Below are 49,141 nucleotides of genomic sequence, written 5' to 3' on the forward strand. Positions count from 1 at the left end.
GTTGTCGACGATCTTGCGGTGCGGGAAGAGCCCCGCCTGCTGGATGACGTAGCCGATCCCCCGGCGCAGCGTCGGCGGGTCGATGGTCTTGACGTCGACCCCGTCGAGAAGGATCCGGCCCTCCGTCGCGTCGATCATTCTGTTGATCATGCGGAGGGAGGTGGTCTTACCGCACCCCGAGGGGCCGACGAGCACCGTTATCTCCCCCGTCGGCACCTCAAGCCGGAGGTTGTCCACGGCGACGGTTCCATCCGGATATCGCTTGGTGACACCGTCAAATGTGATCATGCGCAACCTCTTGCTTCTCGGCAGGACCGCCGCTCCCTGCCACAACTGCCCCACGACCTAGCGGCAAAAGCCCCATAGCGGTCATTCCTGGCCTGCCCCCCTTGGCCCCGACCAAGCCGCCCAGGGTAGCGCGATATCTATCAAATGGGCACTCAATAGTGCGCAGAACCTCAACAGCTCGACACGATTACCCATATCGTGGGCAGCGACCCCTCCAACCGCACACACACCACGGGCCTCACGCCCTCACTCTTCACCACGTTCGCTCGAATCCAGAGGAACCGGTCTCGTGACCCCACCGCTCCTCGGTCAACGCTCGCGCGGCGAACTGATCGCCGAGCTCTACGACCGCCACGCCGCCGGGCTGTTCGCGTACTGCCACGACCAGCTCGGCGCTTCCGGCGCCGCCTCCGCGGTGCTGTCGGCCGTCCTCTCCGACGTCCCGGACGTGGAGCCGCCACGTGCCGCGCTCTACGCGTTCGCCCGCCGCGAGATCCAGCAGCAGGACGTCGTCTACATCCCGCCCACCCCGGGCGCCGATCCGATCTCCGCCTTCGTCGAGCGAGTCGTGCGCGACCTGCGCCCGCACCAGCGCGAGGTGCTGTACCTGACCGGCGTGTGCGAGATGGACGCCACCGAACTGTCCTGGGTGCTCGACGTGGCGGCCGACACCGCCGACGAGCTGACCGTGAGCGCCTGCCGCCGCTTCGCCCAGTCCCTGAAGCTGGCCCTGGCCTCGGCCCGGGTACCGGACCACCTGGCCGACGTGTTCGGCGCGCTCAGCGTCGCCCCGATCCGCGACGTGCTCGTCCGCGCCCCCTGGGCCGTTCCCTCCCCGGCACTGCGCACCGCTCTGCTTGGAGCGCACCACAGTACGGCTCCCGCCTCCCTCTCCCCCTCCAGCCGGCCCACGCGGATCACGCGGCCCGCGCGGATCACCCAGCCCGTGTCGCTCACCGCGCTCAAGCCGTTGTGGCCGACCTCCCCGGCCTGGCCGCTACCGCTCGCCGAGACCGACGCGCTGACCAGCACGAGCGTGTTCTCCCCGCCGGACCCCCCGCCGAGTCACCCCTCTCCGGAGTTCTTCTCGGCTCCGCCCTCCCCGCGAGACGCCTTCCCCGCCTTCCCCGCCTCGCCGGACCGGTTCCCGGACCCTTTCTCCCCGCCCGACCCCGAGGTGGTCTCCGCACACGAGGCCGTCACCGAACCGATGCCCAAACTCAAGGACTCGGTGCTGAACGCGCTCGACGGTGTGGCTCCCCGGCTTCCCCGTCGCAAGCTCCAGCGGCCGAAGCCTCGCGGGGCGCTGCCACTGTCGGCCCCGGTCCCGGCGGACCTGCTCGACGAGGCTCCGCATGCCCGCGCAGGTCTGCCCGGCGAGGCCCCGCGCACCTCCACGCCCCCCCTCGGGGAGGCTTCCGGCACTCCCGCGGAGTCGCCCGGTACTCCCTCCCGCTCCACCGCGAGCCCGCCGGACGAGACCCCCCGCGCCCCGGCGGACGCGCTTGACGCCGCTTCCGCGGCGCAGGAACCGTTCCAGCCGTTCGTCCCGGCGGCCCGGACCCGGGCTGACAAGCTGGTCGCGGCCGCTCCCAGAGACGACGAGGCCCCCGGAGAGTCCCGGGAGGCGTCCCACGAGGCCGAGCCCCACGGAGAGTCCCACCGAGAGTCCCACGGGGAGGCGGCCCTGGCCGGCTGGCCGCTGCCGGCCGAGGAACTGGAGATCCCGGCTCCCGGCCACCAGGAGGCGCAGGCTTCGCGCCCGTTCCTGTCCGACTGGCCGCTGAGAGCCGACGAACTGGACGTCCCCGTCCCCGGCGACCGTGCCCGGCACGCGAAACGGCCAGGCGCCGGGCATTGGGCGCCCCCGGACGTGCCGGGTACCGACCGGGCCACGCTCACAGAACGGCCGGGGCTGCACCGGGCGTCACATCCGACGCGAGCGGCCGGCGCGCGCGAGGTGGAGCCGGACGACACGTGGGCGGGGGGCGCGCCGGAAGAGCCGGCAGGCACGCCGGAGACGACGGTGACCTCCCTCCGCCCCGCGCGGATGAGCCGGCGAGCGCATCACAAGCGCAGGCCGAAGAGGCAGAGGCCGGATGGCCGGAGCACGCAGGACAGACAGCAGCACGACTGGGCGTGGGAGCTGTTCGGGTTCATCGTCTGCGTGATCTGCGTGGCCATCGCGATGCTCGTCTTCTTCGCGGTCCCGACGATCGTCACCCCCTGAACCCGCCGGGCCGTCCGGCCCGTCTCCCGTGGCGGCGGCAGCCCGGCGCGCCGCCGCCATGGCATGGGGGAGGCAGCGGGTTCGGAGCGTAAGGCGCATGGACGTTCGGTAGGTTGCGCGGGCGGCCCCGTATGAGCGGCTCGGGGGGCGCGGCCCAAGGTGTGTGGCTCGGGGGGCGGCTCGGGGTGTGTCCGGCTCCCGGGCGGGGAATGCGAGAATTTTTCAGCTAAATCCCATACGCATAGATATGACACCAAATAGGGAAAGTGTCGCGTTTCTCAGGGGCCATTCCTACTTCTTGTAAAAAATCATCATCATCCGTGTGGACGGATCGGTTCGCCATGTCGATAGAGAGGTGAGGCAACCGCACCCGAGACCACGAAGGGCGGGCCATGATGACGGTGCACTGGCTATGGCTCCTGGGCATCACGTTGATCACGATCGTCAACGGATGGCTGCTCATCGCCCGCGAGACGGCGACCAGAGCGACGAAGGGCGTTTTGCTGAACGGCGCGCGCGACGGAACGTGCGTCATCGACTATCGGTCGGACGGCACTTTCTTCTTCCTGGGCACCCCCGCCGGCGCGGCCGAGCTTTTCATCCAGATCCGTCAACTCGGTCCGGAGCTCCCCAGTGCACAGAAGTGAACCGGAGTTCGAGGAGTTCTACCACGAGAGGGCTCCAGAACTCTCCCGCCGCTGGTACCCCTTCTACTCGGATCCCGAAGACCTTGAAGAAGACGTCCAGGACACGATGCTGGCCGTCTTCAGGCAGTGGCACAAGATGAAGTCGTGGAGCAGAGAGGAGCAGGTCAAGTATACGGAAGGGGTCATGAAGAACAAGTATGCCGACACCTACCGCGAGAGAGGAAAGATCAAGCGGCTGCGGAACAGGCTACAGTTCCGCAGAAACCACTCGAACCTCGTCCACGTAGAGGAGAGCGCACTCAAGAACGAGGCGGTGAAGGCACTCATGAGCCTTCCCCCGAAACAGCGTCTGACGCTGGGACTCCATGTGCTGGAGGGGATGTCCTACGCGGAGATAGCAATATACCTGGGAATGAAGAGCAGCACCGTGCGAACTCACATAAATCGCGCGAGAAAAACACTGAACGAGCAGTTCAACGGCGAAGGACTGAACGGTCTTGATTGGGAGGAGGGCCAGGCATGATACGCGACGGCAATGTCACCGAGGCCACAGAACAAGCCGATTCCCTCGTCCGTCAGGCACAGTCCGAGATCGGCCTGGGCCTGCGCTTCGACACCGTCAGGGGTCTCACGGCGCTTAAAGCGGCGATAGCCGAAGAAGAGGCGCGGGAGGCCGGGCGCCCCACGCCGCGAGAAGACGAGGGCGGCACCGGCAGAGCGGACGGGGACATGCCCATCCCGCTTCCCCTTCCGGACGGGAGCACCCCCGGCCTTTCGGAGTGGGGCATTCCCATCCCGTCCCCCTTCCCTGACGGGGACGAGAATCTCCCCACCGGTGGGACCACCAGGACCGATGACGCCGGCGGCGGGGATGGAGACCGGCGGCCGGGTCTCCTCCGGCGGGGCGGAGATCTCCTCGTCCTCGTCACCGGAGCGGACCGCGAGCTGATCGGTAACGCGCACGAGCGCCAGCGCTACCTCACCATGGGCCTGCTGATGCTTCTCACCGCGGGTCTGGCGGTCTACACCGCCGCCGCCATCGGCGCGATGGGAATGGGAACGTCGGTTCCGAAGATGCTTCCGGTAGGACTCCTCTTCGCGGCCTTCGTGCTGATGATCGACAGGTCCATCGTCAGCCAGGTCAACGGGCTGGACGGGGCCGATCTCCCCGCCCCGGCCCACGCGCCCCCCGAGAGCCGACCGGCCCGGCGGTTCGGCGGAAACCTGCGCCGGTCCCTGATGCTCTGGACCCGTGTCACCGTGGCGACGTCGGTGTCGCTGCTCATCTCCGAGGTCATCCTGCTGCAGATCTTTCATCCCAGGATCAGTGAACAGCTCTCGCTCGACGAGGCCACCGCCGCGAACGCCAGGCAACAGGCGGTCGCCCTTCCCTACCGGCGTCAGATCGACGACATCCAGCGGCAGCTCGACCAGCAGATGAATGTCGTGTCCGGCCTCAGGGACGAGTACGAACGGGCCCGGCGTGAAACCAGCTGCGAGTTGACCGGAAAGTGCTCCTCAGCGCGTCTCTCCGGGGCGGGAGCGGTCTACCGGGCCTCCCTGACCAGGCAGAAAAGCATCGAACGTGAGCTGGACGGGGAGTCTGCCCGGCTCTCCTCGCTACGCCGGGAGTCCCAGCGGGAAATCGCCGGCCTCCGCCGGGAGCAGCTGAGGAGAAACCGCGAACTCGACGCGATGGCGGACCGCGGGGTCGACCTGCTGGATCGGGAGCGGGCCTTCCTGAAGATCACGCGGGAGAACTCCGAGGTCCTGTTCTGGCGAATTCTGCTGACCGTGCTCCTGCTCGGCATCGACCTGGCCCCCGTACTGCTCAAAGCAGGAATCGGATTGACGGTGCACGACGCCCGCCTCCGTGGAATCGTGCGGGAACTAAAACAGAGAGGCATTTTCGACGCACAACTGGCCGAACAGGCCAACCGGCACAATTATTACCGTAGATATCACGAACTGAAGGTCATGCACGAGGTCCACAGGGCGGCCCTTGAGGAGTGGGGGCGCGCGCAGAAGAAAAACGCGCCACACCACTATCGGAATCCGGCCGGCGCGGGCACGGCGGAGATGCGACTGTGGCCGCCCGCCGGGGGCCTCACTTTCAAGGATCGGACACCGTCAAAGGATCAGGCGCAGGACTCCGGCACGTTTCCCGCGCCGGAGTCCTCCGAACGGACGCCGATAATGGTGCTCGGCGGGCGCTGGGCGGTGTACGCGCGACTGGAGGCCGATCCCGGTGCCTGTGGCGTGCTTTACAGAGCCTATGATGTCACGGACCCCGAACGTTCAATGGTGGCGAAGGTGTTTCACAATGCCTCAAGCACTCACCGGCACTATCGTACATTCCTGAGAGAGGTCCGCGGAATGCGACTGGAAGGCCCGAATATCGGGGAGGTCATCGACTGCGGAGAGGATCGGCGTTCCGGCGCCGTCTACCTTATTTCTCCCCACTACCGGCCCGGCAGCCTCAATCTGTATGTCCGGCAGCGGGGCGGCCGGGTGTCTCTCCGGTGGAGCGTGTGGGTCCTGGACCAGGTCCTGGCCGGGCTGGAGTCCGCGAGCACGAAGAACATCATCCACCTCGACGTCAAGCCCGAGAACGTCGTGCTGGACGGCCCGGACAACATCAGGGTCATCGACTGGGGGATTTCCCGGCTGCACGAGGCGGGAAAGGCCACGTCGACCGTCGTCCCCGGCGGGACGGAGTGGTTCGCCAGTCCCGAGCAGGTGGGTGACAGCCCCTTCGACGTCACCGGCGCCTCCACCCTGTACAGCGTCGGCGCCCTGGCCTACTGGCTGTTGACGGGTATGCCACCCATGCGGCGCGAGGCGGGAGACGCCGGCTCGGACATCACGCGGGTGCGGCGCCTGATGGAAGCCGGGGTGAGACCGGAGCGGGCGGACCGGATCGTTCCGGTGGTGCCCGCGCGGCTCGGAGAACTCGTCGATCGCTGGCTGAGCCGTTCACCCCGGGATCGGATTCCCGAGGGCCTGCCGCCGGTGGAGGCGCTCACCTGGGCGAGGCGCGCACTCACCGAAGCGGCACGCGGGCTGCCCGACGCCGAGGTCGGGCATCAGGGGCATCCCGCGGTCACCTCGGGAAGAAGCTGAAGGTCACCGAGCGGACGACGGATGACAGACGGCCGGAAAGTCCTGACAGGCGGGTGTGCGCCGCGAGGCATCACGGCGCACACCCGAAACAGCGCCGCACACCCCGGAACGACAGTGGTGACAACGCTGATAACAGGGAGACCACACATCGAGCCGGGAGGTGAACGATGTTCTATCTGATCGCGACATCAGTGGCGATCACAGCGACGCTGATCGGCGGGGTCACGGCCTATATCGCCCTATGGAATAGAGCCGTCTTCAAGGGCAAGAAGCCGGACCTCCATCTCAGTGAGGTGACCCCGCCACCGGAGTTCCCGCTTCCGGACCCTGCCCCGCCCCTTCCCGAGACCGGCCGGAAAAAAGAGGCCGAACATGATCGGGAACACCGGGCACGGACTCCGAACCTCTCGTCCACCCCCACCGTTCCACGGGTCCGTGAGAAGAACGACGGCCCCGTCGGAGGAAAAGGCCAGGCACCGTTGCCCTCCCTCCCCGGTCTGCCGGGCTTCCCCGACTGGAGTGGCCCGCTTCCCTTCAGAACTCTCCACTTCGACGCCGCCGGCCGTACGAACGGCGGCGAGTACGGGGAGAACACCGGCGGCTTTCTCCTGCAGGACGAGCTGGTCGCGGTCGCCGACGGGATCTCCGACACCGGGAGGGGGTGCCGGGCGTCCGCACTGGCGCTGGGAGCCGTGGCCTCCGGGCACGCGCGAGATCCCCTTGATCCGGTGCGGTCGCTGGAGGAGAGCCTGGACATCGCCGACGACTGGCTGCGGGACGCGTCAGACGGCGCGGAGGCCTCCGAAGAGCTGGGCGCGCATCTGAGTGTCGCCGCGATCTCCCAGGTCGACGACGTGTGGATGCTGACCTTCGCCCAGGCGGGTGACGGGGTCATCTACGTCTTCTCGCAGCCGGACATGGGACGAATGCTGGCCAACGTCCACGCGTCGAAGGACGACCCGGCCCGCCGGGCGGCCGGCGCGCACCACGGATCCCAGGGGGATGCGGAGACCTTCACCGCGACCCCCGGCGCCCTGGTCGTCATCGCCACGGCCGGGTTCGCGGACGCGCTGTCGTTCTCCGAGGTCCAGGCGGTCATACGGCGGAACTTCGAGGCCCCACCCCATCTGTGCGCCGGCGCGCTCCTGGACGCCGCCTACCGGCGTTGCGTCGCCACCAACATCACGGTCGCCGTGGCCAGGGTAACCGAGGTCACCGGCTACGGCTGGGATTGGAGGCGGCTCGAATACCGCCGGATCGACGGGTGAGCCGGGACCACGCCGGCCACGAGGTGACGTGCCTCACCCCGCCCGCCGAAGACCGGCTCCTCCAGCTGGGTGAGTACGAACGGGGTGAGGTGGTCGTAGAGGATCGCGGTCTGGACGCCGGGGGTGCCGAGGCCGCTCCGCCGCCCCGCGGCCCGACCCGCATCCGGCCCGTGTCCGCGCGGTTACGGACCGAGGGGGGATCGGTCAGTGGCCGGGGAGGGCGAAGCGGACGGTGCCGGAGGCGTGGTCGCCGAGACTGACCGCGCCCCGGACCTGGACCGTGAACTCGCCGTCGTCACAGGCGGCGACGGCGCCGGAGAAGGTCAGCGTGTCGCCCGCGTAGGCGGGGACGCCGAGCTTGACGTTGATGCCCCGGATCAGCGCCTCGGGGCCGGCCCAGTCGGTGACGTAGCGCTCGACGAGCCCCATGGTGGTGAGGATGTTGAGGAAGATGCCCTTCGCCCCCTGTGCACGGGCGCTCTCGACGTCGTGGTGGACGGGGGTGAAGTCCATCGTCGCCGGCGCGGCCGAGACGGTCACGGTGGGGGTCAGGGCGATCGTCAGGTCCGGAAGGGTCACGCCGACCCCGATCCGCTTTTCGGCAAGTGTCCACATCACGACTCCTCCGGGCCCCGCATCGGCAGGATCAGTCCGTCGTCCGTCTGGCGATATGTCACATGTAACGGCATACCGATACCCACTTCTCCAGGTGGGCAGTCCACGACGCCGCCCACTATCCGCACACCTTCCGGCAGTTCCACCACGGCGACCACAAAGGGTGCCTCGCGCCCCGGAACCGGGGGATGTCCGGAGCTCGCCCTGCGAGACACCCTCCCAGAAGAAGGCGGTGTCCCCGTTGATCGCGGGCCGCAGCGGATACGGCTTGCCGACCTCGGGCTGGGTTTTCCGCTCCCCCGGGCGAAATCTCAGTACCCGAAAGAGCGTCTGGGCCGCGAACAGCCTCACCCCGGTGTCGGTCGCGGCGAGCCCGGAGGCGCGGCTCAGGCCAGCCGTCTGGAAAAATAGAACAGATTCTATTATCTGCCCAATGGTGGGCCGAAACGAAAGGCGGGGATAAAGGGCCATAACGCGTGTGACATGTAATGATGGACTGTCTTTGTGACTGGCCAGTAACCCGTCGGCGTATCCGAAAATCAGATAACGTGTTCTCATGCCCACCCCGCATGCGACCACCGGGGCATCGGCCGCCTCGCACCTCCCCAGCGCCTCCGGCATCGCCGGCGGTCCCGCCGTCCCCGGCGACGCGACCCCGGGCGACCCTGTTCCGGGCGGCACGCCCCCGGACGGCGTGGTCGAGGACCGCGTGGCCCAGGACGGCGCCGGAGAGATCACCACCGGGGGCGCGCCCGGCGCGCAGAGCGAACCGGCGTCCACCGGCGTCCGCACCAGAAGCCAGCACCAGCGGCGCAGGCGCATCGTCCAGGCCGCCGCCGCGCTCGCCTCCCGGGGCGGCGTCGAGGCCATGCAGATGCGCACCGTCGCCGAGCGCGCGGGGGTCGCCCTCGGCACCCTCTACCGCTACTTCCCCTCCAAGATGGACCTGGTCGTGGCGGTGGTCGGCGAGGAGATCGACCTGCTGGAGGGGAGCATCGAGCGCCGCCCGCCCAGCGCGACCACCGCGGCCGGACGCGCCGTGGACGTCCTGATGCGCGCCACCCGCGGCCTGATGCGCGAGCCCGAGCTGGCCGACGCGCTGATCCGCTCGCTGATCCTGGCCGAGGTGGACACGCCGTTCGGAGACCGCATGACGGACCTGCTGCTACGCGTGGCCGGGGGGAAGCCCAGCGCCGAGACGGCCACCGAGGAGCAGTACGCCCTGGTCGGCTCACTGGCGAGTATCTGGGTGCACGAATTGCTGGAGATACTCAGGGGCCGCCGCACGTACGAGCAGATCCAGCACCGCATCGAGATCGCCGCCGTCCGGCTGCTCGCCGATTTCCAACCCCCTCCTTCCACGTCAAACTAGAACCCGTTACTGTCTCAATCGAAGGCAACCAGAGCGACGTTCTGGAAAGCGTGCCAGGGGACCGGCTCGCGGGCTCCGGGCCACCGGGCGAGGAGATCTGTATGGGCGCAGTGATCGTCGAAGCCGTGCGAACCCCCATCGGCAGGCGCCACGGCCGGCTGGCGGGGCTGAAGCCCCAGGCGCTCCTCGCCACGGCGCTGACCGGCCTGGTGGACAGGGCGGGGATCGACCCGGCGATCGTGGGCCAGGTGTTCGCCGGATGCGTCACCCAGTCGGGTGAGCAGGGTGAGCACGTCGGGCGGCACGCCTGGCTGTACGCGGGCCTGCCGTACCGGACGGGGGTGACCACGCTCGACGCGCAGTGCGGCTCCTCCCAGCAGGCCGTGCACCTGGTCGCCGCCCTCATCCAGTCCGGCGTCATCGACGTCGGCATCGCCTGCGGCGTCGAGGCGATGAGCCGGGTACCGCTCGGCAGCAACGTGCTCCCGGCCAGGCCCCGGCCCGACGACTGGTCCATCGACCTGCCGGACCAGTTCGTCGCCGCCGAGCGGATCGCGCAGCGGCGCGGACTGACCCGCGAACGGCTCGACCGGTTCGGCGCCCGGTCCCAGCGGCTGGCCGCCAAGGCGTGGGCCGAAGGCCGGTTCGACCGGGAGATCGTCACGGTGACCGCGCCGGTCCTCGGCGAGAACGGCGAGCCGACCGGCGAGAGCCTCACCGTGAACAGGGACCAGGGGGTGTGCGAGACGACCGTGGAGGGGCTGGCCACGCTCAGCCCGGTGACGGGCGAGCGCGGCCTGCACACCGCGGGCACCGTCTCGCAGATCTCCGACGGCGCCGCGGCAGTGCTGCTGATGAGCCGGGAGGCCGCCACCCGGTACGGCCTGCGCCCCCGGGCCCGCGTCCTGGCCCAGGCGCTCGTCGGCGCCGAGCCGTACTACCACCTCGACGGGCCGGTGGACGCGACCGCCAGGGTCCTGTCCGCCACCGGCATGACCGTCGAGGACATCGACAGGTTCGAGGTGAACGAGGCGTTCGCCTCGGTCGTCCTCTCCTGGGCATCGGTGCACCAACCCGACATGGACCGCGTCAACACCGGCGGCGGCGCCATCGCGCTCGGCCACCCGGTCGGCGCGACCGGCGCCCGGCTGATCACCACCGCTCTGCACGAGTTGGAGAGGTCGGACTCGTCGACCGCGCTGGTGTCGATGTGCGCGGGCGGCGCCCTGGCGACCGCCACCGTTCTTGAGCGCCTGTGAGACCCGTCCCGGGTGGCGAGGCCCCCCGGCGGACCGCTCGGCTACACGCTGGTCTACGCGATCGAGTCACCCGCCGGGCCGGTGCCGGCGGACGCGGGCCGAGGCGGCCGGCGCGCACCACGAGGAGAAGCCCGTACGGCCCTGCCGGCCGAGGCCGGCGAACCCCTCACCATCTGGGAGGCGGCCTTCCGGGTGACCTGGAACCGGACCTGGGCTGAGCCGCCGGCGACACTGCGGGGCATGGCCGCCGGAGAGGCGGCGGCCCACCTGCGTACCCTGGATGTCCGGGGTGCGATCCGCCGCATCCCGGGGGTGGATCCGGTTCGCTTCGCCGTACACTCCGAGACATCCGATGTCTGAGCCCCTTCGAGGATGGTGAAGTGTGGCGGTCACCGATACCGCTATCGACAGGATCAAGGAAATGATCCTCTCGGGTGAGCTCTGCCCGGGCAGCAGGCTGCCCAAGGAGGCGGACCTGGCCGAGCGGCTCGGCCTGTCGCGCAACTCCCTGCGCGAGGCCGTCCGCGCACTGGCCCTGATCAACGTGCTGGACGTGCGCCAGGGCGACGGCACCTACGTGACCAGCCTGGAGCCCCGGCTGCTGCTGGACGCGATGGCGTTCGTGGTGGACTTCCACCAGGACGACACCGTGCTGCAGTTCTTCCAGGTCCGGCGGATCCTGGAGCCGGCGGCGACCGCGATGGCCGCGACGCGGATGACCGAGTCCGAGATCGCCGAGCTGCGCAAGATCCTCGACTCGCTGCCCGAGGACCCCAGCATCGAGCAGCTCGTCGCCGGCGACCTGGAGTTTCACCACCGCATCGCGGCGGGCTCGGGCAACGCGGTGCTCTGCTCCTTCGTGGAGAGCCTGGCGGGCCCGACCACCCGGGCCCGTATCTGGCGGGGCCTCAGCCAGAAGAACGCCATGGAGAAGACCCGCGAGCAGCACACCGCGATCTGCGACGCCATCGCCGCCCGCCAGCCCGAGGTGGCCCGCGCCTGGGCGACGGTTCACATCGCCGGGGTCGAGGAATGGCTCCGCGAGGCACTTGCTTAACCGGCTCACGTTTGCCTGACCAGATAACGTGACGGCACCTGACCGGATAACACATCGGAAAAGATCACAAAGTCGTACGCTTGGGGCGGACCAATTCCCCGACGACGAGGATGATCCCATGCAGGCGCTCGACGGAACCGACCTACGGGTGGTAGCCGCCCTCCAGGTAAACGGACGGGCTACCTGGGACCGGATCGGCAGAGTGCTGAACGAGTCGACCCGCAACGTGGCCAGACGGGCCACCCGGCTGATGGAAACGGGCGTGCTCTCCATCATCAGCCTGGTCGACGACCGGCGGATGGGCTCGGCCGTGCTGCGGCTGCGCTGCCGTCCCGGGTCGGCGGTCGGCGTGGGCACGGCGCTCGCCGAGCTGCCGCAGACCCGGTTCGTCTCGCTGTTCTCCGGCTCGGTGGACTGCGCGGCGGAGCTCTCGGCCTCCGATGAGGTGTTGACGGATCTGCTGTTCCAGGACGTCCCGACGATCGACGGGGTGGTGGAGAGCGTCACCTACCCCGCGTTGCGATACTTCAAGTCCCCTCACGAGTGGCACCTCGACGTGCTCACCCCGCAGGAGGCCGAGGGGCTGCGCGAGCCGTGGACCCCGCTGCCCGAACGCCTTGGCCGGGCCGGGGAGACGCCCTCCGCCGAGGAGGAACGGATCATCGCGGCGGTGTCCGCGGGCGGCCGCGCCACCCACGCCGAGATCGCGGCCGTCGCGGGGATCAGCGAGTCCACCGCCCGCCGCCGGCTGGACTCGCTGATCCGCCGGGGCGTCCTGCACATCCGCGCCGAGATCGAGCCCTGCTACCTCGGGCTGCCGGTGGAGGCCGCCCTCTGGTTACGGGTGGCCGAGCGCGAGGTGGAGACGGTGGGGCACGCGCTGGCCGGGCTGGCACCGGCCAGATACGTCGTGGCGGTGGCGGGCGACCACCAGATCGTGGCCCAGGTCGCCGTGGCCGGCCGGTTCGAGCTGTATGAGTTCCTCCGCGAGATCGGCGGACTGCCGGGCATACGGGCCATCGAGACGAGCATGATGCTCCTGCCGCTGAAGCGCGGTTTCATGATCAAGAAAAACGGCCGCTCGGACCGCTGGGCCGGCCCGATCGGGTAGCCGGGACACGGGGGCCGCCGGTCGGCCGCGGCAGGGAACCGGCACGGACCCGGCGAGGGACCGGTCCCCGTCCCGGGCGGACGGAAAAGGCGAGTCCCCTTGACTCGTCCGCCGAAGCATAATAGAACACGTTTCAGAAAGCCTCCGGCCCGCAACTCGATCAAGCATCCGGCGACGAGGCGCGCCTCGCGGTTCGAGAAGGTCAGGCGATCATGTCCCGGCTCCATCCGCGGCCCCGGAGGATGCGCGTACGGTTCGCCTAGGAGGACCACCGGCACATGAACATCAACCTTGTGGACCAGGACGTCTACGCGCGTGACGGCGCGCCGCACGAGCAGTTCCGCCGGCTGCGGGCCGGCACGCCGGTCTACCTGCACGAAGGTGACGCCGACCGCGGCTGGCCCCCCTTCTGGGCGGTCACCAAACACGCCGACGTGGTGCACGTCTCGCGCCGGTCGGACCTGTTCTCGTCGAGCAGGAGGCTGGCGCTCTTCAACGAGATGCCCGAGGATCAGCGCGAGCTCCAGCGGATGATGATGCTCAACCAGGACCCGCCGGAGCACACCCGGCGGCGCTCCCTGGTCAACCGGGGCTTCACCCCGCGCATGATGGGCGCCCTGGAACAGCACATCCGCGAGATCTGCCACGGACTGGTGGACGAGGCCAGGGGCCGCCCCTCGGTGGACTTCGTCCGCGACATCGCGGCTCCGCTGCCGCTGTACGTGATCTGCGAACTGCTCGGCGCCCCCGTCGAGGACCGTGACAAGATCTTCACCTGGTCCAACCAGATGATCGGGGCCGAGGACCCGGACTACGCCTCCGACCCCTCCGCGGGCCAGGCCGCGGCGGCGGAGGTGTACACCTACGCCAACGCGCTGGCGGCCGAACGGCGTGAACAGCCCCGCCAGGACATCGTCACCAAGCTGCTCATGCCCGACGCCGCCGGCGAGACCCTCGACGAAAGCGAGTTCGACCTGTTCGTGCTGCTGCTGGTCGTCGCGGGAAACGAGACCACCCGCAACGCGGCCTCCGGCGGCATGCTCGCCTTCTTCGAGCACCCGGCGCAGTGGGAGCGCCTGGTGGCCGACCCCGCGCTCTCCGCCACCGCGGCCGACGAGATCGTCCGCTGGGTCTCCCCCGTCAACCTCTTCCGCCGTACGGCCACCACCGACACGGTGATCGGCGGCCAGGAGGTCAAGGAGAACGACAAGATCGTGGTGTTCTACAGCTCGGCCAACCGGGATGAGGAGGTGTTCCCCGACCCGGACGTCTTCGACATCGGCCGCAGCCCCAACCCGCACATCGGCTTCGGCGGCGGCGGAGCCCACTTCTGCCTGGGCAACCACCTGGCCAAACTGGAGCTCCGGGTGCTCTTCGAGGTCCTGGCCGAGCGGATGCCGAACCTGGCCCAGGCCGGCCCGGCCCGCCGCCTCCGCTCCAACTTCATCAACGGCATCAAGGAACTGCCGGTCACCACCACCTGACGGACCGCCACCGCCGGGACGTCACCCGGCGCGAGCCGGTCCGGCGTTTTCCCCCTTTTCGGGGTTTCCGGGGGTTCACACGCTTCCCACGACGAAATCCCGGGAACCCTTACCACAGAAGGCTTTGGGGACCGTACGGGCATCGGGCCGTCCCCGGGGCGTGTCCGGTGCCGGCCGTACGGACGTCGTCACTCCCCATGTCGGCCGTCGCCTGAAGTGCCGTTTCGCGAGGGGTGGACTATGGTCGGGGTGATGAGGGAACCGCGGTGGGGCACACGCAGGCCCACTGCGGCGGCGGCCGTGGTGGGTCTCGCTCTCGTGGTCGTCCTGACCGCCGTCGCCCCCTCCTTCTGGACCTCCGGCGGGTGGGGTCCCACCGGCTCCGGCACCAGCCTCTGGGTTCCCCAGAGCGACGGCGCGCAGCAGTCGACCGCGCCGCGTCTGCTGGCCGGCGGCGCCGAGCACCTGCCGATGCCGGGGCAGCTCCGTTCCCTGCCGGCCGTGAGCGCCACGGTGACGATCCTCGTCCTGGTGTCGTCCCTCTGGCTCTCCACGGGCCCCGCGGCCACCCCCAGGCGTGACGTCCAGCGGGTCGTCACCCCGCGCAGCCCACCCTCCTTCTAGGCTCCTTTCCCTTTCCCGGCCTCCGTCGAGCAACGGGCTCGATCGAGGCCTTCCAGGCATGCGGTGCCGGGCACCGGCGTGCACGTGGGATCCGGCTTCCACGATGGCGGCCCTCAGTCGGCTCATGCCATCAGCGAGTCATTCAAGGAGTCGATGTCGTCATGGGTGACATCAGATCGACAAGCGGGCTGCTGGCGGAGTACCGGCGCCACACCACGCAGCTGGAGGAGTTGCGCCTGCTCCTGCACGAGCGGCTCGCCGCCGCGCGGGCGGAGCGGGACTCCCTCGTCCAGGACGGGCCCGTGCCGGGGCCTCCCGCCGAGGGCGAGCCGGTCCCGCTGGCCTGGGGCCGCGTCGAGCGTGCCAGGACCGCCGTCGCGGAGATCGAGGCGGCCGTCGAACGGCTGGATTTCGGGGTCTACGGCACCTGCCGGCGGTGCGGGGTGTTCATCGCGCTGGACCGGCTGCGACGTATCCCGCAGGCCCGGCACTGTGCCGTCTGTCACGACGCGGGGAGGCGATGACGTGATCGATCACAGCAGGCACGCCGCCCTCGACCTGGGCACCGTGCGGACCAGGCTGCTGTTCTCCGGCAGTGCCACGCTGATCGACGAGCCCTCCGCCGTGCCGGACGGCTCCGCCGAGCCGGGCGGCGGCGCGGCGGGCGCCGTACCCGACAGGCGATGGCAGTGGCCGGTACGGCACGGCATGGTCACCGACACGCCCGCGTGCGCCAGGTTGGCCGGTCGCGTCCTGCGCACCGGGAGCGGGTGGGGCGCCGCCCCGCTGGAGAGGATCCTGCTCGGCGTGCCGGTGGCGGCGACCGAGTCCGAGCGGCACGCCGCCGTCGCGGTGGTGCACGACGTGGCGGGCTGCCCGGTGGCGGTGGTGGAGGAGCCTCTGGCCGCCGCGGTCGGCAGCGGGATGAACGTGGCGGATCCGCGCCCGCGGATCCTGCTGGACATGGGCGCCGGGATCATCGAGGCGGCCGTGATCAGCCGCGGCCGGGTCGTCGACACCGGCTCCGTGCAGATCATCACGGAGTTCCACGCCGGGACGGCCGCCGGCGTGCCCGCCCACCTGCTCACCCGGGTCGCGGCCATGGTCACCGATCTCGTCGACCGCGTCCCCGCCCCCATCCGGCGAGGGGCCCGCGACGGGGGTCTGCTCATCACCGGCGGGGGCGCCACCCGGCCCGGCCTGGCCCGGTTTCTCTGCTCCACCCTGCGCGTCAGCGTCAGCGTGGCGCCCGACCCGGCCCGCGCCACCGTCCGCGGCCTGTCCCGGCTGCTGGCCTCCCACCGGCCCTGACGGTTCCCGTCCCACGTCTCTGCCGACATTCCGAAAGGACTCAAATACCATGATTTCCGACATTCACCTCAGCAGCGTTCAGCTCGACACCATCCGCGAGGAGCTGGAGGAGCAGCTGTTCCGGTGGACCAAGCAGCTGGCCGAGCTGGAGGCCGCGGTGGGCGACGACGCCGTGGAGGTCTCAGCGAAGCCCGGTCTGCTCGCCGACATCGTCTCCGCCGAACGGAACACCGCCGTCCTGCGCGACGCCCTGAAGAACATCACCGAGCTGACCTACGGCCGCTGCGACGGCTGCGGCTCGGGCATCCCCTTCGATCGGCTGAAGGCCCGCCCTCTGGCGCGCTTCTGCATGGAGTGTCAGCGCCGCCACGAGAGCGGCTGATCTCCCGCTTGGCCCGGCCGCCGATCACCGCCCCCCGGGGCGCCGTCCCGGTGGCCGACGACGCGCGCGCCCACCCGGCCGTCACGCCGGGGACGGACGCCGCACCCTCGGGGGGTTCCCGGTTCCGGGAACCCCCCGAGGGCACGGCGCCGCCTGGCGCAGTCGCCGCTCAGTCGATGTAGCTGATGAGGAAGGGAAGCTTCCGGTCCCCGTCCTCCATGGTGCCGATCGACCCGTTGGGGTGGAGCACGACGTTGTCCTCGCCGTAGTGGTCACCCTTCCAGGAGTAGATCCACGCCGGGCCGTCGAGGTAGGTGGCGGCGCTGGTGCGCCACACGTCGGAGGGGATGTCGGCCAGCTGACGCCCCTCCCCCTGGGCGGTGGCGAAGGCGCGGGCCTCGTTGCGCGTCTTCTTGTAGTCCTTCCCGTACCAGTACAGGTGGTAGGTGCCCTCGGCGAGCGTGGCGGCGTCCGCGGAACCCGCGGCGACGATGGGGATCCGCACCAGCTGTTCGGTCATGCTGCTCTGCCTCTCATCGGGGGGATGGCCGCGAAAAGCACCACCCCCACACTGTTACCCAACGCTACATTTCCGCTACTTGTGGTAACGAAACAGCGAGAGGGCGGACAGGACCCTCCACAGGAGGGGGAGGAAGGTCAGGGCCAGGAGGAGTCCTGGTCGGGGTCGCCGCCGTCGGACAGCAGCTTGACGTCCGAGGAGACCATCATGGCGACGAGGTCCTCAAAGGAGACCGAGGGCTCCCAGCCGAGCTCGGCGCGGGCCTTCTTCGGATCGGCGCAGAGCAGGTCCACCTCCGCCGGGCGGTGCAGGGACCGGTCGGTGACCACATAGCGCTCCCAGTCGAGGTCGGCGGCGGTGAAGGCGGCCTCCACGAGCTCGCGGACGGTGTGGGTGCGGCCGGTGCCGATCACGTAGTCCTCGGGCCGCTCGGCCTGGAGCATCAGGTGCATCGCCCGGACGTAGTCGCCCGCGTAACCCCAGTCGCGGCGGGCCTCCAGGTTGCCCAGGCGGAGCTCGCCGGCCAGGCCCAGCTTGACGCGGGCCACCCCGAGGGAGACCTTACGGGTCACGAACTCGGCTCCCCGGCGCGGGGACTCGTGGTTGAACAGGATCCCGGAGACCGCGAACATCCCGTAGGACTCTCGGTAGTTCTGGGTGAGGAAATGGCCGTAGGCCTTGGCCACACCGTACGGCGAGCGGGGGTGGAACGGGGTGACCTCCGTCTGGGGGGTCTCCCGGACCTGGCCGAACATCTCCGAGGACGACGCCTGGTAGAACCGGATCTGGCCGGAGCCCGCGGCCGTTCTGGAGGAGGAGATGCCGGAGCAGACCCTGATCGCCTCCAGCATGCGCAGCACGCCCATGCCGGTGACCTCGCCGGTGAGCTCGGCCTGCTCCCAGGACATCGGCACGAACGAGATGGCGCCCAGGTTGTAGACCTCGTCGGGCTGGACCCTCTCCACGGCGGAGATCAGCGACCCCTGGTCCAGCAGGTCGCCACGGACCAGCTGGACGTCCTGGAGGAGCCTGCGCACCCGGGAGACACGCGGGTTGGCCTGGCCCCTGACGAGGCCCCAGACCTCATACCCCCGGTCGAGCAGGCATTCGGCCAGATAGGAACCGTCCTGCCCGGTGATACCGGTGATCAGTGCGCGCCTGGCCAACGCGTCCTCCTCGCTGCTGGGTGGAACTTTCATGTGACATGTGCCCTGTGATCGCGAATGTATCGCCACGCCCCGGATGGGCACCATGTCGGCTACCGCAAGGTTAGAACACGTTTCACCGAACCACGCTCGGTTAGCTCAACGTTGCAGATCGGGCACGGTGAGGGCGACTTTAGGAACAATTCCAGATCGGCTGGAAGTGACCTACCGAATGGTATGGTCCGAATACTAAGGTCATCTTTCACGGTACCTGTCCCCTTCCGGGCAGGGTGAGGAAGGGGTTGCCGTGCCGGGTGCGGACTCACTGCGGGTCGCGCTGCTGTCCTACCGCAGCAAACCGACCTGCGGGGGCCAGGGCGTCTACCTCCGTCATCTCAGCCGCGAACTGGTCGCCCTCGGGCACCACGTCGAGGTCTTCTCCGGCCAGCCGTACCCCGATCTGGACGAGGGCGTCATCCTCAACAAGGTCCCCAGCCTGGACCTGTACCGCGACGAGGACCCCTTCCGCACCCCTCGGCTGCACGAGTACCGCGACTGGATCGACGGCCTGGAGGTCGCGACCATGTGGACCGGCGGGTTCCCCGAACCGCTGACCTTCACCCTGCGGGCGCGGCGCGAGCTGCGCGGGCGCGCCGGCGACTTCGACGTGGTGCAGGACAACCAGACGCTCGGCTACGGCCTGCTCGACATCCAGAGGCTGTTCCCCGTGGTCGGCACCATCCACCACCCGATCAGCGTGGACCGGCGGATCGAGTTGAGTGCCGCGCCGCCGCGCAAGCGGTTCTCGCTCAGAAGGTGGTACGGCTTCGTCCGGATGCAGGCCAAGGTCGCGCCCCGGCTGAACCCGATCCTGACCGTCAGCGAGTCCTCCCTCGCCGACATCCACCGCGACTTCAACGTGCCCCAGGCCAACATGCGGCTCATCCCGCTGGGCGTGGACACCCGCTACTTCCACCCGCGCCCGGAGATGCCCAGACGGCCCGGCTCGATCGTCGCGGTGGCCAGCGCCGACTCCCCGATGAAGGGCGTCGCCACACTGCTGCGGGCGGTCGCGAAACTCGCCACCGAGCGCGACGTGCACCTGACCGTGGTCAGCAGGCCCACCCCCGGGGGCCCCACCGAGAAACTGGTCGCCGAACTCTCCCTGCACGACCGGGTCACGTTCGTGCACGGCATCTCCGACACCGAACTGGGCGACCTGATCGCCACATCGGAGATCTCGGTCGTGCCCTCCCTCTACGAGGGCTTCTCCCTCCCCGCCGTCGAGCACATGGCCTGCGGCACCCCGCTGGTGGCGTCGCGGACCGGGGCGCTGCCCGAGGTCGTCGGCGACGCGGCGATCCAGGTCTCCCCCGGCGACCCCGAGGAGCTGGCCGCCGTACTGCGCCGCCTCCACGACTCCCCCGAGGAGCGGGCGGCCGTCGGCCGCAGGGGCTACGACCGGGTCATGGAGCGCTACACCTGGACCGTCGTCGCCCAGCGGACCGTGGACGCCTACCGCGAGGCCATCAGGGCACACGGCGCCCCGTGACAGATCACCCGACAAGGAGCGGCACGTGCTGACCGTCGACTTCGGCCTGCTGCCCGTCGGGCCCGGCATGCGAGTTCTCGACCTGGGCTGCGGCGGCGGACGGCACGCGTTCGAGGTGCTGCGCCGGGGCGCCGACGTGGTGGCCTTCGACATGGACGCCACGGAGCTGAAGGACGTGGCGGACATGTTCGCCGCGATGGACGACGCCGGCGAGGTCCCCCGGGGCGCCATGGCCGAGACCGTGACCGGCGACGCGCTGAGCATGCCGTTCGAGGACGCGAGCTTCGACCGGGTGATCGCGGCCGAGGTGCTGGAGCACATCCCCGACGACATGGCCGCGATGCGGGAGATCTTCCGGGTGCTCAAGCCCGGCGGCCTGGCGGCGGTCACGGTGCCGAGCTTCCTGCCGGAGCGGATCTGCTGGGCGCTGGACGAGGCGTACCACACGGCCCCCGGGGGGCACGTCCGCATCTACACGCTGGCCGAGCTGAGCGCGAAGCTGAAGTCCGCCGGCATGAGGGTCGGCCCGCACCATCACGCCCACGGCCTGCACGCGCCGTACTGGTGGATCAAGTGCGCGGTCGGCGTCGGTAACGACGACCACCCGCTGGCCAAGGCCTACCACGAGCTCCTGGTCTGGGACATCATGAGGCGCCCGGCCGTCACCCGGATCGCCGAGGCGGTGCTGAACCCGCTCATCGGCAAGAGCGTGGTGCTCTACGCCCGGAAACCCGAGGACCGGTGAACGAGGATCGCGGGAACGGGACGTCCCGCGCGGCGGACGAGGAGCGGTGAGCGACCGGTGAGGTGGGAACAGGTCGTCCAGACCGCCCGGAGCATCGCGGCCGTACAGGAGCCGGACGGGGGCGTCCCGTGGCCCGAGGGGCACGTGGACACGTGGAACCACGTCGAGTGCCTGATGGCGATGGGTGTGGCCGGGCTCACCGGACCGGTCCGCAGGGGCTACGACTGGCTGGCCCGCACGCAGCGGGCCGACGGCGCCTGGCCGATGAGGCTGGTCGGCGGCCAGGCCGCCGAACGCAACGGGGAGTCCAACCACGCCGCCTACGTCGCGGTCGGGGTCTGGCACGAACTGCTGGTCACCGGCGACGTCGGCTTCGCCCGCGAGATGTGGCCGGTGGTCCGGTCCGCGCTGGACTTCGTGGTCGGGCTGCAGACCACCCGCGGCGAGATCGTCTGGGAGCGCACCGCGGACGGCAGGCCCGCCGAGTACGCCCTGCTGACCGGCTGCGCCTCCATCCACCAGGGGCTGCGGAGCGGCGTGCTGCTCGGTGAGCGCCTGGGCGACCCGCAGCCCGACTGGGAGGTCGCGGCCGACCGGCTCGGCCACGTGGTCGCCGCCCACCCGGAGGCGTTCGCCGACAAGAGCCGCTTCTCCATGGACTGGTACTACCCCGTCCTGGGCGGCGCGGTGCGCGGCCCGGCCGCCCTGGCCCGGCTGGCCGGGGAGTGGGACACCTTCACCGAACCCGGCCTGGGCATCCGCTGCGTCTCCGACCAGCCGTGGGTGACCGGCGCCGAGTCGTGCGAGCTGGCGCTCGCGCTGGACGCCGCAGGAGACCGGGAGCGGGCGCTGAGACTCTTCGCCGACATGCAGCACCTCAGGCACGAGGACGGCTCCTACTGGACCGGCTGGCAGTGCGTGAACGAGAAGTGGTTCCCGCACGAGCGTTCCGCCTACACCGCCGCCGCCGTCGTGCTCGCCGCCGACGCGCTGTACGGCCACACCCCGGCCTCGGGCCTCTTCCGGGACGCGGGCGCGTACGTGGCCGACCGTCCGACCGCCGGCTGCGGCTGTAGCCACACCCGTTCACGGGCCTGATCCCCCGGGGCCTCTGCGGTTTCTTTGCCAGGGATCCGGAACGCGGTACTTGAAGGGCCGGATACGGCTCACTACGTTCAGCCTGTGAGCGATGCGGAGGGCACCGGAACAGTAGCTCGGAGTGACGGAGGCGAGAGGGTGTCCGTCGCGGCGGACCCCGCCGAGACACCCGCCGAGACACCCGTTGGGACAGCCGCCGAGACACGGAGGATCCCCGCCGCCGAACAGATCGCCGACATGCCGGGCGCCCCTCCCCCCGAGGGTTTTCCCGGCACGGCGCACCCCCCTCCCCCCGAGAGCGCCCCCGGCACGGCGGACGCCTCCCACCCCGAACCCGAGTCCGCCCCCGAACAGGCGCCCGGCGGCACACCGGGGCCGGTCGTCCCTCGGCCCCACGACCCGGCGGAGCTGAGGCTGACCAGGCCGCGCGGCCTGACCGGCCTGCTCTGGCAGGACCTCGCCCAGGTCGGCCTCGGGCCGCGCCGGTTCCGGCTGGGCCCGGCCCGCGCACGGCTGGAGACCGCGGGACAGGCGTGCATGGCCGGCTACAACGCGGTGATCGCGGGTGAGGCCGAGCGGATCGACGATCTTCACGAGGAGCTGCGCGGGTTCGCCTACGAGGGGGCGGGCATGGCCTGCGCGACCCTGGACGTGCTCACCGTCACCGGTGGGCGGCGGCTGAGAAACCTGCTCAGCGGGCAGGGCATGCGCTATCCGCACCTGATCCACCTGGGCACCGGCTGGGCGTACGCCCGGCTGCGCATGCGGCCGATGTGGGGCATCCGCTCGGTCCACCCGCTGCTGCGCTGGCTGGCCTTCGACGGCTTCGGCTTCCACCGGGGCTTCTTCGCCGCCGACCGCACGGTGGGGCGGCAGCGCACGGTCGGCCTGCTGGACCGGACCCGGCGGGCGATCTTCGACCAGGGGGTGGGCCGGATGCTCTGGTTCCACGAGTGCGCGAACGTCGAGGACGTCATCCTGCGCATCGCCGAGTTCCCGGCGGGGCGCCGCGCCGACCTGTGGAGCGGCGTCGGCCTGGCCGCCGTGTACACCGGCGGCGCGGGCGTCCCGGAGCTGGAGCGGCTGAGCGCGGCGGCGGCCGAGGACGGCTTCCGCGCCCACCTCGTACAGGGGGGCGCCTTCGCCTGCGCCTCCCGGCTGATCTCCGGGATCGTGCCCGAGCACACGGTGACGGCGGCGCCCGCGCTCTGCGGGGTGGAAGTGGACGAGGCCGGCCACTGGACCGACACGGCGCTCATCGCCCTGGGCCACAACGCCCACAGCGGCGACCACTACCAGACCTGGCGGGCGGGGATCAGAAAGACCTGGGCACGGCGGAACCGCGATTCATGACCACAGCTCAAAGGAGCGGTGAAAGCGATGTCAGGGGTTCGCAAGCACGCGGCGGGAGCTCTCGCCCTGGTGGCGGCCACCGCCGGATGGTGGCTGACCGCACCGTCCGGTCCCCCCGCGACCGCCGACCAGATCACCGGCTTCTCCTTCGTCGCCGACCCGCTCGGCCCCGCGGGCAGGCCGGGTGACAGGCGGCTGCGGCCGGTGGCGCCCGGCTACGAGAACATCCGGGCCTGGATCTCGTCGACGGGCGCGGGGGTCGCGCTGTTCGACGCCGACAACGAGGTCGTCTCCGACGACGTCTGCCTGGTGGACCCGCGCCGGGACACGGTGACCGTCGGCCCCGCGCCGGGAACGCCCCGGAGTTACCGGCCCTTCACCCTGGCCGCGCCGGGGCGCGGGCCGTACCAGGCCCCGATGGGCTGCCTGCCCGCGGACCTCGACCAGGACGGCTGGCAGGACCTGGTCGTCTACTACTGGGGTCGCTCCCCCTCACTGTTCCTGCGCGTCCCGGGGGTGCCGCTCTCCGGCGCCGCCTTCCGCCACCGCGACCTGACCCCGGCACCGGAGGTCTGGAACACCGGCGCGGCCACGGCCGGTGACTTCGACGGCGACGGCCGCCTCGACCTGGTCTTCGGCAACTACTTCCCGGACGGCGTCAGAGTGCTGGACGACACCGGCGACCACGGCGACGCCGTCATGCCCGGCTCGATGTCCAACGCCGGCGACGGCGGCCCCGACCGGCTGTACCTCGCGACGGGACCGGCCGCCTTCGCCGAGGCCGAGGGGGTGTTCGACGAGGTGGGTGGCACCGGCTGGACGCTGGCACTGGGCGCCCAGGACCTGGACGGCGACGGAAGACCGGAGCTGTATGTGGCCAACGACTTCGGCCCCGACCGGCTGCTGGTCAACGAGTCGACGCCCGGCAGGGCCGCCTTCCGGGAGGCGCGGGGCACCCGGCACCCGACCACCCCCAGGTCCAACGTGGTCGGCGCGGACTCGTTCAAGAGCAGAGGGGTCGCCTTCACCGACCTCAACGCCGACGGCACGCCGGACATCCTGGTCAGCAACACCACCGAGGAGTACGGGCTGCACGAGGGCAACTTCGCCTTCCTCTCCCTGCCCGGTGGACTGCACGAGGGCCACGCGCCCTACGACGACCACGGCGAGGAGCTGGGGCTGAGCCGTACCGGCTGGTCGTGGGATGTCAAGGCGGCCGACTTCGACAACGACGGCAGCGACGAGATCATGCACGCGACCGGGTTCGTCCGGGGTGAGGTCGACCGGTGGGCGCAACTACACGAGGCCGCGGCCTCCAACGACCTGGCCCTCTCCAACCCGGCGCTCTGGCCGAACATCAGAGCCGGGGACGACCTGTCGGGCCACGACGTCGACAGCTTTTTCACCAGGGGGACGGACGGCCGCTATCTGGACGTGGCCCGGCGGGCCGGGGTCGGTGACGACACGGTCAGCCGGGCCTTCGCCGTCGGTGACGTGGACGACGACGGACGGCTGGACTTCGCGGTCGCCAACCAGTGGGCCGGGTCGGCGCTCTACCGCAACCACGGGGTCACCGCCCCCTTCGTGGGCCTGCGACTGCGACTGCCCGCCGGCACCTGTCACGCGGCCGGTCTGATGTGGCTCGCACCGGCCCGTACCGCGCCGGCGCCCGCCGGCCTGAGCCGTCCCGCACCGACCAGACCCGCCATCGGGGCCGTCGCCAGAGTGCGCGTGGCCGGCGGGGTCACGCTCGCCCGGCAGCTCTACCCGGCCAACGGGCACAACGGCGTCTCCGCGCCGGAACTGCTGTTCGGCCTGGGCGGCGGCGCGGGGAGCGGGCCGTTCCCCGTGGAGGTGTCCTGGCGGGACGCCTGCGGCGTCCCGCGCACCGCGTCACTGTCGGTGGAACCCGGCTGGCATCAGATCCTGCTGGCCGACGGAGACGCTTCGGAGGTGGAGCGGCCGTGACCCCCGCGCAGAGGCGGAGCAGGGCGCTACGCCGGTTCGCCGGATCCCTCACCGCGACGACCGTCCTCGGGCACTGCCTGCTCGGCTTCGAGCAGGCCTACCTGGCCCCGCTCGTGGGCGTGGCCACCGGCGTGACCACCGAGCTGGTGCTGGAGACCGTGGAGGCGTGGGCGCGCGGGCGCCGAATCCGCTACCTGGGCAGGCGGGCGGGCCGGACGGTCGACTTCTTCCTGCCGTGCTCCATCGACGGCCTGCTCTGCGCGATGCTGCTGTACGGCGACGCCCACCTGGGGCCGGTCGCGCTGGCCGTCCTGATCGGTGTCGGCGGCAAGTACGTCTTCCGGGTCGGAATGCCCGGCAGGTCACGCGCCGGTGGCGGAGGCGTGCCCGGCGGGGCGTGTCCCGGCGAGGGCGTGCCCGGCAGGCACTACCTGAACCCGGTGGCCCTCGGCACCTGCACGGTGCTCCTGCTGTTCCCGTGGGTCGGCACGGCGCCGTCTTACCAGTTCACCGGACGGGTGTCGGGGCCGTTCGACGCGATCGTGCCGCTGGTCCTGCTGGTGCTGGGCACGACGGTGCACGCCAAGCTGACCGGGAGGCTGCCGCTGATCCTCGGCTGGACGGGCGGGTTCGTCCTTCAGGGGCTCGTCCGGGGCGCGCTGAGCGACATCTCGGTGATCAGCGCCCTGCTGCCCATGACCGGCGTGGCCTTCGTCCTGCACACCGTCTACGTGATCGCCGATCCCGGCACGACTCCCGTCGGGACCCGGAACCAGATCGGGTTCGGCCTGGCCACGGCGGCCGTCTACGGGCTGCTGGTCCAGTTCCACCTCGTCTACGGGCTGCTCTTCTCCCTGGTGATCGTCTGTGCCTGCCGGGGCGCCTACCTGGCCGCGCTGTCCCGCGTCCGCCCACCCGCCGTCCCCACGTCCATCCCCGTTCCCGCCCCCTCCCCCGCTCCCGCTCCCGCTCCCGCTCCCGGTCACGCCGACGTCCCGGCGGGTGTCCGGCGGTGAACCGTCCGAAGGCCCGAGTTCGAACACCTGAGGGGTGCGCCGAATGTCCGTCGCGATCGTGGGACTGGCCTGCGCCTATCCCGACGCCCCCGGCCCCGGGGCGCTGTGGGAGACGGTGTTGTGGCGGCGGCGGGCGTTCCGCCGCGTACCGGTCGAACGGCTGGATCCGGCGGGCCACCGTCTCCCCGGGGTTCCCGGCGTTCCCGGCGTTCCCCGCGTTCCCGGCCGGTCCGCCACCGGCCGGGTCCACGGCGGCCGCGCGGGCCTGATCGAAGGCTGGGAGCCCGGCCGGGCCGTCTTCGGACTCCCGGGCCTGGACTGTCACGTCGCCGACCCGGCCCACCGGCTGGCACTGGACATCGCCTCCCGCGCCCTGGCCGACGCCGGATTCCCCCGCGGGGAGGGACTCGACCGGGACCGGGTCACGGTGATCATCGGAAGTACGGGGGCCGGCACGATCGCCGGGGGCGTCTGCGCCCACTTCGGTCTGCGCGGCGGCGGGTACGCGGTGGACGGCGCGTGCGCCTCGTCCCTGCTGGCGGTGATCACCGCCGGTCACTCGCTGCTGGACGGGAGCGCGGACTTCGCCCTGGCCGGAGGGGTCGACCTCAGCCTCGCCCCCTTCGCTCCGGCCGGCCCCGCCGGATCGGGCGCCCCCTCCGGGGAGCGGATGTGGATCTACGACACCCGCTCGGACGGCCACTGGCCGGGCGAGGGCTGCGGGGTCGTCGCACTGGCACGCACCGCCGACGCCCGCGCCGCCGGGACGCGGATCTATGCCGAGATCTCCGGATGGGGGGTGTCCTCCGGCGGTGCCGCCTGCCCCGAGTCCGACGGCCTGCTGCTGGCCCTGCGCCGCGCCTACGCCCGCGCCGGGATCCCCCCGGCCGGGGTCGCCCTGTTCGAGGGGGGCGGGACCGGCACCGCCGCCGGTGACACCGCCGAACTCGCCGCCCTCACCGCCCTCCTGTCAGGTTCGGTACGGCAGGCCGCGCTGGGCTCCGTCAGCGCCAACATCGGGCACACCGGAGCGGCGGCCGGGATCGCGGGCGTGATCAAGGCCGCGCTGAGCGTCGCGCACGGCGTCGTGCCGCCGACCACCGGCTGCGGATCCCCGCACCCCCTGCTGACCGCCCCCGGCACCCCACTCCGGGTACCGGCCTCCGCCGAACCGTGGCCTGACGGTCCCCGCCACGCGGGGGTGAGCGCCATGGGCTTCGGCGGCGTCAACGCCCACCTCGTCCTCACCGCCCCGCCCTCCTCCCCCGCGACCCCGCACAGCGCGCCCCCCGCGGGGGCGGTGACCGAGCGGCCGTCACGGGACGAGCCATTGGTGTTCGGCTTCTCCGCCGAAAGCGCGCGAGCCCTGCGGCCGGTGCTGGAACGGGTCGCCGACCAGGCGGTGCGCTGGTCGGAAGCGGAACTGTGCGACCTCGCGCACGCGCTGGGAACCGCCCCCGCCGGGCGAGTGCGGGTGGCGATCGTGGCGGAGTCGGCGGAACGGCTCGCCGAACGCGCGCGGCTCGCGCTGGACCGGCTGGAAACCCCGGACTCCGGCCGCCCGATGGAAGCCCCTGACTTCGACCGGCCGGTGGAGAGACGGGAACCCCATCGACCGGAGACGCCGCCGGGGATCCACTTCGGGCCGGATGCGATGCCCGGCCTCGCCGCCCTGTACCACGACCATCCGGCCAGGCCCATGGACATCTGGCGCGACCGCGTCTTCATCCCCGGCGCCCTTCTCCCGGCCCCCTGCCCGCCCACACCGAACCCGTGCCCACCGAACCCGTCCGTCCCGTACCCGTTCCCCGCGAACCCGTCCCTCGTGGGCTCGCTCGTTCCGAACGGCTCGCCGTACTCCGGGATCGGCCGTCGTCCCCTCGTCGGCACCGGCACCTCGGCGGGAGACCGGACAGGCGCCGTCGAACCGGTGGCCGGGGTGGCGCGCTGGGTGCGATGCTTCACGGAGGATCCGGAGGCCGCCACCCAACCGGCGGATGGCGTGGAGACGCCCACCAGGCGGATCGTGATCGACGACCCGCTACGGCCGGGAGCGGTCGGGGAACTGCTCTCCGCGGTCCGCGAGGCGGTCGCGGACCGTGAGGGGCTGGCCGTGGTCTGCGGCTCCGACGCCCTGACCGGGTTCCTGGCGACGCTGCGCCTGGAGCACCCCGACCTCGACTTCGGCCCCGGCCGGCCGGACGCGAGAACCGCGCTCCTCCTTGAGGAGGAGGGACCGCTGCCGGTCGGCACGGCGGACGTGGTGCTGGTCAGCGGGGGCGGCGCGGGGATCGGGCTCGCCTGCGCCGTGGCGCTGGCCAAGGAGAGCGGTTGCGCGCTGGCCCTGCTCGGGCGGGACACCCCGGACCGCGACGCGTGGCCGTCGGCCGACCTGGCGGAGCCGGCCGTCAAGGGGATCCGGCACGTCTGCGTGACCGCCGAGGTGGGCGACGCCGCGCAGGTGGCGCGGGCCGTACGAGAGGTGGAGGTCACGCTGGGGCCGATCACCATGCTGATCCACGTGACGGGCGTCAACCGGCCGGGCCGGTTCGCCGACCTCACCGACGAGGACTTCGAACGCCACATCACGCCGGAACTGACCGGCCTCGGCAACCTGCTCACCGCGGCCGCCCCCGGCCGGGTGGTGACGTTCGGGTCGGTGGCCGGCCGGTACGGCCTGGCGGGCGAGAGCCGCCACGCGCTGGCCGGCGGGCTGACGCGGGAGCGGGCGCGGAGGATCGGCGGGCTGAACGTCGACTGGCCGGTCTGGGACGGAACCCCACCGGGCGCGACGGCCGTCGAGCCCCGGGAGGAGGTGGAGCTTTTCCTGCGGCTGCTGAGGACCGAGGGCCTGCCGCCGAGCGTTACCGTGCACGGCAGACCGCCCGGTCCCGCCGTCCCGTGTCCGGGTGGCGGGCGGTTCCTCGACGGGGTGCGGGTGCACGTCCCCGGGGTGGAACTGGTCGCCGACAGCGACCTGTCGCTCAAGACGGACGCCTATCTGGACGACCACCGGATCGACGGGCGGGCGGTGCTGCCCGCCGTGGTGGCCCTGGAGGCGATGGCCCAGGCCGCCGGGGCGCTGGCGGGCCGCCCGCTCGACGAGGCCGTGGAGATGACGTTCGACCGGCCGGTGGTCGTGCCCGACGAGGGCGGCACCACGATCCGGGTGTGCGCGCTCCGGCACACCCGGACGGTCGAGGTGGTGGTGCGCGGCGAGGAGACCGGGTTCCAGGCCGACCACTTCAGGGCGGTGTTCCCGGTGGACGCGGCCGACGAGACGCTGGCCGTACCGGAACTGACCCGCGACGGCGCCGAACCCCTGGACGCCGGTGACCTGTACGGCGCGCTCTGCTTCCAGACCGGGCGTTTCCAGCGTGTCCGGGAGCTCACGCTCGTCGAGGCGCGGGGGTGCCGGGGCGAGCTGCACGGCGACGATCCGGACGGCTGGTTCGACGGCAGGCCGGTGCTGGGCAGTCCGGGCCTGAGCGACGCCACGATCCACGCCCTCCAGGCGTGCGTGCCGCACCGGCGGCTGCTGCCGGTCGGCGGCGAGCGGCTGGTGGTGCGGCCGTCTCAGGGGGATGTGCGGCTGCACGCCACCGAGCGCCACCACGGCGGGGGCGAGTACGTCTGGGACGTCACCGCCACCGACGTGCGCGGGCGGCTGGTGGCCGCGTGGACCGGGCTGCGGCTGAAGGACGTCGGCCCGCTCCCCCGGCGTGACCCGTGGCCGCCGAGCCTGCTGGCCGTCTACCTCCAGCGGGCCTCGGTCGCCGCCGGCCTCGACCCGGCGCTGCGGGTGACCATGGACGGCGGGACGTTCCGCAGCCCCCTGGGTGAGCTGGTGCTCGGGGTGGACGAGCCCGCGTGCTGCGCCTGGGAGCGGGTGGACGAGGCGGGGGAGGCGCCGACGCCCCTGTCGGAGGCACCCCTCCCGGAGGCACCCCTCCCGGAGGCGCCGCCCACCGAACCGCTCACCGGGCCGTGCGCCGCGCTGCTCGCCGTGCTGCTGCCGTACTGCGGGGAACCCGAGCGGACCGTGGCCGCCCGGATCAGGACGGCCGCCGGATGCCTGTCCGGCGCGGGTCGCCCGGCCGCCGTGCCGCTCACCCTCGTGGGAGGGCACGAGGGCGGCTGGCTGCTGCTGCGGGCAGGCGGCGACCTGATCGCCTCGGCGGTGCTGCGGGTCAGGGACGTACCGGGACCGGTGGCGGTGTCGATCATGACCCCGGCCCCCCGGTGAGCGACCCACGGACCCTTCTCCGTGAGCGGCCCACGGACCCTCGGCGAGCGCCCCCGACCCCTCGGCGAGAACCCACGGCCCCTCCGTGAACGACCGGCGGGCCGGTCAGCCCGTGCCGGGGCCGACCCGTTCCAGCACCCGCACCGACCCCTCACTCCTGACCTCCCTGAACGCGCCGGAGGCGAGCGCCCGCCGATAGACGTGGTAGGGCGCCTGTCCTTCTCCCGAGGCCGGGTCGGGGTGGACGTCGTGGAAGACGAGCACACCGCCCTCGATGACGTGTGGGGCCCACCCCTCGTAGTCCTTGGTCACCGGGCCCTCCGCGTGGCCTCCGTCGATGAAGAGCATCGCCAGCGGGGTGTTCCAGAAAGCGGCGACCCGCTCCGACCTGCCGACGATCGCGACGACCTCCTCTTCGAGACCGGCGGCGGCGATCGTGCAGCGGAAGGTGGGCAGCGAGTCCATCTTGCCGAAACGGGGATCCATCAGTGTGGGGTCGTGGTGGGCCCACCCCGGCTGGATCTCCTCCGAGCCCCGGTGGTGGTCCACGGTGAAGACGACGGAACCGGCCTGCCTGGCCCCCGCGCCGAGGTAGACGGCGGACTTCCCGCAGTAGGTGCCGATCTCGCAGATCGGCCCGAGCGTGCCGTACTCGGCGGCCGTCTCGAAGAGGGCCAGCCCCTCGGCGTGGGGCATGAAACCCTTGGCGCGCCGGGCCGCGTACAGCAGATCGGCGGGCATGGTCGCGGTGCTCATCTGAGCAGACTACCCAGACCGAACAGCATTCCGGACGGCCCTTGCCCCCCCTTGTGGAACGTGTTCTACTTTGCACCGTGAAGCAGCGCGCCCGCATCGCGATGTCCGAGGACGAGATCATCACCTTCGTCGAGGGGTCATGGAAGCTCCAGCTCGGCACGGTCAACCCGGACGGGACACCGCATCTGGTGCCCATGTTCTACGGGCTGACAGCGGGAATGATGTCCTTTTGGACCTACGGCAAGGCGCGGAAGGCGCTCAACATCCGGCGGGACCCCCGGGTGAGCTGCCTCGTCGAGACCGGAGAGGAGTACTCCGAACTGCGCGGGGTCCTGGTGTACGGCGTCGCCCGGCGGATCGACGACCCCGCGGACGTCCTGGCCGTCGGCATGACCGTGGCCCGGCGGATGGCCGGAGCCCCCGGCACCGAGAGCCCCCCGGCAGAGTATGTCGCCCATACCGGCCGCAAGCGGGTCGCCTTCGTGGTGGAGCCCACCCGAGTGATCTCCTGGGATCACCGTAAGCTCACGACTCCCGCCTAGGAGGATCAATGAAAATCAAGGTCGATTACCTGGTCTGCGAGGCCAACGCGGTCTGCACCGGGCTCGCCCCCGAGGTCTTCGAGCTCGACGACGACGACCGGTTGCACGTGCTGCTCCCCGAGCCGCCGCCGGAGATGCTGGACCGTGTCCGGCACGCCGTGCGGTCCTGCCCCAAAGCCGCTCTCTCCCTTGAGGAGAGCTAGGAGGATCCCCCATGCGCGGTGCGCTTCTGCACGCCGTCGGCGACGACAAGCTCGACATCCGCGACGATCTCACCCTCACCCCGGTGGGTCCCGCGGACGTCCGCGTCAGGATAAGGGCGACCGGCGTCTGCCACTCCGACCTGTCGGTGATCGACGGCGTGCTGCCCATGCCGCTCCCGATCATCCCCGGCCACGAGGGCGCGGGCGAGGTCGTCGAGGTCGGCGGCCACGTGACCTCGGTCCAGCCCGGTGACCACGTCATCGTCAACTGGACCCCGGCCTGCGGCACCTGCCGGAACTGCCTGGTGAACCAGCCGTTCCTGTGCATGACCTACATGATGGACAGCTTCGTCAACGCCCGGTTCCGCTACGGCGGCGACACCCCGGCGTTCGGCATGGCCGGGTGTGGCACCTGGTGCGAGGAGATCGTCGTGCCCTGGCAGGGGGCGATCAAGGTTGATCCCGAGGTGCCCTTCGAGGCGGCGGCGCTGATCGGCTGCGGCATCACCACCGGCGTCGGCGCGGCGCTCAACACCGCCCGTGTCAGGCCCGGTTCGACCGTGGCGGTGGTCGGCAGCGGCGGCATCGGCCTGTCGGTGATCCAGGGCGCCCGGATCTCCGGCGCGACCACGATCCTGGCGATCGATCCGCTGGAGTCCAAGCACGAGCTGGCCAGGAAGGTCGGCGCCACCCACGCGGTCACCCCCGACGAGCTCATGGACGCCGTCGGCACGCTGACCGGCGGCCAGGGGTTCGACTACGGCTTCGAGGCCGTCGGCAAGTCCGCCGCCATCATGACGGCCTGGCGGGCGACCCGCCGAGGCGGCGACGTGATCGTGGTGGGCGCGGGCGCCATGGACGACATCGTGCCGCTGAGCGCCTTCAACCTGCTGTTCGAGGGCAAGAGGATCCTCAGCTCGCTGTACGGCGAGGCGGACGTCCGCCGGGACTTCCCGTTCCTCGCCGAGCTCTACAAGGCGGGCAGGCTCGATCTGGAAAGCATGATCAGCGCCCGCGTCAAGCTCTCCGACCTGAATGAGGCGGTGGCCGCGCTGCGGGGCGGCGAGGTACTGCGCCAGATCGTCGTTCTCGGCTGACGGTCAATCCGGTACGGCCCGCGCCCCCGCCACGAACGACAGACGCGGGCCGTACCGGCGCGCCCACCCCCCCACCGGGTAGGCGCGAGTCCACAGGGCGCCGGTTCCGGTCCCGGTGCTGTCCCGGTCACCGGGGCCGCCGGCCCGCGGTTTCCGCGGGCCGAAGGCGTCGGACACGACGCGACGCCAGCACTCGGCCCGCTCCCCACGGAGGCCGGCCGTACTGACGAGTGTGGGCGTGGCGCTCTCTTCGGCTCCGAGAGAGATGACCCCAGCTTTGCCCCCTCTCCGGGCCGGGGGGCAATCCCATTCGCATCCAACATCACGTTATGCCCGCCACTCGGCGCGCCATGACAAAAAACGGCGCGCGCCGTCAAAGGCGAAATCGTGTCCTGCCGGTATGCGCGATCCGGATCGGGGCACGCTCTCAGGCGTGCGCGGCTCGCACGATCGCCTGAGCGCCCTCCGAGGCCGTGCCCGGCGCCGGTGATGACCGCCACCCCGCCGTCAAATCGCAACTCCGACATCCACCCCCTCCCAGGAGAACATAGTTCTGTTTTGAACAATAGCCGGCTCATCGCCTATCGGCGATAAATGTTCATTTCCTTCCAGTCATGAAGGGGTGGCGACAGAATGTCGAATTCAACGCGGATAGTGATCGAGTGTATGAATTTCTGCTAAAGTTTTTGCCCTTACCGGGCGCGGGTCAACGACGACACTCCTCCTGTCGCGACCCCGCCCAAGATCCGGGCTGGAGGCCCCGCATGCCCTCACCGCCGCCCCTCCGTGTGGTCCAATGGGCCACGGGCGCCGTTGGCCGGTACTCGCTGCGCAATCTGATCACCCGGCCCGAGTTCGAGCTCGTCGGAGTGCTCGTCTACGACCCGGACAAGGTGGGCCTGGACGCGGGCCCCCTCATCGGGTTGGCCGAGACCGGGGTCACGTGCACCGACGACGTCGAGCGGATCCTCGCCCTGCGGGCCGACTGCGTGCTGCACATGCCGCTGCCGGCGTCCTACTTCGGCGGGGACCACGCGACGGACGTGGAGACGATCTGCGCCCTGCTCGCCTCGGGCAAGAACGTCATCACCACGACCGGGTTCGTCTATCCCCAGTCCTACGGGCCCGGCATCGTGGAACGCCTGGAGGCCGCCTGCCGGACCGGAGGCACGTCTCTGCACGGCACCGGCATCAACCCCGGTTTCATGAGCGACATGCTCCCGCTCGCGCTGACCGGGCTGTCCAGCCGGATCGACCACATCTACGTCCGCGAGTCGTCCGACTTCCGGGGGCACCCGTCCCGGCAGATCGTGGTGGACCTGTTCGGTTTCACCCGCTCGGCCAAGGACTACACCACCACCGTGCGCCCGTTCCGCGCCTTCCAGCGCTCGCTGTTCACCGAGAGCGTCCAGTTCGTGGCGGGCACCCTCGACGTGACCCTCGACGAGGTCGAGGAGAGCGACGAGTTCGAACTCGCCTCCGAGGAGTTCGAGATCGCCGCGGGCCTGGTCCAGGTCGGCACCGTGTGCGCGTCCCGCTGGACGTTCAGCGGCCTGGTCCGCGGACGTCCCTTCATGACCGTGGAGTGCGTCTACAAGGCCGACGCCACCAAGGTGACCCGCTGGCCCGCCCCGGGTTTCGCCATCCACATCGAGGGCCTCCCCCAGATGACACTCACCGTCGACGAGGTCTCCCACGGCCTGGCCGGTGCCGCCGCCCACGCCGTCAACGCGGTGTCCGCGGTCTGCGCCGCCCCGCCGGGCATCCGCACCCTGCTCGACCTCCCCCTCGCCACCGGCCGGGGCACCGTCCGTCTCGCCTGACGGTGCCCGTCCGATCAGGCGTGCGGGGTGAAGCGGCCGAAACGGCCCTGATGGTAGAGGAGCGGGCGGCTGCCGGAGATGTGGCTGGTCTCGGTGACGAGGCCGACGACGAGGACGTGGTCGCCTATGTCCACGGTGGAGTGGGGGACGCAGACCAGCTGGGCCGAGACTCCGCCCAGGAGCGGAACGCCCAGGGGGCCGGGCCGCCACTCGGTGGGGGCGGCGAACCGGTCGACGCCCTTGCGCGCGAACCGGGAGGCCAGCTCGGCCTGGTCGCCGGCCAGGACGTTCACCGCGAAGTGCTCGGCCCGCCTGAGCCACCGCCAGGTGGCCGAGGACTGGTCCACGTAGAAGGAGACCAGCGGGGGCGCGAGGCTGACCGAGGAGAACGAGGTGGCCGTCAGGCCGACCGGGACCCCCGCCGACTGCGCGGTGATCACCACGACTCCGGACGCGTGAACGGCCAGCGCCTGGCGGAAGCGCTCGGCGTCGACCGCCCCGCCCGGCAGGGTCTCGGTCATGACTCCTCACTTCTCCTCTCTCACCCGACCTGCCCGGCAAAACCCGCTTATGGTCGGCAACCCATTCATAACGCCTTCTCTTCCCGATCTCTCGCCGGGGCTGCCACCGTGACCGCGCACCCCACCCCGGCGCGGCCCCGAGCCGCCCGGCTCCGTGACCGGTCCCCGGAACCCGTACACGGCCTAGACTGAAATCCGTGATTGAGGACATCCGGGTGGACCCCGCGGTCCGGGCGCTCAGACCGGACTTCGCGGTGCTGGTCATGGGCGTGTACGGCCTGCGCAACGGCCCCACGGACGACAGGTCCCGGGCCTGGCTGGCCGAGGCCGCCGCCGAGGCGGTGACCGCCGACGATCCCAGGGTGGAGGCGTGGCGGGCCGCGTACCGGGCCTTCGGCGCCAAACCCCAGCGGACCCGCCCCTCGGTGGACGCGCTGGTCCGGCGGATGCCGCTGCCGGAGATCAACCTGGTGGTCGACGCCTACAACTCGATCAGCGTCAGGCACGGGCTGCCGATCGGCGGCGAGGACCTGGCCCGCTACGAGGGGGCGGCGAGGCTGGTCCGCGCCGAGGGGGACGAGCCGTTCGAGGTCGTCGAGAGAGGTGAGCCCGCCGTCGACCATCCGGAGATCGGCGAGGTGGTCTGGCGGGACGACAGGGGCGTCACCTGCCGGCGCTGGAACTGGCGGCAGTGCGCGCGGACCCGGATCACCGAGGAGACCACCGACGCGCTGTTCCTGCTGGAGCGGCTCGCCCCCCTGTCACCGGCCGAGTTGCGCGCGGCCGGCGACGAGCTGGCCGGGCTGCTCGGGGACGTCACCCCCGGAGTCCGGGTCGAGTCCAGGCTGATCGCACATGAATGACCAGACCCGCACCACCCGGATGGACCCCCGGAAGTGACTGCTTTGAACTGTTCTGACAGGATCAGTAGAGGAGTCGGCGCCGGACTGGCGCAGGTCCGGGTCCGGGCGAGTAGCCTTGGACAGGTTCTCTATCATCAACGCCGATCTGCGGAAGAGGGCGATTTCCGCCGTGTCGTCTGAGTCGTCGCGGACAAACCCGCTGGCAGCCTTCGGTCAAAACGAATGGCTTGTCGACGAGCTGTATCAGAAGTACCTCCAGGATCCCGAGTCCGTGGACCGCGCCTGGTGGAACTTCTTCGCTGATTACAGCCCTGATTCCGGGGCCGGTCGAGCCGCGCCCCCGGGTGCGGCCACCGCCGCGCCCACCAATCCAACCTCCGCTGCGGCTCCGGTGACCCCGGCGGCCAAACCGGCAACCCCAACGCCGAAGCCCAAGGCCACTCCGGCGGACCGACCCAAGCAGGAGACGCAGTTGCCCGCCCCCGGTGCCGAGGAAGTCCGACTCCGTGGCGCGGCCGCCCGGACGGTGGCCAACATGGAGGCCAGCCTCCACGTTCCGACTGCGACGAGCGTGCGCGCCGTGCCGGCGAAGCTCCTCATCGACAACCGCATCGTCGTCAACAACCACCTGTCGCGAGGACGCGGCGGCAAGGTGTCCTTCACCCACCTGATCGGCTACGCGGTCATCAAGGCTCTCCGGGCGATGCCCGAGATGAACCACTCCTACGCCGAGGTCGACGGCAAGCCGGCGCTGGTCAAGCCGGAGCACGTCAACCTCGGCCTGGCCATCGACATCGCCAAGAGCGACGGCACCCGGCAGCTCCTGGTGCCGTCGATCAAGGCGTCGGAGTCCATGGACTTCCGCCAGTTCTGGATCGCGTACGAGGAGGTCGTGCGCAAGGCCAGGTCCGGCAAGCTGAGCGTGGACGACTTCGTGGGCACGACGATCTCGCTGACCAACCCGGGCACCATCGGCACCGTCCACTCGGTGCCGCGCCTGATGCCGGGGCAGGGCACGATCATCGGCGTCGGCGCGATGGAGTACCCCGCGGAGTACCAGGGCGCCTCCCCCGACACGCTCTCCCGCCTCGCGGTCAGCAAGGTCATGACGCTCACCAGCACGTATGACCACCGGATCATCCAGGGCGCCCAGTCGGGCGACTTCCTCCGGCAGATCCACCGGCTGCTCCTCGGCGAGAACGGCTTCTACGACGAGATCTTCGAGGCGCTCCGGATCCCGTACGAGCCGGTCCGCTGGGTCCAGGACATCTCGGCGACCCACGATGACGACGTGGCGAAGTCGGCCAGGGTCATAGAGCTGATCCACGCCTTCCGGGTCCGCGGCCACCTGATGGCCGACACCGACCCGCTGGAGTACCGGCAGCGCAAGCACCCCGACCTCGACATCAAGTCCCACGGGCTGACCCTGTGGGACCTGGAGCGCGAGTTCGCCACCGGCGGCTTCGGCGGCCGTCCCCTGATGAAGCTGCGCGACATCCTCGGTGTGCTGCGCGACTCCTACTGCCGCACCATCGGCGTGGAGTACATGCACATGCAAAACCCCGAGGAGCGGGCCTGGATCCAGGCCCGGGTCGAGCGTCCGCACGCCAAGCCCGACCGCGAGGAGCAGCTGCGCATCCTGGAGCGGCTCAACACCTCCGAGGCGTTCGAGACGTTCCTGCAGACGAAGTTCGTCGGCCAGAAGCGTTTCTCGCTGGAGGGCGGCGAGTCGCTGATACCGCTGCTCGACTCGGTGCTCTGCGCCGCCGCGGAGGACGACCTCGACGAGGCGGTCATCGGCATGGCCCACCGCGGCCGGCTGAACGTGCTGGCCAACATCGTGGGCAAGTCCTACGGCCAGATCTTCGGCGAGTTCGAGGGCAACATGGACCCGCGCAGCGCCCACGGCTCCGGCGACGTGAAGTACCACCTGGGCGCCAGCGGTGACTTCATCTCGGCGAACAACTCCAAGCTCAGGACCTCGGTCGTGGCCAACCCCTCCCACCTGGAGACGGTCGACCCCGTCCTGGAGGGCGTGGTCCGCGCCAAGCAGGACCTGCTGGAGCGCGGTGAGGAGGGCTTTACCGTCCTGCCCGTGCTCGTCCACGGCGACGCGGCCTTCGCGGGCCAGGGCGTGGTGGCCGAGACGCTGAACCTGTCGCAGCTGCGCGGCTACCGCACCGGCGGCACCGTGCACATCGTGGTCAACAACCAGGTCGGCTTCACGACGAGCCCGGCGAGCTCCCGCTCCAGTGTGTACGCCACCGACGTGGCCCGGATGATCCAGGCCCCGATCTTCCACGTCAACGGGGACGACCCCGAGGCCGTGGTCCGGGTCGGGCGGCTGGCGTTCGAGTACCGCCAGGCGTTCCGCAAGGACGTCGTGATCGACCTCATCTGCTACCGGCGCCGAGGTCACAACGAGAGCGACAACCCGAGCTTCACCCAGCCGCTGATGTACGACCTGATCGACGCCAAGCGGTCCACCCGCAAGCTCTACACCGAGGCGCTGATCGGCCGGGGCGACATCACGGTGGAGGAGGCCGAGGGCGCGCTCCGCGACTACCAGCGCAAGCTGGAGAACGCCTTCGCCGAGACCCGCGCGGCGACCAAGGCGACCGGCGAGCTCTCCCGGCCGGTCGACATGGAGGCCATCCCCTGGTCGCACGAGGACACCCCGACGGGTATCTCCGAGGAGACCGTCAAGCGGATCGTGGAGACCCAGCTCAACCTGCCGGAGGGCTTCACCGTCCACCCGCGTCTGCTGCCGGTGCTCCAGCGCCGCGGCCAGATGGTGTCCACGGACACCATCGACTGGAGCATGGGCGAGACCCTGGCCTTCGGCTCACTGCTGATGGACGGGCACCCCGTCCGCCTGGTCGGCCAGGACTCCCGGCGGGGCACGTTCGTCCAGCGGCACGCCGTACTCGTCGACCGCGTCACCGGCGAGGAGCACACCCCGCTGAAGGCGTTCAACGAGGGCACCACGAAGTTCTACGTCTACGACTCGCTGCTCAGCGAGTACGCCGCGCTCGGCTTCGAGTACGGCTACAGCGTGGAGCGTCCCGAGGCCCTGGTCGCGTGGGAGGCGCAGTTCGGCGACTTCGTCAACGGCGCCCAGTCCATCATCGACGAGTACATCACCGCGGGTGAGCAGAAGTGGGGCCAGCGCTCCGGCGTCACCCTGCTGCTGCCGCACGGCTACGAGGGTCAGGGCCCTGACCACTCCTCGGCCCGCATCGAGCGGTTCCTGCAGATGTGCGCTCAGGACAACATGACCGTGGCCCAGCCCACGCTGCCGGCGAACTACTTCCACCTGCTGCGCTGGCAGACGAAGTCGAACCGGCACCGGCCGCTGGTGGTGTTCACGCCCAAGTCGCTGCTGCGGCACAAGGCGGCCACCTCGGCGGTCGGCGAGTTCACCTCGGGGTCGTTCCGTCCGGTGCTCGGCGACACCACGGTGAACCCGGCGGAGGTCCGCAAGGTCGTGCTCTGCTCCGGCAAGATCTACTACGATCTGGCCGCCGCCCGGGACAAGCAGGGCCGGACCGATGTGGCGGTCGTCCGCCTGGAGCGGCTCTACCCGTTCCCGGCGAACCCGCTCGCGGCCGAGCTGGCGCGCTACGCCGGCGACGTGGAGCTGGTCTGGGCGCAGGACGAGCCGGTCAACATGGGGCCGTGGCCGTTCATCGCGCTGAAGCTGGCCGAGAAGCCCGACGCGTTCGGCGGACGTCCGATCAAGCGGGTCTCCCGCAAGGCGAACTCCTCCCCCGCGACGGGCTCGCACGCCGCGCACGAGGTGGAGTTGCAGCAGATGCTGGACGAGGTCTTCGGCCGGTAGGCGTCATCACTCCGGAAGTCCCCCGCGGAAAGCCTCTGTGGGGGACTTCCTTTTTATCCCGGGCCTTTCACACACGAGGAGAACGATGTACTTCACCGATCGGGGCATCGAGGAGCTCGTCGAGCGCCGGGGCCAGGAGGAGGTCAACATCCTCTGGCTGGCCGAGCGGCTCCGTGAGTTCGTCGACCTCAACCCCGACTTCGAGACGCCGGTGGAACGGCTGGCCACCTGGCTGGCCCGGCTGGACGAGGACGAATAAGCAAAACGCGATATATCTTGACCTTCACAAGCAACGCGACATATCGTGTTGCGGAGAAGGAGGTCACGAACATGCGGCAATGGATCATCGAGAAACCGCAGCAGCTCACCTTCGACGCGGTGCGGAAGCTCAACGTGCGGATCGTGGCGGGCAGGCTCGCGGTGCTGGCCGGCGATGGCCCGCCCACCCTTGAGGTCGCCGACGCCGGCAACCCTCCGCTGATCGTCACCCACGAGGACGACGGCACACTCACCGTCGCCTACAAGGACCTGACGTGGGAGGGGCTGCTCGGCTGGCTGCGCCCCGGCCGCAGGGAGATCACATTGACGCTGACCGTGCCGAAGGAGTGCGCCGTCAACGCGGGCGTGGTCTCGGCCTCGGCCGTCGTGGCCGGCTTCGAGGGCCGCACCTCGGTCAAGAGCGTCTCAGGAGAGATCGTGCTCGACGGGGTCGGCGGCGAGATCCACGCCGACACCGTCTCCGGCGACGTGGAGAGCCGGGGCCTGGTCGGCGACCTGTCCTTCAAGAGCATCTCGGGTGAGCTGACCGTGGCCCAGGGAACGCCCCGCCGGCTGCGCGCCACCACCGTCTCGGGCCGGATCACCGCCGACCTGGAGCTCCCGCCGACCGGCCACGTGACGATGAACAGCGTCTCCGGTGAGATCGTCCTCCGGCTGCCGCGCACCGTCGAGACCGACGTCACCATCCGCTCCACCTCCGGCAGGATCGACACCGCCTTCGGTGAGCTGAACCACACGAGCCAGCCCGGCATGAAGACGCTGACGGGCCGGATCGGCGGCGGCATGGCCTCACTGTCGGCGACCACCGTCTCGGCGGACGTCACCCTGTTGAGGGGAGAGCGGGCATGAGCCCGGTCTTCGGCCACGGGCGGCTCCGGCTCTACCTCCTGAAGCTGCTCCAGGAGAGCCCCCGCCACGGTTACGAGGTGATCCGGCTGCTTCAGGACCGGTTCCTGGGCGTCTACTCGCCCTCGCCCGGCACGATCTACCCCCGCCTGGCCCGGCTGGAGGAGGAGGGCCTGGTCACCCACGAGGTGGTGGACGGCAAGAAGGTCTTCACCCTCACCGACCAGGGCCGCGAGGAGCTGAACGCCCGGGTCGACGAACTCGCCGACCTGGAACAGGAGATCTCCGACTCCGTCCGCGACATCGCCCGCGAGGTCAAGGAGGATGTGCGCGACACGGTCAAGTCGCTGCGCGAGGAGCTGACCCAGATGGCGCGCGACGTGCGCCAGGGCGCCAAACAGGAACAGCGGCAGGCCAAGCAGGAACAGCGTGAGACCTGGCGCGAGCAGCGGGCCGAGTGGCAACGCCAGAAGGCGGAGTGGCAGCGGCAGACCCAGGAGTGGAAGCACGACTGGAAGCGCGTCTGGACCGACGGCTTCGCCGGCCACGGTTCGCCCGACAGCGGCGCCCGGCTCGGGCAGATGCTGGCCGAGTTCGTCGAGGAGGTCCGCGAGGAGGCGGCGGGCCGGCAGGTGACCGAGGAGACACTGGCCACCGCGCAGGACGCGCTCTACGACGCGACCCGCCGCATCCGGGACGCGCTCCGCTGACCCGCCCTCCGATATGGCCCGCGGGCACGACGGCCCGCGGGCACACCCGGCGCGGCACGTCAGGGGCGCGGCACGTCAGGGGCTCGACGCGTCAGGGCGTCAGGGCGTCAGGGCGTCAGGGTGAAGACGACCTTCCCGAACACGTCGCCCCCGTGCAGGGCCGCGAACCCCTCACGAGCCTCGGTCAGCGGGAGCACCCGGTCGATCACCGGGCGGGCTCCGGTCTGCTCCAGGAATCGGGCCAGCCTGGCAAGCTGGTCACGGGTGCCCATGGTCGAGCCCATCACCGACAGTTGCAGGAAGAAGACCCGGTTCAGGTCGGCGGGCGGTACGGCGCCGCTGGTCGCACCGGAGACCACGATCCGGCCCCCGGGGCGCAGCGCCTTCAGCGAGTGGTCCCAGGTGGCCTGGCCGACGGTCTCCATCACCGCGTCGACCCGCTCGGGGAGCCGGGCTCCGCTCTCGAAGACCTGGTCGGCTCCCAGGGCGAGGGCCCGTGCCCGCTTCTCCTCCGACCGGCCGGTCACCCAGACCCGGTAGCCACCCGCCCGCCCCAGGGTGATGAGCGCGGTGGCCACGCCACCGCCCGCCCCCTGGACCAGCACGGTCGAGCCCGGCTCCAGCCCCGCCCGGTCGAACAGCATCCGGTAGGCGGTCAGCCAGGCGGTCGGCAGACAGGCCGCCTCCTCGAAGCTGAGCGCGGCGGGCTTGGGCACCAGGTTCCGCCGGGGCACGACCACCCGCTCCGCGAAGGTGCCGTCGTACACCTCCGACAGCAGGGACCGTCTCGGGTCGAGCGTCTCGTCGGCACCGCTGCCGAGCACCGAGTGCACGATGACCTCGTTGCCGTCCTCGTCGAGCCCGGCGGCGTCGCAGCCGAGCACGATCGGCAGCCTGTCCTCACGGATGCCCACCCCCTTGAGCGTCCACAGGTCGTGGTGGTTGAGCGCGGTGGCCCGCACCGTGACGGTGGTCCAGCCGTCGGGAACCTCCGGTTCCGGGCGTTCACCGAGCGTGAGCCCGGTGAGAGGGTTGTCGGGATCGATCCGCGTGGCGGTTACGGCGAACATGGCCGCACCCTACGCCCCCGGCCGGGACCACTCCGAGGTGGTTCGCCCCGCACCTGCCGGGGGGTGTCCTCCACTCCTCAGCCTCCGGATCATCGGTCCGCTCCGGGCGACCTCGGCGAGCGCGCCTACCAAGCGCGTCACAGATGAGATCCGACATGTCACCGCTTTGCGACATTCGCCAGCGCGGCGGAGAGGGCAGGGGTCGGACGACCCCCGCCGCGGCCGGGGCCTCTGTCCCGTTCCAGAAACCCCGGCTCCAGGCACGCAGGACGACGGGTTGAGGTCCTCGACGCGTTTCCAGGTGCCGCGACACCGGTTGCCGGCCTGCTCTGATCTGCGGAAACACTTGCCCGGCACATCACGGAAAGCAGATGTTCGCCCGATGGGGCCGCGCCGTGAGGGGCCGCCCCCGGCCGTTCGCCTCGATCGCCCGCCGGGCGGATGATTCACCCGATGACCAACCGGCCGCCCGGCCCACCGTCCGCCCGGACGGCCGGCGCGACAGGAGCGCGACCGGACAGGGGAACCGCCCAGATGGAACGGTCCCCCTGCACACACCCGCCCCGGCCCCTCCAAAAGGGGCCGAAATCGCCGCTTTTCGGCGCGACTAGAAGGAGAAAACCACCCCGGTCGCGGCGTACAGCGAACAGGCGTTGCCGTAGGTCTGCTGGAACCGGATGAACCGGCCGTCCCAGACACCGGTCGCGGTCACGGTGACCGGGTCATACTGCATCGTGCAGATCACGTCCGGCAGCGGCGTGAGCTCGGCGGGGTTCCCCCTGACGGGGATCAGCGCCTCACACGCCCCGTACGGGTCCGGATGTGTGCCACGCGGCGGATCGCAACTGAGCAGGGCGTGCCGGGCGACGGGCACCGGCCTCTCCCCGTACGCGAAGCTCAGCACGAGCGCCTTCAGCCGCCCCGACGGCTTGACCTGGGCCGGCTTGACCTGGAGGGGCTTTCCGGGGAAGGGATGCCACGGCGAGGCCGGGTTCCTCCCGGGCAGGTCAGGGTCCCGTGGCGGCGGCTGCGAGGCGGCGGCGGCCGTACCTGAGAGGAACAGAAGCCCGGCCGCAGCCAGGCAGAAAAGACGTCGCATGCAATCCCCCGAGTTTCGCGTGACGCCGAGTGCCGCTCACCCTCTCGCAGCCGCCCCGCCCCGGCAACGACCGACGCTCCTGTTTTCGCAGGTCATGGCCTTGTCGAGCCCGTACCCCCGCCCCCCGCCAAGCGCGGGTAGATCAGACGCCGCCACCACCCTTCCGGTTCCCCCGGTTTGGTAACGAAATGATATCGGTCCTGACGCCCACTCATTTTGTACCGTTTTAATCATTCTTGGCCTAGTACGGTCTCGACTTGTCTCTTTACGCAGCGTGGATCGCGTCCCGAGTGATCCACGACAAAGAAGGAGCTAGATTGAACGTCCGAGCCAAGCGCCTGGTCCTCCCCCTCGGAGGTGCCCTCGTGGCCACCTCCATGATCGGCGCCACCCTCACCACCTCCGCCCAGGCAGACCCCGACCTCAAGACGGGGACCCTGGCCGAGTCCGGTAACGCGACGGCCATCGCGGGCTACTGGACTCCCTCCCGGCTGAAGTCGGCGAAGACCTACGTGTCGGAGTCGACGGTCTCGGCCAAGCTGAAGTCCGGCGGCTCCCAGATCGCCGCCGACGGCAGGCCCGGCGTTGTCGCCCCGATCGGCGAGCCGGGCAAGAGCGCGGGCAAGTCGAAGAACCTGAACCTGCCCATCACGGTCGGCAAGGTGTTCTTCCTCGACGACAAGGGGCAGGAGCGCTGGTGCTCCGGCACCTCGGTCCAGTCGAAGTACCGCAACCTGGTGGCCACCGCCGCCCACTGCGTGTACGACACCGACACGAACAAGCCCTACAGCAACTTCGTGTTCATCCCCGGTTACTACAAGGGCAAGGCCCCCTGGGGCGTCTACGTCGGCTCGAAGTTCAACACGCACTACGACTTCGACGTCTACGAGGACTACGACTACGACTACGCGTTCGTCAACGTCTTCAACGGCATCAAGCAGACCGGTGTCAAGGAGGTCACCGTCCCCGAGTACGAGTCCGCCAAGGGCTTCAAGTACACCGAGGACAAGGAGATCTCCCAGAAGGAGTACGAGGCCGGCATCGACCGGTACGGCGAGAAGGGGCCGTACTGGAAGAAGTCCGCCGACCCCGACGTCTCGACGATCGGCAAGCCCGACGACGCCGCGCAGTACATCGAGGAGTACGTCAAGGACGGCCGGGGCGGCGTCAAGCTGACCGCGGTCGAGGTCGGCGAGAGCACCTACAAGGCCGCCCCCACCGGCCTGGACAACAACACCAAGTTCGAGCGCTTCAGCGACGACAAGGGCAAGGTCGCCATCAGCCAGCAGCAGTACCAGCAGCTGGTGAAGGACAAGGGTGACGGCAAGTTCCTCGGCAAGCTGGAAGCCACCAAGGACGTCAACGGCAACGAGATCGCCTGGTACAAGACCCAGTACTTCGTCAAGAAGTGGGTCAAGACCACGGTGAAGGAGCTCTACTTCTACACGAAGTTCTACGTGGTGCTCCTGGCCGACGCCGGCCGGCTCGGCGACAACGTCGGCGGCCAGGGCTTCACCTGGAACCAGAAGTCGGGCAAGAAGGTCTTCACGTTCGGCTACCCGGCCTTCGCCCACCTGGACGGCGACAAGCCCTACAGCGGCCACACCATGAAGTGGTGCTACGGCAAGACGGGCGCCGCCCCGGCCGTGCCGCAGTACAAGGCCGAGGATCAGCAGGCCATCAAGTGCGCCTTCACCCCGGGCGCCAGCGGCGGCCCGTTCCTGCTGCAGTACAAGAGCAGCAAGCGGACCGGCTACCTCAACGGTGTCGTGAGCCTGACGCTCGACAGTGACAAGAACGGCCGCTACGACCGGGTCACCACGCCGTACTTCAACGGCGAGACCTACGGCATCTACAAGTACGCCGCCAACCTCTGGACGGGGAAGCTCCCGGCCTAGGGTATTGACGTCGTGACCGTGGGGAGGCCGCTGTTTTCGGGCCTCCCCACTTCGCGTTTTGACGGAGTGCTTATGCTCCGCAGGGCAGGCTTTTCAACAAAAGTGCCAAAGAAGATCAATCTAGCGACCTGCCCAAAACTAAGTTGATCTGGAAAAATCACCCTTTACGACCACGATCCGGCTCTTGATCCAGAAGGAAACACGCCTCATGTCCCCCCGCGTGCCGCGGTTCACGGCCACACTTGGCGCCTTCGTGGCCGCCTGTGTGCTCGCGATGTCCGCGTCCGCCGGGAGCGCGAGCGCCGGCGTCCGGAACACGGTGGCCGGCAGCATCACGTCCATCACCCTCACCAAGAACAGCGCGGACATGAAGCGGATCGCGGAGTACTGGAGCCCGGCCAGGATCAAGCAGGCGCAGGACAACAACCCCGCCACGCCCGAGGTCAAGCCCAGCGACGGCGGCAGCACCGCCTCGGCGTCCCCCGTCCCCTCCGGCACGGCCGCCGCGGCGGCGGCCGGTGGCGAGGCGGCCATGACGACGGCCTACAGCTCCACCAGGAAGACCGCCCCCGTCATCAGGCCCACCCTCCCGACGAAGAGACCCCCGATCGGCGGCACCCTGCCCGGCACCGTCGGCAAGGTGTTCTTCAAGATCGGGGACAAGGAGTACTGGTGTTCCGCCTCGGCGGTGACGTCCAAGAACCGCAACCTGGTCGCCACGGCCGGACACTGCGCCTACGAGGCCAAAGAGGGCAAGCACGCCGACTACTGGATCTTCATCCCCGGATACGTCCAGGGCAGGACCCCCTACGGCATCTACGTCGGCCACTCGCTCAACCTGCACGAGAACTTCACCGCCAAGGGCGACTACGACTACGACTACGCCTTCGTCACGGTGCACGACGGATTCGTCTGGAAGCCGGGCAAGTCCCCGAACACCTACGAGATGGAGTCCGTCGGCACTCTGGAGGACAACGTCGGCGGCCAGGGCCTGTCGGTCAACCGCGGTGTGGGCCTGTCGGTCTTCGCCTTCGGCTACCCGGCGGCCCCCCACATCGACGGGAGCAGGCCGTACGACGGGCAGAAGATGCTCTGGTGCGACGGGCGGACCTACCGTACGAGGGCGCCCACCCGCCTGGTCGAGATGGGCATCTCCCTTGGCTGCACGTTCACCGCCGGGGCGAGCGGGGGACCCTGGCTGGTCGGTTACGACACCCAGCGCGGACTCGGCTACCTGAACGGCGTGAACAGCTTCGCCTGGGACACCGACGCCGACAAGAAATACGACCGCATCTCCTCCCCGTACTTCATCCAGTCGACCTACGTGGTCTACCAGTACGCCGAACGCCAGAGCACCACCTGACCTCACAGGCACCTTATGGGTGCCTTAAAAGAGGGTTAAGGCACCCATATATGGCGGTTCACCCGACCCATGACTGCATAGGTTCTTGGCGTCCCGTGATTCCAATGCCTGCCCACATCGCAGCGCAAGGAGCAGTCTTGAAGCGCATCCTCCTCCCCGTCGGCGGCACCGTCCTCGCCGGCGGTCTGCTGGCCGCCGGTCTGGCCGGTACCGCCCAGGCCGCCCCGGACTGGGCGACCGACCCGATGGCCGCCAACAACGCCGCCGCGGTGTCGGTCGTCGACTTCTGGAGCGCGTCCAACAACGCCGCCCTCAAGAAGGCCACGGCCTACTACCACGACACCACCCCCGCCTCCTGGAAGTCCGGCGGCGGCTACTCCCCCGACGGCAAGCCCGGCTCCGTGGTCCCGATCGGCGGGGAGAAGGCCGCTTCGGCGAAGGTCAAGAACATCAACCTGCCCAGGACCATCGGCAAGGTGTTCTGGGTCGACGCGAGCGGCCAGCCCAAGTGGGCCTCGGCCACCTCGATCCAGTCGAAGTACCGCAACCTGGTCGCCACCGCCGCCCACAACGTCTACGACACCGCGGGCACCGGCGACCCGAAGGTCCTCGACAAGTGGGTCTTCGTCCCGGCCTACTACCAGGGCAAGGCCCCCTACGGCATCTACGTCGGCAAGACCGCGTGGACGCACTACGACTTCGACGTCTACGAGGACTACGACCGCGACTACGCGTTCGTGACCGTCTACAACGGCGTTCTCAACAACGGCCAGAAGCAGGTCACCAAGGCCGAGTACGACGGCTTCACCGGGCCGAAGTGGACCGCGGGCGGTCACTACTTCATCGGCCTCTCCAAGGACGCCGGCCGGCTCGGCGACAACGTCGGCGGCCAGGGCTTCACCTGGAACCAGAAGACCGGCCAGAGCGTCTACGTCTTCGGCTACCCCGAGGGCCCGCACCCCGACGGCGACAAGCCCTACACCGGCGTCACCCCCAAGTGGGTGTACGGCAAGACCTCCGGCAAGGTCTACGTCTCCGCCGCCGAGAAGGTGGAGGAGCACGTCGGCCTCAAGGGCGCCCTCACCCCCGGCGCCGACGGTGGCCCCTGGCTCGTCAAGTACAACAACTCCAAGCGTCTGGGCTACGTCAACGGTGTCACCAGCCTCTTCGGTGACCAGGACAAGAACGGCCGCTACGACCTGATCACCTCGGCCTACTTCGACGGCGAGACCGCCGACATCTACAAGAAGGCCGCCAACGTCTGGTCCGGCCGGATCGTCGGCCCGAACGGCGAGCTCTACAAGTAACGCACAAGCAGGAGCAGTAAGCCCTTCACCCCCCTCTGCTCCACGGCGTGGGGCCCGGCACCAGCCGGGCCCCACGCTTTTTTGCCGGGCGCTAACGGACCTCGCACGGACCGGGGATCCGACTTCGAGTTGACTGTGGGGCTGTTAGACGTAGTTCAGCCCAATTTCGTGCCACTAGATCTATGTGATCTGCGTCACACAAACCGTGGCCGGGGTGCGCTGGATCACCCCTTACGGGGCTGTCGTTTTTGGGTCGTTCCTAGAGCGATCTGCAAAAACAGGACAGATATCCATGAGCATCGCGCCAGCCAGGTGGGTCCCACAGCTCTCTGGAGCACTCCCAAGGGGTTGACCAGCCATTTTACTGATCGAAGCGACTTCCGGCTTTCAAGATCAACACTGTATGTTCTGGCCATCCCTTTACTGACGCATGGGACGCAAGAAGCGTTCCACATCAGACCAAGGAGTTTCCCTTGAAGCGCATCCTCCTCCCGGCCGGTGGCGCCGTT

The 49,141-nt window shown here is 70.2% G+C and carries 43 protein-coding genes (1 of these 43 running past the window's edge); 34 read left to right on the plus strand and 9 right to left on the minus strand.

Features of this window, described 5'->3' with window-relative positions:
- Positions 1–288 carry the 5' end (the start) of an ATP-binding cassette domain-containing protein gene (locus ABZ194_RS11790; protein ID WP_355595056.1) on the minus strand. It extends 816 nt beyond the left edge of the window, so only the first 288 of its 1,104 coding nucleotides appear in the window; the start codon lies at positions 286–288; its stop codon lies beyond the left edge, outside the window.
- A 289-nt stretch (positions 289–577) separates the two neighbouring features.
- On the opposite strand from ABZ194_RS11790, the gene ABZ194_RS11795 reads away from it, so the two are divergent.
- From ABZ194_RS11795 to ABZ194_RS11815, 5 genes are all read left to right on the plus strand, one after another.
- Positions 578–2,518, plus strand: coding sequence for a hypothetical protein (locus ABZ194_RS11795; protein WP_355595058.1), 1,941 nt, complete (start codon positions 578–580; stop codon positions 2,516–2,518).
- A 392-nt stretch (positions 2,519–2,910) separates the two neighbouring features.
- Entirely contained in the window at positions 2,911–3,165 is a 255-nt protein-coding gene (locus ABZ194_RS11800) for a hypothetical protein (protein WP_355595060.1), read from the plus strand.
- Positions 3,152–3,688 (plus strand): RNA polymerase sigma factor, encoded by a 537-nt coding sequence (locus tag ABZ194_RS11805; protein ID WP_355595062.1) that lies wholly within the window; start codon positions 3,152–3,154, stop codon positions 3,686–3,688. Before ABZ194_RS11800 ends, ABZ194_RS11805 begins: the two co-directional genes overlap by 14 nt.
- Positions 3,685–6,288: a DUF4407 domain-containing protein gene (locus ABZ194_RS11810; RefSeq protein ID WP_355595064.1), complete on the plus strand. Its 2,604-nt coding sequence runs from the start codon at positions 3,685–3,687 to the stop codon at positions 6,286–6,288. The genes ABZ194_RS11805 and ABZ194_RS11810 overlap by 4 nt, the downstream gene beginning before the upstream one ends.
- 167 nt (positions 6,289–6,455) lie before the next feature.
- On the plus strand, positions 6,456–7,556 hold the full coding sequence (locus ABZ194_RS11815) for a hypothetical protein (RefSeq protein ID WP_355595066.1): 1,101 nt from the start codon (positions 6,456–6,458) through the stop codon (positions 7,554–7,556).
- A 204-nt stretch (positions 7,557–7,760) separates the two neighbouring features.
- Here the strand turns inward: ABZ194_RS11815 and ABZ194_RS11820 are convergent, their stop codons facing one another.
- A complete protein-coding gene (locus ABZ194_RS11820) occupies positions 7,761–8,171 on the minus strand; it encodes a MaoC/PaaZ C-terminal domain-containing protein (RefSeq protein ID WP_355595144.1) in 411 nt (136 codons plus the stop codon).
- A complete protein-coding gene (locus tag ABZ194_RS11825; protein ID WP_355595068.1) occupies positions 8,171–8,386 on the minus strand; it encodes an OB-fold domain-containing protein in 216 nt (71 codons plus the stop codon). The genes ABZ194_RS11820 and ABZ194_RS11825 overlap by 1 nt, the downstream gene beginning before the upstream one ends.
- Before the next feature lie 518 nt (positions 8,387–8,904).
- Between ABZ194_RS11825 and ABZ194_RS11830 the strand changes: the two genes are divergently transcribed.
- The 10 genes from ABZ194_RS11830 (at position 8,905) to ABZ194_RS11875 (ending at position 16,771) form a co-directional block, all read left to right on the plus strand.
- Positions 8,905–9,543 (plus strand): TetR family transcriptional regulator, encoded by a 639-nt coding sequence (locus ABZ194_RS11830; protein WP_355595146.1) that lies wholly within the window; start codon positions 8,905–8,907, stop codon positions 9,541–9,543.
- Between the two features lie 101 nt (positions 9,544–9,644).
- Entirely contained in the window at positions 9,645–10,802 is a 1,158-nt protein-coding gene (locus ABZ194_RS11835; RefSeq protein ID WP_355595071.1) for a steroid 3-ketoacyl-CoA thiolase, read from the plus strand.
- A gap of 12 nt (positions 10,803–10,814) precedes the next feature.
- Positions 10,815–11,162: a hypothetical protein gene (locus ABZ194_RS11840; protein WP_355595073.1), complete on the plus strand. Its 348-nt coding sequence runs from the start codon at positions 10,815–10,817 to the stop codon at positions 11,160–11,162.
- 22 nt (positions 11,163–11,184) lie between these two features.
- Positions 11,185–11,859: an FCD domain-containing protein gene (locus ABZ194_RS11845; RefSeq protein ID WP_355595075.1), complete on the plus strand. Its 675-nt coding sequence runs from the start codon at positions 11,185–11,187 to the stop codon at positions 11,857–11,859.
- 118 nt (positions 11,860–11,977) lie between these two features.
- The gene (locus ABZ194_RS11850; protein WP_355595077.1) at positions 11,978–12,970 is read left to right on the plus strand and encodes an Lrp/AsnC family transcriptional regulator; all 993 of its coding nucleotides are present in this window, start codon (positions 11,978–11,980) and stop codon (positions 12,968–12,970) included.
- A 278-nt stretch (positions 12,971–13,248) separates the two neighbouring features.
- Entirely contained in the window at positions 13,249–14,454 is a 1,206-nt protein-coding gene (locus ABZ194_RS11855; protein ID WP_355595079.1) for a cytochrome P450, read from the plus strand.
- 252 nt (positions 14,455–14,706) lie between these two features.
- Entirely contained in the window at positions 14,707–15,078 is a 372-nt protein-coding gene (locus tag ABZ194_RS11860; protein WP_355595081.1) for a hypothetical protein, read from the plus strand.
- Between the two features lie 161 nt (positions 15,079–15,239).
- Positions 15,240–15,602 carry a TraR/DksA C4-type zinc finger protein gene (locus ABZ194_RS11865; RefSeq protein ID WP_355595083.1) on the plus strand — a complete coding sequence of 121 codons (363 nt, stop codon included), beginning with the start codon at positions 15,240–15,242 and terminating at the stop codon, positions 15,600–15,602.
- A gap of 1 nt (position 15,603) precedes the next feature.
- A complete protein-coding gene (locus ABZ194_RS11870) occupies positions 15,604–16,389 on the plus strand; it encodes a rod shape-determining protein (RefSeq protein ID WP_355595084.1) in 786 nt (261 codons plus the stop codon).
- A gap of 49 nt (positions 16,390–16,438) precedes the next feature.
- Positions 16,439–16,771 (plus strand): TraR/DksA family transcriptional regulator, encoded by a 333-nt coding sequence (locus ABZ194_RS11875; RefSeq protein ID WP_355595086.1) that lies wholly within the window; start codon positions 16,439–16,441, stop codon positions 16,769–16,771.
- 169 nt (positions 16,772–16,940) lie between these two features.
- Here ABZ194_RS11875 and ABZ194_RS11880 read toward each other — a convergent pair whose 3' ends face one another.
- On the minus strand, positions 16,941–17,291 hold the full coding sequence (locus ABZ194_RS11880; RefSeq protein ID WP_355595088.1) for a hypothetical protein: 351 nt from the start codon (positions 17,289–17,291) through the stop codon (positions 16,941–16,943).
- 137 nt (positions 17,292–17,428) lie between these two features.
- Entirely contained in the window at positions 17,429–18,457 is a 1,029-nt protein-coding gene (locus ABZ194_RS11885) for a GDP-mannose 4,6-dehydratase (RefSeq protein ID WP_355595090.1), read from the minus strand.
- Positions 18,458–18,743: 286 nt separating this feature from the next.
- On the opposite strand from ABZ194_RS11885, the gene ABZ194_RS11890 reads away from it, so the two are divergent.
- The 7 genes from ABZ194_RS11890 to ABZ194_RS11920 all read left to right on the plus strand — a co-directional run bounded on the left by ABZ194_RS11890 (position 18,744) and on the right by ABZ194_RS11920 (position 30,414).
- On the plus strand, positions 18,744–19,988 hold the full coding sequence (locus ABZ194_RS11890; protein WP_355595092.1) for a glycosyltransferase family 4 protein: 1,245 nt from the start codon (positions 18,744–18,746) through the stop codon (positions 19,986–19,988).
- A 25-nt stretch (positions 19,989–20,013) separates the two neighbouring features.
- Positions 20,014–20,733, plus strand: a complete 720-nt coding sequence (locus ABZ194_RS11895; protein WP_355595094.1) for a methyltransferase domain-containing protein — start codon at positions 20,014–20,016, stop codon at positions 20,731–20,733.
- Between the two features lie 57 nt (positions 20,734–20,790).
- Positions 20,791–21,831, plus strand: coding sequence for a prenyltransferase (locus ABZ194_RS11900; RefSeq protein ID WP_355595096.1), 1,041 nt, complete (start codon positions 20,791–20,793; stop codon positions 21,829–21,831).
- Positions 21,832–21,969: 138 nt separating this feature from the next.
- Entirely contained in the window at positions 21,970–23,184 is a 1,215-nt protein-coding gene (locus ABZ194_RS11905) for a DUF1702 family protein (RefSeq protein WP_355595098.1), read from the plus strand.
- A 27-nt stretch (positions 23,185–23,211) separates the two neighbouring features.
- The gene (locus ABZ194_RS11910) at positions 23,212–25,152 is read left to right on the plus strand and encodes a VCBS repeat-containing protein (protein ID WP_355595100.1); all 1,941 of its coding nucleotides are present in this window, start codon (positions 23,212–23,214) and stop codon (positions 25,150–25,152) included.
- Positions 25,149–26,168: an enediyne biosynthesis protein UnbU gene (locus ABZ194_RS11915; RefSeq protein ID WP_355595102.1), complete on the plus strand. Its 1,020-nt coding sequence runs from the start codon at positions 25,149–25,151 to the stop codon at positions 26,166–26,168. Before ABZ194_RS11910 ends, ABZ194_RS11915 begins: the two co-directional genes overlap by 4 nt.
- Before the next feature lie 43 nt (positions 26,169–26,211).
- Positions 26,212–30,414: an SDR family NAD(P)-dependent oxidoreductase gene (locus ABZ194_RS11920; RefSeq protein ID WP_355595104.1), complete on the plus strand. Its 4,203-nt coding sequence runs from the start codon at positions 26,212–26,214 to the stop codon at positions 30,412–30,414.
- Between the two features lie 105 nt (positions 30,415–30,519).
- Here the strand turns inward: ABZ194_RS11920 and ABZ194_RS11925 are convergent, their stop codons facing one another.
- Positions 30,520–31,170 carry a class I SAM-dependent methyltransferase gene (locus tag ABZ194_RS11925; RefSeq protein WP_355595106.1) on the minus strand — a complete coding sequence of 217 codons (651 nt, stop codon included), beginning with the start codon at positions 31,168–31,170 and terminating at the stop codon, positions 30,520–30,522.
- A gap of 77 nt (positions 31,171–31,247) precedes the next feature.
- On the opposite strand from ABZ194_RS11925, the gene ABZ194_RS11930 reads away from it, so the two are divergent.
- The 4 genes from ABZ194_RS11930 to ABZ194_RS11945 all read left to right on the plus strand — a co-directional run bounded on the left by ABZ194_RS11930 (position 31,248) and on the right by ABZ194_RS11945 (position 34,835).
- Positions 31,248–31,712 carry a pyridoxamine 5'-phosphate oxidase family protein gene (locus tag ABZ194_RS11930; RefSeq protein ID WP_355595108.1) on the plus strand — a complete coding sequence of 155 codons (465 nt, stop codon included), beginning with the start codon at positions 31,248–31,250 and terminating at the stop codon, positions 31,710–31,712.
- A gap of 8 nt (positions 31,713–31,720) precedes the next feature.
- A complete protein-coding gene (locus tag ABZ194_RS11935; protein ID WP_355595110.1) occupies positions 31,721–31,915 on the plus strand; it encodes a ferredoxin in 195 nt (64 codons plus the stop codon).
- 11 nt (positions 31,916–31,926) lie between these two features.
- Positions 31,927–33,012, plus strand: a complete 1,086-nt coding sequence (locus ABZ194_RS11940) for a Zn-dependent alcohol dehydrogenase (RefSeq protein WP_355595112.1) — start codon at positions 31,927–31,929, stop codon at positions 33,010–33,012.
- 764 nt (positions 33,013–33,776) lie between these two features.
- Positions 33,777–34,835, plus strand: coding sequence for a dihydrodipicolinate reductase (locus ABZ194_RS11945; protein WP_355595114.1), 1,059 nt, complete (start codon positions 33,777–33,779; stop codon positions 34,833–34,835).
- A 14-nt stretch (positions 34,836–34,849) separates the two neighbouring features.
- On the opposite strand, the gene ABZ194_RS11950 is transcribed toward ABZ194_RS11945, so the two are convergent.
- Positions 34,850–35,356 (minus strand): flavin reductase family protein, encoded by a 507-nt coding sequence (locus ABZ194_RS11950; protein WP_355595116.1) that lies wholly within the window; start codon positions 35,354–35,356, stop codon positions 34,850–34,852.
- Between the two features lie 197 nt (positions 35,357–35,553).
- Between ABZ194_RS11950 and ABZ194_RS11955 the strand changes: the two genes are divergently transcribed.
- The 5 genes from ABZ194_RS11955 to ABZ194_RS11975 all read left to right on the plus strand — a co-directional run bounded on the left by ABZ194_RS11955 (position 35,554) and on the right by ABZ194_RS11975 (position 41,895).
- Positions 35,554–36,219, plus strand: coding sequence for a phenylalanine--tRNA ligase beta subunit-related protein (locus tag ABZ194_RS11955; RefSeq protein ID WP_355595118.1), 666 nt, complete (start codon positions 35,554–35,556; stop codon positions 36,217–36,219).
- Positions 36,220–36,388: 169 nt separating this feature from the next.
- Complete coding sequence (locus ABZ194_RS11960) at positions 36,389–40,060, plus strand: multifunctional oxoglutarate decarboxylase/oxoglutarate dehydrogenase thiamine pyrophosphate-binding subunit/dihydrolipoyllysine-residue succinyltransferase subunit (RefSeq protein ID WP_355595120.1); 3,672 nt, start codon at positions 36,389–36,391, stop codon at positions 40,058–40,060.
- Between the two features lie 85 nt (positions 40,061–40,145).
- Positions 40,146–40,319, plus strand: a complete 174-nt coding sequence (locus tag ABZ194_RS11965) for a DUF6104 family protein (protein ID WP_355595122.1) — start codon at positions 40,146–40,148, stop codon at positions 40,317–40,319.
- Between the two features lie 71 nt (positions 40,320–40,390).
- On the plus strand, positions 40,391–41,188 hold the full coding sequence (locus ABZ194_RS11970) for a DUF4097 family beta strand repeat-containing protein (RefSeq protein ID WP_355595124.1): 798 nt from the start codon (positions 40,391–40,393) through the stop codon (positions 41,186–41,188).
- Positions 41,185–41,895, plus strand: a complete 711-nt coding sequence (locus ABZ194_RS11975; protein WP_355595126.1) for a helix-turn-helix transcriptional regulator — start codon at positions 41,185–41,187, stop codon at positions 41,893–41,895. The genes ABZ194_RS11970 and ABZ194_RS11975 overlap by 4 nt, the downstream gene beginning before the upstream one ends.
- A gap of 107 nt (positions 41,896–42,002) precedes the next feature.
- On the opposite strand, the gene ABZ194_RS11980 is transcribed toward ABZ194_RS11975, so the two are convergent.
- The gene (locus ABZ194_RS11980) at positions 42,003–42,965 is read right to left on the minus strand and encodes a zinc-binding dehydrogenase (protein ID WP_355595128.1); all 963 of its coding nucleotides are present in this window, start codon (positions 42,963–42,965) and stop codon (positions 42,003–42,005) included.
- A 607-nt stretch (positions 42,966–43,572) separates the two neighbouring features.
- The gene (locus ABZ194_RS11985) at positions 43,573–44,064 is read right to left on the minus strand and encodes an SSI family serine proteinase inhibitor (RefSeq protein WP_355595130.1); all 492 of its coding nucleotides are present in this window, start codon (positions 44,062–44,064) and stop codon (positions 43,573–43,575) included.
- Positions 44,065–44,381: 317 nt separating this feature from the next.
- Here ABZ194_RS11985 and ABZ194_RS11990 point away from each other — a divergent pair, with 317 nt between their 5' ends.
- From ABZ194_RS11990 to ABZ194_RS12000, 3 genes are all read left to right on the plus strand, one after another.
- Positions 44,382–45,962: a hypothetical protein gene (locus tag ABZ194_RS11990; protein WP_355595132.1), complete on the plus strand. Its 1,581-nt coding sequence runs from the start codon at positions 44,382–44,384 to the stop codon at positions 45,960–45,962.
- Positions 45,963–46,170: 208 nt separating this feature from the next.
- Positions 46,171–47,325: a serine protease gene (locus ABZ194_RS11995; protein WP_355595134.1), complete on the plus strand. Its 1,155-nt coding sequence runs from the start codon at positions 46,171–46,173 to the stop codon at positions 47,323–47,325.
- 137 nt (positions 47,326–47,462) lie between these two features.
- A complete protein-coding gene (locus ABZ194_RS12000; protein ID WP_355595136.1) occupies positions 47,463–48,632 on the plus strand; it encodes a hypothetical protein in 1,170 nt (389 codons plus the stop codon).
- Positions 48,633–49,141: the final 509 nt, after the last annotated feature.

It is taken from the genome of Streptosporangium sp. NPDC006007, from assembly GCF_040614315.1.
GTDB lineage: Bacteria > Actinomycetota > Actinomycetes > Streptosporangiales > Streptosporangiaceae > Streptosporangium.

Bases quoted from the DNA above. Each gene is read 5' to 3' on its own strand.
- ABZ194_RS11975 (WP_355595126.1), top strand. From the start codon at position 41,185: ATGAGCCCGGTCTTCGGCCACGGGCGGCTCCGGCTCTACCTCCTGAAG.
- ABZ194_RS11985 (WP_355595130.1), bottom strand. From the start codon at position 44,064: ATGCGACGTCTTTTCTGCCTGGCTGCGGCCGGGCTTCTGTTCCTCTCA.
- ABZ194_RS11855 (WP_355595079.1), top strand. From the start codon at position 13,249: ATGAACATCAACCTTGTGGACCAGGACGTCTACGCGCGTGACGGCGCG.
- ABZ194_RS11850 (WP_355595077.1), top strand. From the start codon at position 11,978: ATGCAGGCGCTCGACGGAACCGACCTACGGGTGGTAGCCGCCCTCCAG.
- ABZ194_RS11820 (WP_355595144.1), bottom strand. From the start codon at position 8,171: ATGTGGACACTTGCCGAAAAGCGGATCGGGGTCGGCGTGACCCTTCCG.
- ABZ194_RS11860 (WP_355595081.1), top strand. From the start codon at position 14,707: ATGAGGGAACCGCGGTGGGGCACACGCAGGCCCACTGCGGCGGCGGCC.
- ABZ194_RS11800 (WP_355595060.1), top strand. From the start codon at position 2,911: ATGATGACGGTGCACTGGCTATGGCTCCTGGGCATCACGTTGATCACG.
- ABZ194_RS11935 (WP_355595110.1), top strand. From the start codon at position 31,721: ATGAAAATCAAGGTCGATTACCTGGTCTGCGAGGCCAACGCGGTCTGC.
- ABZ194_RS11920 (WP_355595104.1), top strand. From the start codon at position 26,212: ATGTCCGTCGCGATCGTGGGACTGGCCTGCGCCTATCCCGACGCCCCC.
- ABZ194_RS11940 (WP_355595112.1), top strand. From the start codon at position 31,927: ATGCGCGGTGCGCTTCTGCACGCCGTCGGCGACGACAAGCTCGACATC.
- ABZ194_RS11970 (WP_355595124.1), top strand. From the start codon at position 40,391: ATGCGGCAATGGATCATCGAGAAACCGCAGCAGCTCACCTTCGACGCG.
- ABZ194_RS11875 (WP_355595086.1), top strand. From the start codon at position 16,439: ATGATTTCCGACATTCACCTCAGCAGCGTTCAGCTCGACACCATCCGC.
- ABZ194_RS11945 (WP_355595114.1), top strand. From the start codon at position 33,777: ATGCCCTCACCGCCGCCCCTCCGTGTGGTCCAATGGGCCACGGGCGCC.
- ABZ194_RS11810 (WP_355595064.1), top strand. From the start codon at position 3,685: ATGATACGCGACGGCAATGTCACCGAGGCCACAGAACAAGCCGATTCC.
- ABZ194_RS11925 (WP_355595106.1), bottom strand. From the start codon at position 31,170: ATGAGCACCGCGACCATGCCCGCCGATCTGCTGTACGCGGCCCGGCGC.
- ABZ194_RS11880 (WP_355595088.1), bottom strand. From the start codon at position 17,291: ATGACCGAACAGCTGGTGCGGATCCCCATCGTCGCCGCGGGTTCCGCG.
- ABZ194_RS11835 (WP_355595071.1), top strand. From the start codon at position 9,645: ATGGGCGCAGTGATCGTCGAAGCCGTGCGAACCCCCATCGGCAGGCGC.
- ABZ194_RS11995 (WP_355595134.1), top strand. From the start codon at position 46,171: ATGTCCCCCCGCGTGCCGCGGTTCACGGCCACACTTGGCGCCTTCGTG.
- ABZ194_RS11950 (WP_355595116.1), bottom strand. From the start codon at position 35,356: ATGACCGAGACCCTGCCGGGCGGGGCGGTCGACGCCGAGCGCTTCCGC.
- ABZ194_RS11965 (WP_355595122.1), top strand. From the start codon at position 40,146: ATGTACTTCACCGATCGGGGCATCGAGGAGCTCGTCGAGCGCCGGGGC.
- ABZ194_RS11865 (WP_355595083.1), top strand. From the start codon at position 15,240: ATGGGTGACATCAGATCGACAAGCGGGCTGCTGGCGGAGTACCGGCGC.
- ABZ194_RS11980 (WP_355595128.1), bottom strand. From the start codon at position 42,965: ATGTTCGCCGTAACCGCCACGCGGATCGATCCCGACAACCCTCTCACC.
- ABZ194_RS11815 (WP_355595066.1), top strand. From the start codon at position 6,456: ATGTTCTATCTGATCGCGACATCAGTGGCGATCACAGCGACGCTGATC.
- ABZ194_RS11910 (WP_355595100.1), top strand. From the start codon at position 23,212: ATGTCAGGGGTTCGCAAGCACGCGGCGGGAGCTCTCGCCCTGGTGGCG.